Origin of the sequence: Streptomyces sp. NPDC048507 (genome assembly GCF_043199995.1) — a bacterium.
Lineage (GTDB): Bacteria > Actinomycetota > Actinomycetes > Streptomycetales > Streptomycetaceae > Streptomyces.
The window spans coordinates 1-55,786 of sequence record NZ_JBICWZ010000026.1 but is presented as its reverse complement, the minus strand read 5'-3'; the positions used below and the strand labels follow the sequence as shown (position 1 = coordinate 55,786).

The window sequence follows — 55,786 nt, the reverse complement described above, 5'->3', positions numbered from 1 at the left end:
GCGCGTCGCCGAGGGGCCGGGGGGTGACCTCCACGACGATCTCGATCTCCACGGGCGCGTCGAGCGGCAGGATCTCCACCCCGACGGCGCTGCGGGCGTGCCGGCCCGCGTCGCCGAACACCTCCACGAACAGCTCGCTCGCGCCGTCCACCACCGAGGCCTGGCGGGTGAAGCCGGGCGCCGAGGACACGTAGCCGACCACCTTCACCACCCGCACCAAGGACTCCAGCGGCGCCACCGAGTCGACGGCCGCCAGCGCGGCGAGGGCGCACTGGCGGCTCAGTTCCGCGGCCCGTTCGACCGTGACCTCGGCGCCCACCCTGCCGGTCACGGTCAGCTCGCCGCCGGTGAGGGGGATCTGTCCCGCTACGAACACGTACCTCCCGGTGCGCACGGCCGGCACGTAGGCTCCCTTGGGCGGGCTCACCTCCGGCAGCCGCAGACCGAGTCCGGCCAGCCTCTCGCGTACGCCGTCGCTCATGGCACCCCCTGGTGACCTCGTCCCGGCGGCCCATGCTGCCACCCTCCGGGCCGCGCCGCGGGCGTCTGGCCGCTTCCCCGGCGCGGGGGCGTCCGGTCTGCTAAGCGGCCCCGCCCGGCTACCAGTTCAGCGGGTCGAGCGGGCGGCCGGCCGCCGTGACGCGGAGGTCGTGGTGGGTGTGGTCGAGGCCGATCAGCCTGATCCGGCCGGGGCCCTGCCAGGACGCCTCCAGGACCCCCTTCGCGGAGCCCGCGGGGTACGCGGCGACCGGGTGGCGGCGGGCCGTCGGGAAGCTCCCGGCCTCCACGTAGACCCGCCAGCTCCCGCCGGTCAGCCCGGGGGTGTGGGCCACGACCAGCCGGCGGGCGGAGCCGTCGGGGGCGGGGACGTCCCACTCCCGGTCGGGGAAGGGGTCGCCCGCCAGCGCGTGGGCGGGGACGGCGAGCACCCCCAGGACGGCCGCGGCGGCCAGGACGGCTCCGGCGGCCTTGCGGAGCCCGGGGCGCCGGGAGCCGAGCAGGGCCGCGCCGGAGAGGCACAGGGCCGCCAGTGCGGCGAACACCGCGGGACGGTCCAGTTCGGCCAGCAGGGCCGGGCCGCCGGGCCGGTCGCAGAAGGGGACGACGGCCGCCACCGCGGCCGCCACCGCGGCGAGGGCCGTCAGCCCCCGCACCACAACTCTGTGCATCTCCATGGCCGGGCACCCTAGCCTGAGCGCATGACCAGCGACTTCCACACCACCCTGCACTCCCTGCGGGTGTGGGACACCGAGCTCCCCGGCTTCGATCCCGCGAGCGCTCCGGACGGGCCGCTGCCCCTGTTCCGGGACTGGTTCGTGCGGGCCGCGCGGGCGGGGCAGGCCGAGCCGCACACCATGAGCCTGGCCACGGTGGACGCCGACGGGCTGCCCGACGTACGCGTCCTGATGCTGCACGACGCCGACGAGCGGGGCTGGCACTTCGCCTCGCACGCCACCAGCGCCAAGGGCCGCCAGCTCGCGGCGCACCCGGTGGCGGCCCTGTGCTTCTACTGGCCGGCGGTCGGACGGCAGGTGCGGATCCGGGGCCGGGTCGGCGCGTGCGGGCCCGAGGAGAGCCGGGCGGACCTGGCGGTGCGCTCGCGCGGGGCGCTGGCGGCCGCGCTGACGGGGCGGCAGAGCGAGGTGCTGGGCTCCGCCGAGGAGCTGGTGCGGGCGTCGCAGGCGGCGTGGGAGCGGGCCGGGGCCGAGCCGGACGCCCCCGCGCCGACCTGGACCCGGTACGTCCTCGACCCCACCGAGGCGGAGTTCTTCCAGGGCGACGCCGCCCGCCGCCACACCCGGCTGCGCTACCGGCGCACCGCGGACGGGGCGTGGACGCGCGAGCTGCTCTGGCCGTAGGGCGTAGGGGCGCAGCGGCACGCATCGGCACGCGGCGGCGGAAAACGGCGAAGGCCCTTTCTCCGTGCAATGCGACGCACTGCACGGAGAAAGGGCCGGTCCGTATCAGCCCTTGCCGAAGCCGATGTAGGCGGCGGCGCACTGGCGCCATTCGTTCTGGAACGTGTTGTTCATGTTCCCGAGGTTTCCGCCGTGCGAGCGCAGGTAGGCGAATATCCCGTCACAGTTCTGCTTCGACGGAACGAAGCGCTCCGTGCAGCGGTCGCCGCCGCCCCCGCCGAAGTCGCAGCTGCCGGCTGCCGCGGGCGAGGCCGTGAGCAGGCCGAACACCGGGATGGCCAGGGTCGCCGCGACCGCTACGGCCCCGGTCTTCAGCTTGCGCGACATGTTCGTCATTCGATTGTTCCCCTCGGTTTGGCGTACAAGGCATTTCGCGCTCCGTCGTTTTTTGCATTCATCCCTGGTCAGGGGATGTGCCGCGGTGCGCTGCCTGGCCCGATCATGGTGGGCGGCCGGGGGGACGGCAAGTCAATTGAGGGTTTTCAGAGCTTGTCCGCCACGGGCCGGAAGACAGGCACGTGAATGCCGTCCGCCGCCTCGCGGAAGGTGACGGCCAAGGGCATGCCGATGCGCAGGTCCGCGTGCGGGCAGTCGACGACCTCCGTCATCATCCGGGGGCCCTCCGCGAGGTCGACGACGGCCGCGGCGTAGGGGACGCGTCCGCCGAACGGCGGGAGGTCGTTGCGGTGGATCACCGACCAGGTGTAGAGCGTCGCGCGGCCGCTCGCCGCCTCCCAGGACACCCGCTCCTCGCCGGCCCAGCAGGACGGGCAGAACTCGCGGGGGTAGTGGTGGGCGCGTCCGCAGTCGGCGCAGCGGCGCAGCAGGAGGCGGCCGCGGGCGGCAGCGTCCCAGTAGGGGCGGGTGAAGTCGTCCGCCTCGGGGAGGTCGTGGCGGGGGCCGGTGGCGGCGCCGGTGCTCACAGGAAGATTCCGATCGACGCGTCGAGGGACCAGGTCTGCCAGGCCATGGCGAAGAGGGCGACGAGCGAGATCAGCGCCATCATGGCGTTCTGCCCCTGTTCGGCCCAGTCGTGGATCATCAGCACCAGGTAGAGCAGGTTCAGCAGCAGTCCGCCGATCAGGGCCACCGGGGTCAGGAGGCCGAGCACCAGGCCGAGACCCAGGGCGAGTTCGGCGTAGACGACGACGTGGGCGATGAGCCGGGGGCGGGGCTGGACGACCTTTGCGAAGCCGCTCTTGACGAAGGGCCAGCGGTGCTTGCCCGCGACGTCGGCGGCCCAGGCGATGCCGGTACCGCGCTCGAACCAGCCCTTCTTGTCCTTGTGGCGCCAGCTCTCCAGCCACCACAGGCCGAGCCCCACGCGCAGCACGGCGAGCCATTCGGCGCCGCTGAGCCAGATGGTCTGCATCCCTCACCCACCCACCCACTCGACCCGTCGATCTGACGGTACGTCAGTTCAGCGGATCGGGGCCGATCCCGCAAGGCCCCCGCGGCGCCGGGGCCCGCCGCGCGGCCACCGTGATCGATCCGCAATCGATTCCCTCCTCGTCCGAGACCCATCAACGCTGTGTGTCGATACGCTCACTCCTCATGTCCGAGCCCGACCTGACCAGCACCCAGCCCCGTCCCGTGTACGTGATCGGCGCGGGCCCCGGCGGCCTCGCCGTCGCCGCCGCGCTGCGCGCCCGCGGGGTGCGCGCCGTGGTCGTCGAGCGGACGGACTCCGTCGGCGCGTCCTGGCGGGGCCACTACGAGCGGCTGCGGCTGCACACCACGCGGCGCCTGTCGGCGCTGCCCGGGCTGGCGGTCCCGCGCCGGTTCGGGCGCTGGGTGGCCCGCGCGGACGTGGTGCGCTACCTGGAGAAGTACGCCGAGTTCCACGAGCTGGAGCTGGTCACGGGCGTCGAGGTGACCCGGATCGAGCGGGCCGCCGACGGGGCGGGCTGGACCCTGCACGCCTCGGGCGGACGGATGCTGGCGGCGGGGGCGGTGGTCGTGGCCACCGGCTTCAACCACACCCCGGCGCTGCCGGACTGGCCGGGGCGCGCCGGGTACACCGGCCGGCTGCTGCACGCCGCCGCGTACCGGGAGCCGGGCCCGTACGCCGGGCAGGACGTGCTCGTCGTCGGCGTCGGCAACACCGGGGCGGAGATAGCCGTGGACCTCGTCGAGGGCGGGGCGTCCCGGGTGCGCCTGGCCGTGCGGACCGCGCCGCACATCGTGCGCCGCTCGACGGCCGGGTGGCCGGCGCAGCGGACCGGGATCCTGGTGCGCAGGCTGCCGGTGGCGGTCGTGGACCGGCTGGGGGCGCTGCTGGCGCGGGTCTCCATACCGGACCTGTCGGCGTACGGGCTGCCGCGGCCGGCGGCGGGCCTGTACACGCGGGTGCGGCAGGGGGCGGTGCCGGTGCAGGACGTGGGGCTGATCGACGCGGTGCGCCGGGGCCGGGTGGAGCCGGTGGCGGCGGTCGTCTCCTTCGACGGGGACGCGGTGGTGCTGGCGGACGGTACGCGGATCGGTCCGGACGCGGTGATCGCGGCGACGGGGTACCGGCGGGGGCTGGAGGCCCTGGTGGGGCACCTCGGCGTCCTGGACGGGCGCGGGCGGCCCCTCGTCCACGGGGCGCGGACCCCGGCCGGGGCGCCCGGGCTGTACTTCACCGGGTACACGAACCCGATCAGCGGGATGCTGCGCGAGCTGGCCCTGGACGCGGAGCGGATCGCGCGGGCGCTGGCCCGGCGGGAGCGCTCCGGCCGCCGCGGCCGGAGCGCGGGGGCGTCCGCGTAGGCCGAAACGGGTCTGGACCCTCCCCGGACGGTTCTGCCACCGTTCTGGCACACACATCACCTCCACCACCTTTCCTGCGCATCCCTGTTCCTGACGGCGCGTCAGTTCAGTAATCTGACTACGCGTCAGCTATGGATTTCATCGAGGTTCATCGAGCAGGAGCGGGCGGAACGATGCTTGGATCTACTCACGGCACCCTCACCACCGACTTCCGCGCACGTGTCGAGGCCTGCGGGGAGACCCCCAGGACGGCCGTCCACTCCACGGCGGCCCCGGCCGACGGGGAGGCGGCCGAGCTGGACGTCAGCGGACGTCCCCTGCACTCCGATGTGCCCGACCTGGACCGGTTCTTCCGGCCCGAGTCCGTGGCCGTCGTCGGCGCCTCGGACGCCGACGGCAGACCGAACACGGGCATCACGCGGCAGCTCATCGCCTGGGCCGGGCGGGTCGGCGCCCGCATCCACCCGGTGCACCCCACCCGCGCCAGCGTGTTCGGGCTGCCCTGTCACGCCTCCGTGGCCGACCTGCCCGAACAGGTCGACCTCGCCGTGCTGCTGGTCTCCGACCCGCTGCCCGTCATCGAGCAACTGGCGGACACGAAGGTGAAGTTCGCGGTGGCCTTCGCCTCAGGCTTCGCCGAGACCGGAGCGGCCGGCGCCGTCGCACAGGCCCGCCTCGCCGCCGCCGTCAAGCGCTCGGGCCTGCGGCTGCTGGGCCCCAACACCAACCTCAACGCCTTCGAGGCCTTCCGCGAGGACCTCGACGGTCCGGCCATCGCCCTCATCACCCAGTCCGGCCACCAGGGCCGGCCCGTCTACACCCTCCAGGAACTGGGCATCCGGCTGTCCCACTGGGCACCGACGGGCAACGAGGCCGATCTGGAGACCTCCGACTTCATCTCCTACTTCGCCGAGCAGCCCGAGGTCGGAGCCATCGCCTGCTACGTCGAGGGGCTCAAGGACGGCCGCCAGTTCCTCCTCGCCGCCGACCGCGCCGCCCGCAACGGCGTCCCCGTCGTCGCCGTCAAGGTGGGCCGCACCGAGACCGGCGCCCGCATGGCCGCCTCCCACACCGGCAAGCTCACCGGCGCCGACACCGTCGTGGACGCCGCCATGCGCCAGTTCGGGGTGATCCGCGTCGACGGGCTCGACGAGCTCCAGGACACCGCCGCCCTGCTGGCCCGCGCCCGGCCCCCGCGGGCCGACGGGGTCGTCGTCTACTCCATCTCCGGCGGCACCGGCGCCCACTTCTCCGACCTGGCCACCGAGGCGGGGCTGAGCCTGCCCACCCTGTCCGAGGACAAGCAGCGCGAGCTGCACCAGTGGATCCCCGACTACCTCGGCGTCTCCAACCCCGTCGACAACGGCGGCCACCCCGTCGGCGACTGGCGCGGCCGCAAGATCATCGACGCGATCCTCGCCGACCCCTCCGTCGGCGTCCTGATCTGCCCCATCACCGGTCCCTTCCCGCCGATGAGCGACAAGCTCGCCCAGGACCTGGTCGAGGCGGCCGAGCAGACCGACAAGCTGATCTGCGTGATCTGGGGCTCCCCCGTCGGCACCGAGGACGCCTACCGCACCACCCTCCTCGGCTCCTCCCGCGTGGCGACGTTCCGCACCTTCGGCAACTGCATCACCGCCGTCCGCGCCTACCTCGGCCACCACCGCTTCACCGCTGCCTACCGCTCCCCCTTCGACGAGGCCCCCCGCACCCCCTCCCCCTCCTTCCGCAAGGCCCACGCCCTGATGCGACCCGGCCAGCAGCTCAGCGAGCACGCCGCGAAGCAGCTGCTGCGCGCCTACGGGATACGGGTGCCCCGCGAGCAGCTCGTCACCAGCGCGGCGGCCGCCGTCCGCGCGGCGGGCCTGGTCGGCTACCCGGTCGTCATGAAGGCCTCGGGCCCCCAGCTCGGGCACAAGACCGAACTGGGCCTGGTCAAGATCGGGCTCACCTCGGCGAGCCAGATCCGCGACGCCTACCGCGAGCTCACCGACATCGCCCGCTACGAGAACGTCCCGCTGGACGGGGTCCTGGTCTGCCAGATGGTCGAGCGCGGCGTCGAAATGGTCGTCGGCGTCACCCAGGACGACCTCTTCGGCCCCACCGTCACCGTCGGCCTCGGCGGCGTCCTGGTGGAGGTACTGCGGGACGCGGCGGTCCGCGTCCCGCCCTTCGGGGAGGACCAGGCCCGCCACATGCTGACCGAGCTGCGCGGCCACCCCCTCCTGGAGGGCGTCCGCGGCGCCCCGCCGGCCGACGTCGACGCCCTGGTGGAGGTCATCCTCCGGGTCCAGCGGATGGCGCTGGAACTGGGCGACGTCCTGTCCGAACTGGACATCAACCCGCTGATGGTCCTGCCCCGAGGCCAGGGCGCGGTGGCCCTGGACGCCCTGGCCATCTGCCGCTGACCCCGGACCCGGCCCGGCCCGGCCCCTGCACCTGCCCCGCCCCGAAGCACCGCGCCGCCGGTCCCCGCACCGCCCGGCGGCCGTCCCGCCCGGCGACCGTCCCCGAACCGCAAGGGAGTCCCACCCCATGGCCAGCGACGCCACCGGCGACGAGATCCTCCACCGCATCGACGGCGGTGTCTCGTGGATCACCCTCAACCGCCCCGCGGCCATGAACGCCGTCACCGGGGAGCAGCGCGAGCGGGTCATCGCGCTGCTGGACGCGGCCTCGGCCGACCCCGGCGTACGGGCGGTGGTCCTCACCGCCACCGGCAAGGGGTTCTGCGCGGGCGCCGACCTGCGCGGCGCCCCGGCGGCCCCCGGCGCCGAGCGCGTCGCGGGGGACGTGGCCCGGATGATCCGGCTCGGCGCGCAGCGGCTGATCACCGCCGTGCTGGACTGCGAGAAGCCCGTCATCGCCGCCGTCAACGGCACCGCCGCCGGCATCGGCGCCCACCTCGCCCTCGCCTGCGACCTCGTCATCGCAGCCGAAGGAGCCCGTTTCATCGAGGTGTTCGTCCGCCGGGGCCTGGTCCCCGACGGCGCCGGCGCCTACCTGCTGCCCCGCCTGCTGGGGCCGCAGAAGGCCAAGGAGCTGATGTTCTTCGGGGACGCCGTGCCGGCGGACGAGGCGGCCCGGCTCGGGCTCGTCAACAAGGTGGTCCCCGCCGGGGAGCTGGAGGCGGCCGCCCGCGCGTGGGCGGAGCGCCTCGCACAGGGCCCGACCCGCGCCCTGGCGCTCACCAAGCAGCTGGTCAACGCCTCCCTGGACGGGGACCGGGCGACCGCCCTGGCCGCCGAGGCCACCGCCCAGGAGCTGAACATGACCACCGCCGACGCGAACGAGGGCGTGGCCGCCTTCGTGGAACGCCGCACGCCGAAGTACCTGGGCCGCTGAACCCCCGGGTCACGTCCGCGGGTTCGGCTTCAGCAGGGCGAAGACCGCGCCCGCCGGGTCCGCGGCCCAGGCGATCCGGCCGACCGCGGGCAGGTCGGCCGGGGGCACGAGGACGCTGCCGCCGCCGTCCTGGATCCGGCCCGCGGTGGCGTCCACGTCTCCCACGTGGAAGTACGGGACCCACCGGGACGTCTCGCCGGCCGCGGCGCCCGCCCAGTCGTCCGCCCCGCCCTGGGGCGCGACCCCGCCGAAGGAGCCCTGGTCCTGGGCGCCGTCCGCGACGCTGAGGACCTGGTACAGCATGCCGGGCATCGGCATCCCGGAATGCCGCCACCCGAAGAGGGAGGCGTAGAAGTCGATGCCGGCTTGCTGGTCCGGTACGTGCAGTTCCACCCAGACCAGGGAGTTCTCGGCGCCGGCCACGTCGAGGCCGCCGGTCTTGCCCGGCTGCCAGCAGGCGAACTGGGCGCCCTGGGGGTCGGTGAACTGGGCCAGCACGCCCTCCCCCATGACGTCCATGGGCTCCGTGCGCACCGTGCCGCCGCCGTCGCGAACGCGCTGGGCGGTGGCCCGGACGTCGGGGCTCTGGAAGTGGACCATCCACGCGGACGCCGCGCCCTCCTCGGTGAGCGGGCCCAGCGCCGCGACGGTCCCGCCGCCCGTCCGGAAGAACCCGTAGCCGCCGCCCTCGGGGCCGGCGGGGGTGAACTCCCAGCCGAATACGCCGCCGTAGAAGGCGGCGGCGGCGCGGGTGTCGGGGCTGCCGAGATCGAGCCAGTTGGGCGATCCGGTGCGGAAGTCGGTGCCGAGCATGATGCCTCCTGGGATGTGCCGCGGGTACCGCCCGACACGATGCCGAGCCGCCGCGCACGCGGGCCCGTACGGGCCGTGCGGGAGGACCCGTTTCACCCGTACGGGGGAACGGCACGGCAGGCGGCCGCGGGGGGCGGGGGCGCCGGTTGCGGCGCGCCCGCGCCCCCCTTCCCATCTGACGCTCCGTCAGGTTCAATCGTCGTGTGATGGGACACGCAGGGATGGCGGCCACCGTCGTCCGATACCTCAGGTCGGCCGGCTCCCCCACCTCCGCCGGGCCGGAGCCCGACCGCGTCGACGCCCTGCCCCGCCCCGACCTGCGGGCCGTCGGCAGGGACGAGCGGGCGCCCGTGAGCCCCGCCGAATTCCGGGCCGTCCTCGGCAACTTCGCCAGCGGGGTCACGATCGTCACCGCCCCGCCCGCCGGGCCCGGCGAGGACCCGGCCGGCTTCGCCTGCCAGTCCTTCGCCTCGCTCTCCCTCGACCCTCCCCTGGTCACCTTCATGGTGGCCCGTACGTCGACCACCTGGCCGCGGATCGCCCGCGCCGGAGTGTTCTGCGTCAACATCCTCGGAGCCGGACAGGGCGCGCTGTGCCGGGCCTTCGCGGTCAGCGGCGCCGACAAGTTCGCGGGCGTCGCCCACCGGCCCGCCCCGGCCACCGGATCGCCGCAGCTCGCGGACGTGCCCGCCTGGATCGACTGCCGGATCCACGCCGTCCACACCGGCGGGGACCACCTGATCGTCGTCGGCCGGGTCGAGGCCATGGGCGCGGCCGGCGAGGAGGGCCCGCTCCTCTTCCACAAGGGCCGCTTCGGCCGCCTGGCCGAGGGCGAGTAGAGCCCCGTACGCGCACCACGGCCCCGCCCGGGAAGGGCGGGGCCGCGGCACGCGCACCGGTCGCGGCACGCGCACCGGGGTCAGAAGGTGAGCACCCCGCGCGCCACCCGGCCGTGCCGGGCGTCGTCCACGGCCTTCGCGAAGTCCTCGACCGGGTAGACCTCCGTGACCAGCTCGTCCAGCAGCAGCCGCCCCTGCCGGTAGAGCTCGGCGTACAGGGCGATGTCGCGCTGCGGACGCGAGGACCCGTACCGGCAGCCCATGATCGTCTTGTCCAGGTACATGGACGAGACGAGGAAGGACGCCTCCTCCTTGAAGCCCGGCACGCCCAGCAGCACCGCCTGGCCGCGGCGGTCCAGCAGGTCGATCGCCTGCCGGATCAGCTTGACGCTGCCGACGCACTCGAAGGCGTGGTCCGTGCCCGTCGGGAGGATCTCGCGGACGGCCGCCGAGGTGTCCGCCACGGCCGTGGCGTCGATGAAGTGCGTGGCCCCGAACTGCCGGGCCACCGCCTCCTTCGCCGGGTTCGCGTCGACCGCCACGATGGTCCCGGCCCCCGCGATCCGGGCCCCTTGCAGGACGTTGAGGCCGATCCCGCCGGTGCCGATGACCACCACCGACTCCCCCTGGCCCACCTTCGCCCGGTTCAGGACGGCGCCGACGCCCGTGAGCACCCCGCAGCCGATCAGCGCGGCCGAGGCCGCCGGGATGCCCTCGGGGATCTTCACGGCCTGGACGGCCCGGACGATCGTGCGCTCGGCGAACGCCGAGTTCGAGGCGAACTGGAACAGCGGCTTCCCGCCCCGTGAGAAGGGCTGCCCCGGCATGCCGATCGCCTTGCGGCACATCGTCGGCCGGCCCCGGTCGCAGTCCGCGCACGCCCCGCAGTTGGCGAGCGTGGACAACGACACGTGATCGCCCGGAGCCACGTGCGTGACGCCCGCGCCGACCGCCTCCACCACCCCGGCGCCCTCGTGCCCGAGCACCACCGGCGGCGGGAACGGGATCGTCCCGTCGATCACCGAGAGGTCGCTGTGGCACAGCCCGGCCGCCGACACCGCGACCAGCACCTCCCCCGGGCCCGGGTCCCGGACCTCCAGGTCGTCGACCACCTGGGCCTGCTTGCCGTCGAACACGACGCCTCTCACCTGGGCTCCTTAGGCAGGCCGAGCACGCGCTCGGCGATGATGTTCCGCTGGATCTCGTCCGAACCGCCGTAGATCGTGTCGGCCCGGGTGAACAGGAACAGGCGCTGCTCCTCGTCGAGCCCGTCCTCGTACGCGGCCCCCCGCGCCCAGGGACCGGGCCCGGCCGTGGCCGCCGCGCCGCGGACCTCGACGGCCAGCTCCCCCAGCCGCCGGTGCCAGCCGCCCCACAGCAGCTTGGCCACGCTGGGCGCGCCCGGATCGCCCGCGCCCCCCGGCTCCCCGGCCGCGCCCAGGGTGCGCAGGGCGTTCCACCGCATGGTGCGCAGCTCGGCCCACTGCCGTACGAGGCGTTCGCGCAGCACGGGGTCCGGGGCGCCGCGGGCCGCGTAGGCGCCGACGACCCGTTCGAGTTCGGCGGCGAAGCCGATCTGCTGGACGAGGGTGGAGACCCCGCGTTCGAGGGCGAGCAGGCCCATGGCGACGGTCCAGCCGTTGCCCTCGCCGCCGACGCTCTCCTCGGCGACGGCGCCGTCGAAGAAGACCTCGTTGAACTCCGCCGTGCCGGACATCTGCCGGATCGGACGGACCTCGACGCGGCCGGGCTGGTCCATCCGTACGAGGAGGAAGGACAGGCCGTGGTGGCGGCGCGAGCCGGCTTCGGTGCGGGCCAGGACGAAGCACCAGTCGGCGTCGTGGGCGAGGGAGGTCCAGATCTTCTGCCCGGTGACGCGGTGGCGCCCGTCGGCCGGGTCGCGGACGGCCGACGTACGGATCCCGGCGAGGTCGGATCCGGCGCCGGGCTCGCTGTAGCCCTGGCACCACAGCTCCTCGCCACGGGCGATGGCGGGCAGGTGGCGGTCCTGCTGTTCGGGGGTCCCGTAGGCGATGAGGGTGGGCGCGAGGAGGTTCTCGCCGATGTGTCCGACGCGGCCGGGCGCGCGCAGCGCCGCGTACTCCTCGGCCCACACCACCTGGCCGGTGGGGGAGAGCCGGCGCTGCCCGTAGGCGCCGTCGGGGACCTCCCAGCCCTGGCCGATCCAGCCGCCGCGGCCCAGCTCGCGCTCCCAGTCGCGGCGGGCGGCGGCCCCTTCGTGTTCGCTGCCCGGCCCACCGAGGCCGCGGGCCCGTCCGTAGGGGCCCACGAGGTGTTCGGTGAGCCATGCGCGGGCCCGGGCGCGCAGCTGTGCGTCCTCGTCCCCGAAGCTGAAGTCCACGCCGCTCCCTACGTGTTGGGGCGGTCCTTGGCGGCCGCCGCCCTGGCCATGGCTTCGAGCTGGGCGAGCATGGGCATCGGGTCGGTGCCGACCGAGCCGGGCAGGAAGTCGGCGATCCGCTCGGGGGTCCAGGCGCCGTCGGCGTAGGCGGCGCGCAGTTCGCGGGGCTGGGCCCAGACGGCGATCTTGGGGCCGGCGATCGTGTAGACCTGCCCGGTGATCCCCTCGCCCCTGGCCCGGTCGCTGAGCAGGTAGGTGACGAGGGCGGCGACGTCCTCGGGCTCGCCGATCTCCTTCAGCTCCATGGGCACGTTGGCAGACATGCGGGTGCGGGCGACGGGGGCGACGGCGTTGGCGGTGACCCCGTACTTGTGGAGCCCGAGGGCGGCGCTGCGGACGAGGGAGATGATCCCGCCCTTGGCGGCGCTGTAGTTGGCCTGGGCGACGGATCCCTGGTGGTTGCCGCTGGTGAAGCCGATGAGGGTGCCGGTGCCCTGCTTGCGCATGACGGCGGAGGCGGCCCGGAAGACGGTGAAGGTGCCCTTGAGGTGGGTGGCGAGCACCGGGTCCCACTCGGCCTCGGACATGTTGAAGAGCATCCGCTCGCGCAGGATCCCGGCGACGCAGACGACGCCGTCGACGCGCCCGTACTCGGCGAGGGCGGTGTCGACGATGCGCTGCCCGCCCGCCATGGTGGAGATGTCGTCCGCGACGGCCACGGCCTGCCCGCCGGCCGCGGTGATCTCCTTCACCACGGCCTGGGCTATCTCGCTGGTGGGCTCGCCGCCCTCGATCCCGACGCCGTAGTCGTTGACGACGACCCGGGCGCCCTCGGCGGCGGCGGCGAGTGCCACGGCCCGCCCGATGCCCCGGCCCGCGCCGGTGACGGCGACGACCTTGCCTGCCAAGAAGTTCCCCACGTCCGGCCCCTTCCCGCGTTTTCTGACGGTCCGTTAGATTCTATGACCAGCCGGATCCCTTCGCACAAGACCCCGTTGCCGTTGTTGCCCGCCGCACCCGCCAGGAGCTGATGGAAGCCATGACCCTGCCCCCCGAGTTCCACGAGATCGCCAAGCGCGTCAACAACTGGGGCCGCTGGGGCGCCGACGACGAGACCGGCACCCTGAACCTGATCACCGGGGAGGTCGTCCGGGCGGCCGCCGCCGAGGTCCGCACGGGCCGCCGGATCCCCCTGGCCCTGCCCCTCAAGGAGGACGGGGTGCAGTCCGGAATGATCCCCGGGCGGACCAACCCGCTGCACACCATGGTCCAGATCAACCAGGAGCTGTTCGGCCCCGGAACGGTGGCGTGCAGCGACGACTCCGTGACGATGGGCCTGCAGTCGGCCACCCACTGGGACGCCCTGACGCACGTCTCGCACTCGGGCCGGATCTACAACGGCCGCCCGGCATCCACGATCACCGCCCACGGGCGGGCCGAGTTCAGCGGCATCGACAAGGCCACCCCGATCGTCTCGCGCGGAGTCCTCCTGGACGTGGCCCGCGCGAAGGGCCTGGACCGGCTGCCGGGGGGCCACGCCGTCACGCCGGGGGACCTGGCGGAGGCGGAGGAGTTCGCCGGGGTCACCGTCCGGGCGGGCGACGTCGTCCTCGTGCGCACCGGGCAGGTCCAGGTCTACCTGGCGGGCGACAAGCACGGGTACGGGTACCCGTCCCCCGGCCTGTCCGTGCACACCCCGGAGTGGTTCCACGCCCGCGACGTCGCGGCGGTCGCGAACGACACCCTGACCTTCGAGGTCTTCCCGCCGGAGATCGAGAACCTGTGGCTGCCGGTGCACGCCCTCCACCTGGTGGAGATGGGCATGCACCAGGGCCAGAACTGGAACCTGGAGGAGCTGTCCACAGCCTGTGCGGAAGCGGGCCGCCACGCGTTCCTGCTGTCCGCGATGCCGGAACCCTTCGTCGGCGGCACGGGCACCCCGGTCGCCCCGGTCGCGGTCCTCTGATCCGCCCGGGCGGGGCGGCGGCTACGCCCCCGGGCCCCGGTCCGGGGCCCGGGGGAGTTCGGCCAGGCGCTTGATGCGGGCCAGGCGGCGGTCCCAGTCGGCAGCCAGGGCCGCCATCCAGCGGGCCGTCGCGTCCAAGGCCGCCGGCCGCACCGCGTACCGCACCTCGCGCCCCACCCGGCCCCCGCGCACCAGGCCGGCCGCCTCCAGCACCGCCAGGTGCTTGACCACCGCCTGGCGGGATACGGGGACCCCCTCGGCCAGCGTGGTCGCGGTGGCCTCGCCCCGCGCCGCGAGGAGGTCGAGGAGCAGCCGCCGCGTGGGGTCGGCCAGCGCGGCCAGTACCGCGTCCACGCCGTCGGCCGGGTGGGCCTGCGTCACGCCGGGGTCCCCTCCGCGCGCGCCTTGAACGCGTCGAGCACCTGGGGCCAGCCGCCGGTGTTGTCCTCCAGCGCCTTGCCGCGCAGCTCGTCGGAGCCGGCGAGCGCCGCGAAGCCGCTCTCGACGACGCGCAGCCGCGTCCCGTCGCCCTCCGGGGTCAGCGTGAACTCCACGAGGGTGGTGTTGTCCCCGCGCAGGTCCTCGCCGGGGAAGGCGCTGGCCCAGCGGTAGGCCACGTAGGTCTGCGGCTCCACCTTCTCCACGCGCACCGGGAAGTCCCCGTACCGGGCGTTCTTCGCCAGCGTCTCCTCGCCCTCGCGGGCGACGGTGCCGGCGGCGGCCTCCGGTTCCGCCACCCAGAACCCGGGTTCGGTCACCAGCGCCCAGACCCGCTCCAGGGGCGCTTCGATCAGGGTTTCGCGTTCGATCCGGTCCTGGACCATGACGAGCCTCATCTCTCGGAATCTCTCGGAACCTCTCGGGCTGATGCAACTCCAGGGTTGCACGTCCCCCGGCGACAAGCAACCGGAAGGTTGCGCGTTACCTGGCCCACTCCACCGCGAAGCCGAACCAGACGGCCTTGACGCAGTCCCCCTGCACGACCGCCGCCCAGTCGTCGGCGTGGGCGGCGACGAGCAGGAGCCCCCGCCCCCGGGTCGCGAGCGGCGGGGCGGTGCCGGGCTCCGGCCACCGTCCGGGCTCGCAGTCGAAGACGCAGACGGTCACCCGGGACGCCGAGAAGGTGACCTCGACGGCGATCTCGGGCGAATCGGTGTGCAGGTAGACGTTGGTCGCCACCTCGGACGCGCACAGCCGCGCCCGCTCCCCCAGCCGCCCGCACCCGTTGGCCCGCAGCACGGACACCACCCAGTCCCGCACGACCCGGACCGCATCGGCCCGCCTCGGCGCGACCATCCGGTAGACGACCCCTCCCCCCGGGGCGGGTTGGGCCTGACGTAAAGCGCTCGTGTTCATCTCAACGGTCTCCCCACGCGACGACTCGGTCCCGCTCCGCGCGACCCGTGTCCCTGGTCCGCCGTCCACCCCAACAGGGCTGCGGCCGACTGCACTTCGGGCGCCGTCCGGCTTCCCGGCCCCTGGAAGGTAGGGCACAACATTGGGACGGCGCAACAGTGGTACGCACGTAACATCCGATCGAGTGGACCCGGGCCTGACAGGGCGGCACACTCGTACCCGGACACGAGGGAGGGGCCATGCCGCCAAGGAGCTACCCGACCGCCCGCCAGCGGCGGTTGGGCGCCGAGCTGCGCAAGTTGCGCGAGAAGGCCGGCATGAACGGCGCGACGGCAGCCGCGTACCTGGGCGGCGAACGCGCCCAGATCAGCCACATCGAATCGGGTCGCTACGGAGTCAGCGACGAGCGCGTCCGGCGGCTCGCCGCCCACTACTCGGCGACCGACAAGCACCTCGTCGACGCCCTGGCGGGCATGGCCGAGGAACGCGGCAAGGGGTGGTGGGACGAATACCGGGGACGCCTCTCGCCGGGGTTCCTCGACGTCGCCGAGCTGGAGTTCCACGCCACGCACATCCGCGTCATCCAGATGCTGCACGTCCCGGGACAGCTCCAGACGGAGTCCTACGCCCGGAGCCTGATCCGCAGCGGGATGTCCGACCTGCCCGCGAGCGAGGTGAACACGCGCGTCGAGCACCGGACCAGGCGTCGCACCATCTTCGACCGACCCCGCCCCACCCCGTTCGAGGCGTTCATCCACGAGGCCGCCCTGCGCATGCGGTACTGCGACGCGGACGTCATGAGAGAACAGCTCGCGTTCCTGGACGAGGTCTCCCACTGGCCGTCCGTCACCGTCCGCATCATCCCCTTCGACCGGCAGATCACGGGCTCCGTGCACTCGATGCTCTACGCAGGGGGCGCCATTCCGGCGCTCGACACCGTCCAGGTCGACAGCGCCTTCGACGGCGGCTTCCTGGACGCAGAGGCTCAACTCGCCAAGTACCGGGGGTTGCTCGAATCCATCGAGTCGATCGCGCTCGGACCTGAAGAGTCGAGGGAACACATTCACCGCATCGCTCAGGAAGTGTGAGTCAAGGCGCATGACCGACGGAATCAAATGGCAGAAGTCCTCGTTCTCGGGACCGGACGACAATCAGAGCTGCGTTGAGCTGGCGCCCGCCGCCGGCACGATCAAGCTGCGCGAAAGCGACGACCCGGACGTGGTGGTGACCACGAGCGTGGAGAAGCTGCGCGCGTTCATCCTCGGAGTCAAGGCAGGCGAGTTCGACCACCTGATCTGACGAACCCCCATCACGAGTGCCCCCCATCCGAGCCGGTGAGGGGCACTCTGCGCGTCCCGGCGCAACTTTGGGACGTCGCATTGTTGCGACGGGGCGTCGCGTGACGCTACCGTCGCCGTACGTCACGGACCCAGCGGCCCGCCAGGTCGATCCGCGGCGCAACTCCCGCCAACTATGCGCCGGTTGGCGGGAGCCTCCCGCCGCGCCCTCCGCCTGCCGTCAGGACTCGGAGGGGGCGACACCCCGCGTCGGCAGGAGAGCCGCACATGCACGCGCACCCCGACCCCCCGGCCCACGGCGTAGCCCTCCACACCGGCTACTGGTTCGAGTCCCTCTGCCACCACGACGCGTACGGCGGGGCACCCGAGCTGCTCTACCGGGTCATGCTGGACACCCCCGCGCACGCCATCCGCCTGGGCCGACGGCGGCGGCCGCGTCCAGGCCCTGGCCGCCCTCCACCGCGGCGAACCCGCCGGCTTCAGCATCGTCCTGCGCGACGGCACCCGCCCCGAATGGCGCGTCCGCCCCATCCGCCAACTCCCCGCCCTCCCCGGCCGAAGGCCGCCCTGCGCGTTTGCGCCCGAAACTCCCGCCGGGTAGACAGGAGCACGACAATCCAGGGTCTACCTCCCGGGGGCGGGGCAGAAGTGACTGATCACGTACCGATCAATCCGTGCACGATTCCGCAGTTCACGGGTGATCTGGACGCGTTGCAGCAGGATCACACGGCGATCACTGCGGCGGCGGGGACGTTCCGTGACGCGGGTTCGAACGTGGATTCCGAGTTCCAGGGGTTGTCGGCGTTCTATTCGGCGCCGGAGGCGGCGCAGTTGTTCGCGACGACGAAGCCGGTGAAGACGGACAGTGATTTCTTCGCGGATCAGCTGGAGTCGGCGGCGAAGGCGCTGGGTGAGTACATCACCGAGGCGCGGCCGATCGTGGCGCAGCTGAAGACGCTCCAGGCGAAGGCGACGACGTTCAGCAGCAAGATCAGTGGGGATGAGCACTGGAAGGACGACGGGGACAAGATCGATGAGAACAACGATCTGATCCACGACGTCAACGCGGCGGTCTCGGCGTTCTGGGCCGCGGAACGCACCTGCGCGAACAAGATCCGGTCCCTGTATGGCGATCCGCCGTTGACGGCGGACGACGGTTCGCACGGCGCGAACATGTACGGGTACAAGGGCGAGGACCTGAACAAGGCGCAGGACCTGCCGTGGGGTTCGCAGCTGGAGGAGACCCACCGCTGGTACGAGGTGGGGCACTGGGTCAAGTCGTTCGTGTGGGACGGTCTGATCGTCGACGGGATCTGGGGCACGATCCGGGGCCTGGGCACGCTCGTCGGTGTGGACGGCTGGGACAAGGCCGGTCAGGCGTGGACGGGGCTGGCGAAGCTGGCGACGGGTCTGGCGATCATGTCGGTGCCGGGGATGAGCACGGCGTTCTGGATGGCGGACGACAAGGACCTGCCGGGCTGGATCCGGGATTCGCGGACGGCGGTGAAGGAGACCGGCAAGGCGCTGGTGGCGTGGGACGAGTGGGGCAAGAACCCGGCGCGGGCGGCGGGCGCGGTCACCTTCAACGTGCTGACGACGGTGTTCACCGGTGGTGCGGGGACGGCGGCGAAGGCGGGCGGTGTCGCGAAGGTCCTGTCGGTGGCGGGGAAGGCGGGCCGGCTGATCGACCCGATCACCTACATCGGCAAGGCCGGCTCCCTCGCGAAGATCAAGATCGGTGATCTGTTCGCGAACCTCGGCAAGGCCGACGGCGCGTTCCCCAAGCTGGACGACGTGATCTGGAAGGACCTCCCGAAGGCGGACGCTCCGGGGGTCACCTTCCCGCACCCCGAGGACACGGTCCGGCTCCCGGACGACGCGCTCGGGCGGCCGCAGTACTTCGACAAGACGACGAACCAGCTGTTGGACCACCAGGGCGTCCCCAAGCAGGACCTGACCTCGGTCCCCAAGGGCTCCGACCACCCGCTGGCCGAAGTCCCCAAGCACGAACCCGTCCCGGCCACCGTCGGCGCCCACACCGCGGACGTCACCGCCCACACCCCGGCCGGCACGGCAGGCCACACCCCCGGCGGCGTCGCGGACAACACGGCCCACAACACCCACACCGAACCCGGCGGCGGAAGCCCGACCCACCACGGCGGCACCGACCCCACCCACACCGGCGGCACCACCCACACCGACACCCCCACCACAGGCGGCGGCGGCCACGACGGACCGACCGTCCCCCACCAGGGCGGCTCCAGTCTCCCCGACGACCTCGGCCACGGGCCCGGTCACGGCGGCCCCGATCCCGTGACGCCCGGCCACGGCGAACGCCCCGAGCTGCCCCCGCACCGGGACAACGCGCACGACTACACCACCGCCGAACGCAAGCAGATCATGGAGTACCAGGTCCACCGGGCGAACGATCCGACGGACGGGTACCGGAAACAGCACTACAACAAGCTCGGCCACCGGCTCAAGCTCCTCCCGGACCACACCGGGCTGGTCCCGCCGCAGCTGGTCGAGGTCTCGCCGGGCAAGTGGATCCCGAAGTCGGAGCTCCCGCCGCCGGTCCCCCCGAACTACCTGGACGACGCCAAGACGGTTGCGCACGACCACCCCACGGTCACCGCGCAGATGACCGAAAGGCTCGACCACGCGGCGAAGGAACGTTGGGACGCCATGCAGGCGGACAAGAAGCCGCACACCGATTACACGGACGCCAAGACGGCCCACAAGGCGGCGGGCACGAACGAGACCCTGGCCGCCATGGAACAGGCCAGAGCCCACCACAAGCCTTTCCACGAGGCGCTGTCGAAGAAGAGCGAGCTGTTCGGCGAGACGGTCGCCCGCGAACACGCGATACCGAAGGAGTTCCCGGGCGCCAAGGAGGAACCGGTCTTCGGCCCGGCCAACGGCAACGATCAGTTCGACCAGGTCTACAAGCACGGGGACCGGTACGTTGTGGTCGAGGCCAAGGGCAACGTCAACACCGAACTCGGCGAACGGCGCATCGGCGCCGACCGGGTGTCTCAAGGTACGCGCCCGTACTTCAAGGACATCCTCAAGCAGATGGAGAAGCGCGCCAGGACGAACCCCCTGGAAAAGGCGCTCTTCGACAAGCTCGACGCCGCCTTCAAGGCAAACAAGATCGATTACGTGGTGATCAAGGGCGCCGACAACACCGGAACGTACACCGGCCATACGATCCAACGGTTCGACATCAGCAAGTGACAGGGGAGAACATGACGGTCATCGTGGAGAGCCATGCCCGCCCCGCGCCCGAGAGCGCGGACTGGGTCAGGAGCCAGGACGAACGGCTGGTCGCGAACATCGACGAGCTGGCCACTCTCCCGGGAGAACTCGACCGGGTCTGGAACCAGGCGGACCTGCACGTGCAGTCCCGCACGCTGGTCGATCCGACCGCCGCCGAGCTGACGACCTGGGAGACGGTGGTCGATGCCGCCCAGCTGGGCTCGGCGCTCTTCCGTACCGCGGGGATGACCGAGGGCACGGCTCAGTGCCGGATTCACCACGCCGTGCGCACCCTGCCCGCGACGGGACCGAACCACGATGCGCGCGCCTCGGCCTGGCTCCAGGCCTTCTGGTACGCGATCATCACGCGGGACCAGCCGCGCATGACGGAGCTCTGCGAGCTGCCGCTCGACGTGCTGCGCGCCGCGGGCGCGGATCACGACGACTACCTCTACCACTGGGTCGCCACCCTCCAGGCCTACTGGCTCAAGCGCCCGGAGCTGGTGGAGGAGCTGACGGCGACCTTCGACCGCTCGCACCCCGACGTGGCGGTGATCGCGGGCCGGGAGTACATCCAGCAGGTGGCGTACCCGCCGATCAACCTCTTCTACAAGTTCCTCCGCAAGGACGAGGAGGGGTTCCACGCGACGCTGATCGAGGCCCTCGAACTCCACAGGCAGTACTGGACGGCCACCCCCGAGCGGACCGAGGACATCGACGGCCGGGTGCCGGTCGCCATCCTCGCCGTCGCCTGCCTCGCCTACGACGGCGGGATCCCGGTCGGGGTCGAGTCCCCGTACCTGCCCGAGCACCTGCTCAAGCGCTCCTGGGTCGGTGAGTTCGAGGTGTGACGCGAGCCGGCGTCGTGGTGACCTACGGGTGGCGGCGTGCGTTCGTGCGCACCCCGAGCGCGGCACGGCAGCCGCCACCCCACGACCCGCACTCGTCAAGGCAAGGACCCTTGGCGTCCCCTCGCGACGAATCGCTCACCACCAGGGTGATCACCCGGTGACGAACCGTCAACACCTCGTTAGAGGTACACGCGCGGTTCCCGGCAGCGGGCAAAGTTTTCGTCCGGAACCTTCGCCTCCGACGGCTCCGCCCGGTCGATCTCGCACCAGATCCGTTTGCCCGCGCCCTCGCGCTGCCAGCCCCACCGGTCCGCGAGACCGTCGACCAGTTCCAGGCCGCGGCCGCCGGTGTCGTCACCGGCGGCGCACCGGCGGGCCGGGGCACGGTCGCTCGCGTCGGCGACCTCGACCCGCACCCCCGGCCCTCCGAACAGCATCCGCAGCACGGCCGGACAGCCCGTGTGCACGACCGCGTTCGTGACCAGCTCGGAGATCAGCAGGATCAGGGTCTCGGCGAGCGGTTCGTCGTCCCCTATCCCGGACCCCGCCAGCCTGGAGCGCGCCCACCGGCGGGCCCTGCCGACCTCGGCGGGGTCCGGTCCTACCTCCAGCTGTACCTGAAGCACCTGCACCGCTCACACCATCCGAACCGGCGGACACTTCGCCTCGCGACGGGGCGGGATCACGGAACGTGATCCCCTTGTCGAGCAGCATGGTTGACATACAGTCACCACAACAAGCGCTTCGGGCATATTCCAGCGCGAAGGAGTAGGCGTGGTGCATACTGTGCGGCGCTCGCGCCGCTCAACCGCTCGCATTCGTCGGAGCGTACCGGAGCACACCCCTGCCTCCGGCCCGTATCGGGGTGGGCGAAGGACACAAACCGATATCAACTCTCTGTAATCAGACATGCGTCCCGCACCGTCCTTCCCGTGCCTTCACTCCGCGTTCCGTCACGCACTGCTACGACCGGCCCGGCCCGCCGGCCGGCCTCCCGGACCCGCCTACCCCGCCGACTCCGCCAGCAGTCGCTCCGCCAGCAGTTCCTCCGCCTGCGCCGCCGTCCGCCACTGCCGCGCCCGTACCCACGCCCGCTTCAGGTGCAGGTGTACGTCCGCCTCCCAGGTGAAGCCCATCCCGCCGTGCACCTGGAGGCAGTCCCGGGCGCCGCGCACCGCGGCCTCGTCGGCCAGCAGCTTGGCCGCCGCGATCTCCGCGCCGTCCGCCGTGACGGCGGCCGCGTAGAGCGCCGTACGGGCCAGTTCGGCCCGCACCAGCATCCGCGCGCACAGGTGCTTGACCGCCTGGAACGCCCCGATCGGCTGCCCGAACTGCTCGCGCTCCCCCGCGTACCGCACCGCCAGCTCCACCGTCCGCAGCGCGCTCCCGGTCTGGAGCGCCGCCGTCAGCAGCGCCCCCTCGTCCCGGTACGGGCCCGCCTCCCCGGCCGGACCGGCCGTCCGCCACAGCGGGGTCAGCGGGTCGGCCGAGGGCACCGGCTCCCCGGCCGGGAGCGCGCCGCCGAGCAGCGCGTCGGCCTCGCCCAGGTGGGCCACGAGCGGCCCGTCCAGGTCGAAGGCGGTGACCACGGCCGTCCCCTCCGCCGCGCCCGGGACGGACCCGGCGGCCAGGTGCGTGGCCACCAGCGGCCCCGGCAGCAGCGCCCGCCCGGCCTCCTCGAAGACGAGGACCGCCTCGGGCAGGCCCAGTCCGGCGCCGCCCCGCGCTTCCGGCAGGCGCAGCGAGAAGAAGCCCGCCTCGCCCAGCTCCCGCCACAGGGCCCGGTCGAGGGCGCCCCCGGCGTCCACCGACGCCCGCAGGGCCTCGCGTCCGTACCGCCCGGCGAGCAGGCTCCGCACGCCCGCCCGCAGGTCCCGCTGGTCCTCGGTCGGCTGGAAGTCCACGGCGTCACCGGCCCTTCGGGAGGCCGAGGATGCGCTCGGCGACGATGTTGCGCTGGATCTGCGAGGTGCCCGCAGCGATCGTGTACGAGAGGGACGAGAGCCGGTCCAGGACCCACTCCTCCTCCAGCGCCAGGGAATCGGCCCCGAGCACGTCGGCCGCGGCCTCGTACAGTTCCTGCCGCGCGTGCGAGTACGCCAGCTTGAAGACGCTGCCGCCCGCGCCAGGGACGCCGTCCGAGCGCTGCGCCTCGCTGACGTTCCACTGCGTCAGCCGCCACAGGGCCCCGAACTCCCCGTAGAGGCGGCCGAGGGTGCGGCGCAGGACGGGGTCGTCCCAGCGGCCGTTGGCCTTCGCGGCCCGGGCCAGAGCGGTCAGCGTGCGCCGGCAGGCGACGACCTCGCCGACGAAGGCGGTGCCCCGCTCGAAGGACAGGGTCACCATGGTGACCCGCCAGCCGTCGTCCTGCGCCCCGACCCGGTTCGCCACCGGGATGCGGACCTCGTCGAGGAAGACCTCCGCGAACTCGGCCGATCCGGCGAGGGTGCGCAGCGGCCGGACCGTGACGCCGGGCGCGTCCATCGGCATCGCCAGCCAGGAGATGCCCTTGTGCTTGGGCGCCGCCGGGTCGGTGCGCACCAGCAGTTCGCACCAGTCGGCGATCTCCGCGTGCGAGGTCCAGATCTTCGAGCCGGTGACCACGTACGCGTCCCCGTCGCGCACCGCCCGGGTGCGCAGGGCGGCCAGGTCGGAGCCCGCGCCGGGCTCGCTGAAGCCCTGGCACCACACCTCGTCCCCGCGCAGGACGGGCGGCAGCCAGCGGGCGCGCTGCTCGGCGGTGCCCTCGGCGGCGATGGTGGGGCCGGCGTGCAGCAGGCCGACGAAGTTCGCGCCGACGTAGGGGGCGCCGGCGCGTTCGGTCTCCTCCAGGAAGATCAGGTGCTGGGTCGGGGTGGCGCCGCGGCCGCCGGCGTCGACGGGCCAGTGCAGGCCCGCGTACCCGGCGTCGTACAGGCGGCGCTGCCAGCCCAGGTCGTGGGCGCGGCGGGCGGGCCAGTCGTCCGGGGAGGGTTTGGCGGGCAGCTCGGGCAGGGTCTTGCCGAGCCATTCGCGCAGCCGGGCGCGGAAGTCCCGTTCCTCCTCGGTGTAGGTCAGGTCCATCAGCGGACCCGGTCCCGGCCGCGGGCCCGGTCGAGGCCGCGGTCCCGGTCGAGGTCGAGGCCGAGCATGCGGATGGCGTTGCCGCGCATCAGCTTGTAGACGGTCTCCTCGTCGAGTCCCCCCACGTGGTCGAGGGCGACCTCCTTGGTGTGCGGGAAGGTGGAGTCCACGTGCGGGTAGTCGGTCTCGAAGGTGGCGTTGTCGCGGCCGACGACGTCGAGCGAGGCGATGCCGTGCTTGTCGCGGAAGAAGCAGCAGTAGATCTGCCGGTAGTAGTAGGTGGACGGCGGCTCGGGGATCAGGTCGCGGACCCCGCCCCAGGCGCGGTGTTCGCGCCACACGTCGTCGGCGCGTTCCAGGGCGTACGGGATCCAGCCCATCTGGCCTTCGCTGTAGGCGAGCGTGAGCGCCGGGAACTTCACCAGGACGCCGCTGAAGAGGAAGTCCATCATCGAGGCCATGGCGTTGTTGAAGCTGAGGGAGGCCTGGACGGCGGGCGGGGCGTCGGGGGAGGCGGCGGGCATCTGGGAGCTGGACCCGATGTGCATGTTGACGACGGTGCCGGTCTCCTGGCAGACCGCGAAGAAGGGGTCCCAGTAGCCGGAGTGGATGGAGGGCAGTCCGAGGTGGGTGGGGATCTCGGAGAAGGTCACGGCGCGCACGCCGCGGGCGGCGTTGCGGCGGATCTCGGCGACGGCGAGGTCGATGTCCCAGAGCGGGATGATGCACAGCGGGATGAGCCGGCCCCCGCTGTCGCCGCACCACTCCTCGACCATCCAGTCGTTGTACGCGCGCACGCAGGCCAGGGCCACTTCCTTGTCGTGGGCCTCGGCGAAGGTCTGGCCGCAAAAGCGCGGGAAGGTCGGGAAGCAGAGGGAGGCCTCGACGTGGTTGAGGTCCATGTCGGCCAGGCGCGCCTTGGGGTCCCAGCAGCCGCGGCGCATCTCGTCGCGGGTGATGCCCTCCAGGGTCATGTCGTCGCGGTCGAAGCCGACGGCGGCGATGTTGCGCTTGTACGGGAACTTGAGGTCCTCGTAGATCCACCAGTCGGTCGGCGGTCCGTCGGGGTCCATGGTGATGACGTACTTCCCGCCGGTGTAGGCGAGTTCGCCGATGCCCGCGGTGAGGGGCCGGGGACCGCGGTCGCGGTACTTGGCGGGCAGCCAGACGTCGAACAGGTGGGCCGGTTCGATGACGTGGTCGTCGACGCTGATGATCCGAGGCAGTTCCATAGCGCTCCCCAATCTGATGGATCGTCAGAAACAAGCTAGCTCCGCCACCCCTGGACCGACAAGCGCCGGAGCCCTACGCTCTCCGCTTGATCTGACTCTCCGTCAGACATTCGGTTGCCTTGCCCAGGGGAGGTCCGGGATGACGGACGACGGCGGCATGACGGACAGCGGAACGGACGTCGCACCGGCCGGACGGGCCCGGGCGGCCACCGCCACGGAGCTGAGCCGCGCCGCCACCCTCTGGGAACTGGTCGCCCGCCGGGCCGCCCTCACCCCCGACGCGCCCGTCCTCATCGAGGCCGCCCCCGACCCCGCCGACGACCGCACCCTGACCTTCGGGCAGCTGCGCGAGCGGGCCGAACGCGTCGCCGCGGGCCTGTACGACAAGGGCGTGCGCCCCGGCACGGTCGTCGCCTGGCAGCTCCCGACCCGCATCGAGACCGTGCTGCTCTCGCTCGCCCTCGCCCGCCTCGGCGCCGTCCAGACACCCGTGATCCCCTTCTACCGCGACCGCGAGACCGGCTTCGCGCTTCGCGAGGCCAAGGCCGAGTTCTTCGCCGTCCCCGGCGTCTGGCGCGGCTTCGACCACACCGCGATGGCCGCCCGGCTCGGCGCCCGCGGCGTCTTCGAGGCGTACGCGCACCTGCCCGAGGGCGACCCCGCCGTGCTGCCCCCGCCGCCGGCCGACGGCACCGGCGTGCGGTGGATCTACTGGACCTCCGGCACCACCTCCGACCCCAAGGGCGTGCTGCACACCGACCGCTCCCTCATCGCGGGCGGCTCCTGCCTCGCCCACGCCCTGAAGCTGGCCCCCGCCGACGTGGGCTCGGTGGCCTTCCCGTACGCCCACATAGGCGGCCCCGACTACCTGGTGATGCTGCTGCTGTACGGGTTCCCGGCGGTGCTCTTCGAGAAGTTCGCGCTGCCGGACGCCCTGGACGGGTACCGCCGCCACGGCGTGACCGTCGCGGGCGGCTCCACCGCCTTCTACTCGATGTTCCTCACCGAACAGCGCAAGGACCCCGGTACGCGGCTCATCCCGAGCCTGCGCCTGCTGGCGGGCGGCGGCGCCCCCAAGCCCCCGGAGACCTACCACGCGGTCGTCCGGGAACTGGGCTGCCAGCTCACCCACGGCTACGGCATGACCGAAGTCCCCATGATCACCATGGGGTCCCCGGACGACACCCCGGAGAACCTCGCCACCACCGAGGGCCGCCCCCCGCGGGGCATGTCCATCCGCATCACCACCCCCGGCGGCACCCCGCTGCCCGCGGGCACGGACGGCGAGGTGCGGCTGCGCGGCGAGGCCGTCTGCCGGGGCTACCTGAACCACGACGACGACGCCGCGCGGGCCTTCGACGCCGACGGCTACCTGATCACCGGCGACCTCGGCCACCTCACCGCGGACGGCCACCTGGTCCTCACCGGGCGCAGCAAGGACGTGATCATCCGCAAGGGGGAGAACATCTCGGCGAAGGAGATCGAGGACCTCCTCCACCAGCTCCCGGCCGTCGGCGACGTCGCCGTCATCGGCCTGCCCGACCCGGAGCGCGGCGAGCGCGTCTGCGCCGTGGTCGAGCAGCCCGCGGGCGCCGCCCCGCTGACCCTGGACGCGGTGACCGCGTACCTGCGGGCGGGCGGGCTGTCCCCGCACAAGCTGCCCGAGCAGCTGGAGCTGGTCGACGCGCTGCCCCGCAACGACGCCCTGCGCAAGGTCCTCAAGTACCGCCTGCGCGAACGCTTCTCCCGCCCCTGAACGCAGCCCGGCCGGGCGGTGGCAGCAAGCTGCCCGGCCGCTTGGTGCCGCCCGGCGGGACTTCCCGGGCCCCTGCGGCCCGCACAGGATGGTGACCACACCGGAGCGGCGGCGGCACACGCGAAACCCGCCCCGCCCCGGTGGCCACCACCACCGACCGACGAGAGCCCGGGGGCACCGCCATGCCGAAAACCGTCCGTACGCACCACGCCGGGGACGACGCCGGGGACGACGCCGACGACGGTGACGTCACCGGCCGGGGCTGACCCCGTGCTCCTGGTCCGCATCCCGCTGCGCAGCAGCACCGGCGCGGCCGGCACCGAGGGCGGGGCGAACCTCCTCCAGGACGCCCTGTGGGCCCACGCCCGCCCGCCGCACGCCCTCGAACACGTCCGGGTGCGCCCGCAGCCGCGCGGCATGCACGTCGCCCTCTTCGTCCGGGCCGCCGACCCCGCCGCCGCCGCACACCAGGCGTACGGACTGCTCGCCCTCGCCCTCGCGGCGGGAGCGGCCCGCGGCCACCGCCCCGGCCCCCCGGCCTGCGCCTGACCCGTCGCGCCCGGTCACCGCACCACCCCGCCCCGCCCCGCACCACCCCCGTCCGGCCGCACCGCGCCGCACCGCCCGCCCGCACCGCCCGCCTCCGCCCCGCACCCTTCAGGAGCACAGCCATGCCCACGTCCCGCAAGGCCGCCACCCTCCGCGCCGCCTCCACCTCGGCCCTGGCCGCCTCCGCCCTGACGGTGGTACTGTCCGGCCCGGCCAGCGCCTCCCCGCTCACCGACGGCATCGCCGCCACGGCCCGCGCCGAGGCCGGCAACGGAGCCTGCGCCCACGGCGGTTACGTGGGCGGCCCGAACCAGAACAGCAGTTGCAGCGGCGGCCAGCGGACCCACGCCTGGTGCGCCGACTTCGCCGGCTGGGTCTGGGCCCGCAACGGGGTCACCGGACTCTCGGCGCTGAACGACCTGGCCGACAGCTTCTACGGCTACGGCGTCAGGTACGGCACCCTCTCCAGCACCCCGCACGTCGGCGACGCGGTGGTCTACAACCACGGCGGCGGCACCGGCGACGACCACGTGGCCATCGTCACCGCCGTATCCGGCGGCACCGTCACCATCACCGGCGGCAACCAGGGCGGCTACCCGGGCCGCGTCAGCACCAACAGCACCACCAACTGGCGGGTGGGCGCGGCACCCTGGGGCCAGACGATCAGCGGCTACGTCTCCCCGGCGGGCACCAGCACCCCCTCGTACCCGAACCCGGCCTCGCTGCCCGCCGGCACCCTCGTGAAGTCCCCCGGCGCCGCCGACGTCAAGGTGATGATCTCCGGCGCCGGAATCCCCGTCACCGGCTCCGACGTGGCGCCCGACGGGTACGACCTGAGCAAGATCGTGCTGGTCGACGACACGGCCTTCCGCTCGCTGCCCAGTGCCCCGCCGGCCGGCACGGTGGTCCACGACATGGCGGGCGGCAACTCCCGCTTCGTCATCGTCGACGGCGCGGCCCTCGCCATCGGCGGGGCCGACTGGACCGAGGCGGGCTACGACACCCGCCCCGACATGGGCGTCCCGACCGCCTGGCTCCAGGCCGCCACCCAGCGCAAGATCGCCTCCGGCGTCGTCGTGATGGACCAGACGGGCCGGGACCCGAGCCGCTACGTGATGGTGGACGGCGCGGCCCTGCCCATCTCCGGCGCGGAATGGACGGCGAACGAGTACGACCAGCAGATGCTGATGGGCGTCCCCGGCCAGTGGCTCCGCAGCGCGGTGGCCACCCCGCCCGGCAACGGCACGCTCGTGAAGAACTCCTCCGGCGCCGACGCCACCGTCTACGTGATGGCGGGCGGCAAGGCCGTCCCGCTCTCCTACGAGGACTTCACCGGCCTCGGCTACGACCGCCGGACCCTCGAAGCCGCCCCCGGCACCTGGCTGAACGGCGCCGCCGCCAAGGCAGCCCCGGCCGACGGCACGATGCTCCTGCCCCGCGGCGGCGACGGCACCGTCTGGCAGGTCACCGCCGGCGGCAGGAAGCGCGCCATGTCCGCCACCGAGTTCGGCCCCGGCAAGCTCAGCTTCGCCGACGTCATCGGCGTGCCCGCCGCCCTCGTCGCCGCCCTCCCCACCGCCTGACCCGCGGCCGCCGGCCCCCGCCCTCCCACCGGGGGCGGGGGCCCGCGCGTGGCTACAGCCGGCTCAGCGAAGCCGCCGCGAAGAGGACGTCGCGGATCGCCTCGCGGTCGCCGGTCTGGCCCACGGCGGCGTCGTGCGGGGAGACGTGCCCGGCGGCGAGCTGGCAGAACTCGACGCCGTCCAGGGCCACCTCCGCCACCGTGTGCTCCCGCGAGGGCCGCGCCGCCGGGGAGTCCAGGGCGATGTCCCAGGCGCCGCCGCCCGCCCCCTCGATCTCCAGGTGCAGGGTCCGCCCCGGAGCGCCCGCCGCGACCAGGCCGCGCGCCGGACCCGCCAGGCCCGAGCGGCGCCGGACCGCCAGCGCCCCGGGGAGCAGCCGCGCCGCGAGGTCGATCATGCGGTGCAGGTGCGGGCCCGAGGGCGGCCCGTACGGGTAGTCCACCGCCTCGGCGATGTCCCAGGCGTGCACCCAGCACTCGAAGGCCCGCTCCAGGAAGGCGTCGGCCAGCGGCAGGGCGAAGGCCCCGTAGTCCACGTCCAGTTCGGCGGCGCCCCGGCCGGCGAAGGAGACCGTACGGAGCAGGGTGTGGGCCTGCTCGCGCCAGGTCTCGCGGACCGTGCCGGTGGCCGCGTACGCCGCCGAGCTCCAGAAGTGCTCCGTACGCCCCTCGGGGCCGCCGCCCGGCGGGGCCTGCGGTCCCAGCGGATCGTCCAGCCCGAGGGCGGTGGCGACGAGGCCGTCCACCGTGAGCAGGTGCCCGATCACGCCCGCCACCGTGGTCCGCCGCGTGCGGGGCGCCCGCTCCTCGAACCACTTCAGCGGGACCGGGGTGCCCCACTCCGCCTCGCCGAAGTCGCGCAGCAGGGCGTCGAGCCGCGCGGTCTCGGTGTCGTACGGGTTCGCCCAGACCGGCACCGGGATGCGCGCCGGGCGCCTGCCGAGGCAGTCCTCCAGCACCCGCGACCGCAGCAGCGGCTTGAGGTCGAGGGTCTCCTCGGGGTGCAGCAGGCCCACGGCGTCCCGCAGCCGCAGCGCCTCCTCGGCGCAGGGCGCGCACCCGGTGAGGTGGTCCTCGACGGCCCGGGTCTCCTCGGCGGAGCAGGCGGCGAGCGCCCACGCCCCGAGCAGGGACTTCAGCACGCCGTGCGTCCGGGGCCGCTGCTCGGCGCCGGGCCCGGGCCCCACGGGCGCCGGTCCGCGCGCGGGCTCCCGCACGGCCGCGGACTCCGGTACGGACGCGGGCTCGCCTGCGGGCCGGGCCGCCGGCTCCGGTGCGTGCGGGGGCGCGGGCTCCGCCGGCCGGATCCGGGCGGCGCGCAGGCCCTCGCCGGCCGGCCGGGAGCCCGGTATGCGCGCGGCGCGCGCCGGCCGCTCGTGGGCATCGTCGGGGGTGCCTTCGGCGGGGCCGGTCATCAGGTCGTTCCGTATCGGCGCGGGGCGGGGTCCTCCCGGGGAAGGACGTGGGCGGTCGACAGCAGCTGGAGGCCGAGCCGCAGCCGGCGGCGGGCCTCGTCCTCGCTGATGTCGAGGTCGGCCGCGGCCTGCCGGTAGTCGCGGCGCTTGAAGTAGGCCAGTTCCAGGGCGGCGCGCAGCGGTGCGGGCATGGAGGTGACGATGTAGTCGGCGCGGGCGGCCGCGTTGGCACTGCGGACCTTCTGCTCCAGTTCCTCGCGGGAGCCGCGGCCGCATTCGACCTGCCGCAGCCGGTCGACGGCCTGCCCCTGGGTGACGCGGGCGACCCACGAACGCATGGAGCCCTGCCCCGGGTCGTAGGCGTCGGGGTTCTCCCAGATGTAGCCGAAGACCTCGCGGGTGATCCGGTCGGCGGCCTTCTCGTCGCCGAGCACCCGGTGCGCCAGGCCGTGCACGAGGGAGGCGAACCGGTCGTAGAGCTCGCCGAGCGCGGCGGCCTCGCCCCGGGCGAGGCGCTGCTGCATGCGGCGGTCCCAGCGCGGTGGAACGTCCCTCGCCATGGCGCCTCCAGCCGTGTGCCGTCCCGTCAAATGTAGTGCGCACCTGACGGAATGCGCCTGTTTCGGGGAAAGCCCGTGCGGGAGGCGGGACGTACGTGCTAAGGGTCGCGCGCGAACGGGTGTACGCGCCCCATCGCGCTCCCCGTGCGCGGGTTCGATGCGGCCACCTCCTTGACCGCTTCGCTTAACGCTCAGGCCACCGAGGCCGTACGCTCCTGCCTGTCTTGATCTGCACCCCAACTGCACCCCAACGCACATGTGAAGGCGGAACGCCGAATATGGACAGCGCAGAATACGAGCGCAAGATCGCCGCCCGATTCGCCACCTTCGACCAGGACGGGTCCGGGTACATCGACCGGGAGGACTTCATCACGGCGGCCAGGGCCGTACTGGCCGAATTCGGCACCACCGCGCGGTCGGACAAGGGCCAGGCGGTCTTCAACGGCGCGGAGGCGTTCTGGCAGGGCATGGCCGGGATCGCCGACGTCGACGGTGACCAGCGGGTGTCCCGGGAGGAGTTCGTGACCGGGGCCGCGAAGCGGCTGCGCGACAGCCCGCAGCGGTTCGCGGAGATCGCCCGTCCGTTCCTGGCCGCGGTGGTCGCGGTGGCGGACGAGGACGGCTCGGGCTCGGCGACCCCGGCGGCCGCGGCGCGCGTGCTGCGGGTCCTCGGCACCCCGGCGGAGCTGGCCGGCCCGGTCGCGGCGGCCCTCGACGAGGACGGCGACGGCCGCATCCGCGAGGACGAGATCCTGGCGGCCTTCGCGGGCTACTGCGGGGTCGAGGCCCCCGACGCGTGATGCGTGACGCGTGACGCCGACGCCGGGCGGCCCCGGCGGACCGCCGGGGCCGCCGGGGCCGGGAGCTACGCGAAGACGACCGTGCGCGAGCCGTTCAGCAGCACGCGGTGCTCGCTGTGCCACTTCACCGCGCGGGCCAGCGCCTGGCACTCCACGTCACGGCCGATGGCCACGAGCTGGTCGGGCGTGACGTCGTGGCCGACGCGCTCGACCTCCTGCTCGATGATCGGGCCCTCGTCGAGGTCGGCGGTGACGTAGTGCGCCGTGGCGCCGATGAGCTTCACGCCCCGCGCGTGCGCCTGGTGGTAGGGCTTGGCGCCCTTGAAGCTCGGCAGGAAGGAGTGGTGGATGTTGATGATCCGCCCGCTCAGCTCCTTGCACAGGGTGTCGGACAGCACCTGCATGTAGCGGGCGAGCACGACGCACTCGACGTCGCGCTCGCGCACCAGCTCCAGCAGCTGCGCCTCGGCGGCCGCCTTCGTGTCCTTGGTCACCGGGATGTGCACGAACGGCACGTCGTAGGAGCCGACCAGCTCGGCGAAGTCGGTGTGGTTGGAGACCACCGCCGCGATCTCCACCGGCAGCGCGCCGATCCGCGAGCGGAACAGCAGGTCGTTCAGGCAGTGCCCGAACTTCGACACCATCAGCACGATCCGCATCCGCTCGTCGGAGCGGTGGATCTGCCAGTCCATCCGGAAGGAGTCCCCGATCGCGGCGAAGCTGGCGCGCAGCTTCTCGACGGTCACGGACGACTCGGCCTCGAAGTGCACCCGCATGAAGAAGAGCCCGGTCTCGCGGTCTCCGAACTGCTGGCTGTCCACGATGTTGCAGCCGGTCATGAAGAGGTAACTCGACACGGCGTGCACGATGCCCTGCTTGTCGGGGCAGGACACGGTCAGGACGTACTGCTGGGGCTGCGGGTCGCTCATGACGGCATAGCCTTTCACACCGCGCGGGTCAGGATCTTCAGTACGTCGACGGAGGCCGGCCGGTCGTCCGGATCCTCCCCGTCCGCCGCCGCCAGCCGGACGTGCGCCTCGCGGGCCGCCCGTACCGCCTCCGGCCACGCGTGGTGCTCCAGGTACGCGGACACCGGCGCGTCCGGACCGACCTGGTGCAGGATCCGCAGCACCCGCAGCACGGCGAGGTCGACGACGGCCGCCTCCTGGGCGTCGCGGAAGATCGTGCCGACGTACTTCTCGGCGGACCAGCTGTCGAGCCAGGTGTCCTCGACGAGCCGGTACACGGCGTCCGTGACGTCCCCGTACCCTTCGGCGCCCGCCAGCCAGATCTCCTCCTGGAACACCGGGTCGGAAAGCATGTGCAGCGCCGAGCGCACGTTGCTGCGCCAGCGCCACCACGGCATGTCGTTGAGGGGCATGCCGCCCATGGTGGAGGAGCGGCCGCCGCGGCGGGAAGAGTTCTTCGAACCTTGGGCGAATGTCACGCTTTCGATCGTACGTTCCCCCCACCTGCGATCTTGAAGCACCTGTGCGCCGGCGGTCCCCCCGCAATTCACCTCGGCGTCACCGAATGTTGTGTACACCTCACCATCCAGTTCCCCCTCGGGCGGAATGGTCGCTGGACATGACCTCTCGCAGACGCGCAGCCGTCTTGTCCCGCCTGCTCCTCGCTTCGGCACTGGGCGCGTGTCTCACCACCGCGTGCGGGGTCCTCCCCGGGGGCTCGGCGGCCTCCGGCGGCACCCTCACGGTCATGACCTTCGCGCCGATGGGCACGAAGGCCACCAACATGCCCGGCATGCCCGGCATGGCGAAGGCCTACGAACGCTGGGTCAACGCCAACGGCGGCATCCACGGCCGCAAGCTGCGCGTCCTGACCTGCAACGAGAAGAACACCCCGACCGGCGCCGCCGACTGCGCCCGTCAGGCCATCGCCGAGAAGGCCGTCGCCGTCGTCGGCTCGTACAGCCAGCACGGGCGCGCCTTCATGGCCCCGCTGGAGGCCGAGGGCATCCCCTTCATCGGCGGCTACGGGGTCTCCGCCGAGGAGTTCCAGAGCACCCTGTCCTACCCGGTCAACGGCGGCCAGCCCGCCCTGCTGGCCGGCGCCGGGCACCAGCTGGGCAAGGCCTGCTCCCAGGTGTCGCTGGTCCGCCCGGACACCCTCGCCGGGGACTCCATGCCGATCCTGCTGAACGCGGGGCTGCGGGCCAACAAGATGCCGGACGCCTCCGACATCCGGGCCGCCGAGGACGCCGCCGACCTCACCCCGCAGGCCCGGGAGGCCCTGGCCGACGGCTCGGCGGGCGGCCCGGCGAACACGCCGTCGGGCAGCCCCTCGGGCACGCCGTCGGGCACGCCGTCGGGCAGCCCGGCCAAGGACGGCAAGGACGGCAAGGGGACGGGGACCGGAGCGGCGGCCGCCGCCGCGGCCAAGGAGGGCAGGCCCTGCGTGACGGCCGTCCTGGGCGAGCGCACCGAGACCTTCTTCGACGCCTTCCGCCGCCTGGACGGCCAGCACCGCAACCCGCAGATCGCCTCCGTCCTCGGCAGCATCAGCCAGGGCCTGGTCGATCGCACCGGCGGCAAGGAGAGCCCCTTCGAGGGCGCGTACGTCACCAGCTGGTACCCGGTGTCCACCGATCCGCTGTGGGCGCCGATGCGCAAGGTGATCACCGAGCAGGCCTTCGGCGACGACACCGTCGACCCCGACGACAGCGGGGCCCAGACGACCTGGATCGCGTACACCGTCCTGAACGACGTCGTGCAGCGCTTCAAGGACGGCGAGGAGGTCACCGCCCGCAAGCTGACCCGGGCGCTCAACCAGTCCGAGAGCGTCAAGACCGCAGGCCTCACCCCCGACCTGAGCTGGCGCTACCAGGACATGCGCGCCGTGGCCGGCTTCCCCCGGCTGGTCAACGGCCGGGTCAGCTTCCAGATCGTGCAGGCCGGCCGCATCGTCGACCAGCCCGGCGAGGCGCCCCAGGACATGACCCCGACGCTGGAGCAGGCCCCGCGCTCGGCGTGAGCGCGGCCGGCCCCGCTCAGAGCTCGGACTTGTCCCGCTGCGGGAGGCCGTACTTGGACGCGATCGAGTTCCACAGGCCCGCCGCCGACTCCTTGGACTTGGTGGCCTCGCCGCTCGACCGGTTGCCGTCGGCGGCGTTGTCGGTCGACTTCGCCTTGCCGTCCTTGCAGGCGCCCTTGTCGTGGCTCATGTCGTCCGCCCAGTCCGCGTAGCTGTCGTCGGCGGCCGCCGACGCCTTCCAGGCCTTGGTGAGGGCCGCCGAGAGCCGCGCGTGGTTCGGCAGCAGGTCCACCTTGAGCTCCTGGAGCCGGGTGACGAGCTCCTCGCGCTGGCGGGACGCGTCGCGCAGGTCCTCGCCCGCCTGGCCCAGGTTCTTGCACTCCTTGATGTCGTCCACGGCCTTGATCACCGAGGCCCGGCTGTCGTTGCTGTCCGCGAGCAGTTTGTCCAGCTGGACGGCCTGCGGGCGGGCCGGGTCGACGGGGGCCTCCCCCGCCGCGCCCTTGGCCGAGCCGGTGGACGCCGGAACCACCGCGCCCGGGTCGTTGTTCTGGGCCTTGCCGTTGCCGAGCAGCGCACCGACGCCGAGTCCGGCGACCGCCAGCCCGAAGACCCCGGCGGCGATGACCACGGGCGAGATCCGCCGCCCGGCCGGCGGGGGCGGCGGGGGCGGTGCGTACTGCTGCTGCGGGGGCGGCGGGGGCTGCTGGAGCGGGGCCCGGCGGTTCTGCGGCGGCGCCTGGGGCGGTGTCCGCCGGGGCGCCGGAGCCTCGGCCCGGACCGGCGGCAGCTGCTGGGTGTGCCCGGCGGCGGCGCCGTCGTCGGCCCGGAACAGCGAGTCGAAGCCCTCGGCGGCAGCGGCGGGGTCCACCGGGGCTGCGGGCACGGGCGCCATGTACTGCGTGGCCGCCTCGGCGTGCCGCGCCGCGGCGCCCGCCGGATCCTGCGCGGCAGCGCCGGGAACGGGCGGGATGAACTGCGTCGCCGCCTCACCCGGATGCGCGTCGGCAGCCGGGACGGGGGCTATGAACTGCGTCGCCGCCTCACCCGGATGCGGCCCGGCGCCCGGAACGGGGGCTATGAACTGCGTCGCCGCCTCACCCGGATGCGGCCCGGCGCCCGGAACGGGGGCTATGAACTGGGTCGCCGCCTCACCCGGATGCGCGTCGGCAGCCGGGACGGGCGGGATGTACTGGGTGACCGCGTCGGGCAGGGGCGGATAGCCGTAGCCGTGCGGGTCGCCCGGGCCCTCGAAGCCGGGTCCGACCACGTGCCCCTCGGGCGGGTACCCGTACGCGGGCTGACCCTGCCCGTACTGCGGCTGCCCGTACTGCGGCTGCGCGCCGTACGGCTGCTGCTGCGGGTCCTGCCCGTACGGGGGCTGCTGCTCCTGCCCGTACTGCTGCTGGGGCTGCTGCGGCTGCTGCCCGTACGGGGCCTGGTGCGGCGGCGGGTAGCCGTACCCCGGGCCGCCCCACGGCTCGCCGGCCCCCGGCGCCGGCTGCGCCGGGTACCCGGGATCCGGCTCCGGCCGTGCCGGATCCGGCGCCCCGGGCCGGGGGACGCCCCCTTGTCCGCTCTGCGTCGTCACCGGAACTCCTCTGCCTTCTCCGACTTCCCCTGAACCTGCGGAACCGTCGGGTCACGCTACCCGGTCACGCCCCGGACACGTCAGGCCACCTGAACCTCCAGCCGCGCCCCGAACTCCCGCACGGCCGCTTCCTCCCGGTACGGCTCCAGCCGCGTACGGAAATCCTCCAGGTACTCCGCACCCCGCCTCGACCGCAGCGTCCCCAGCAGTTCCGCCGCCTTCGTCGCCGTCTGGCAGGCCTGCTCCACCTCCCGCTGCTGCACCTGCGCCGCCGCCAGCAGCAGCAGCCCGATGGCCCGCCGCCGGGCCTTGGTCACCGGCAGGCCGCGCAGCGCCTCCTCGGCCCGCCGGCCCGCCGCGTCGGCCTGGCCGAGGTCCCGGTGGCAGTGCGCCAGCTCGTCCGCGAGGTAGGCCCGGTCGAAGTGGCGGATCCACACCGGGTCGTCGCCCGACTCCGGCTCCGCCCGCTCCAGCGCCGTCACCGCCCGGCCCGACAGCACCGCCGTGGCCCTGGCGTCGCCCAGCAGCGCGTGCCCGCGCGCCTCGGCGGCGTAGAACATCGCCTCCACCCTCGGAGTGACCTGCCCCCGGGTCCCCTCCTGGGCGGCCCGCGCCAGCTGCGCGATCTCGCGCGGGTTGCCCAGCTCGGCGGCGAGGTGGCTCATGGAGGCGGCCAGCACGTAGCCCCCGTACGCGCGGTCGCCCGCGGCCTGGGCCAGCCGCAGGGCCTGGATGTAGTAGCGCTGGGCCAGGCCCGGCTGCCCGGTGTCCACCGCCATGTACCCGGCGAGTTCGGTGAGCCGGGCGACGGCCGCGAACAGCGCCCGCCCCACCGGCTCCCGGTAGGAGCCGCCGATCAGCCCGGAGACCACCGAGTTGAGGTAGTGCACCACCACGGGCCGTACGTGCCCGCTGCCGAAGCGGTGGTCCAGCTCGGTCAGCGCCTGGGTGGTGGCGCGGACGGCCTCCACGTCCGACATCCCCACCCGGGCCCCGCCGTTGCGGGCCACCTGCGGATCGGCCCCGGTGATCAGCCAGTCGCGGCTGGGCTCGACGAGCGCGGAGGCGGCCACGCTCGACCCGGAGAGGAAGTCGCGGCGTCCCACGTCGCTGCGCCACAGCTCGCAGACCTGCTCGATGGCGCCGACGACGGTCGGGGAGAACTGCAGGCCGACCCCGGAGGCGAGGTTCTTGCCGTTGGCCATGCCGATCTCGTCGATCGTCACGGTCCGGCCGAGTTTGCGGCCGATCGCCTCGGCGATGATGCCGGGAGCCCGGCCGCGCGGCTGCTGCCCGCGCAGCCAGCGGGCCACGGAGGTCTTGTCGTAGCGGAGATCGAGGCCGTGCTCGGCCCCGCACATGTTGACCCGCCGGGCGAGCCCGGCGTTGGAGCACCCGGCTTCCTGGATGAGCGCCTGCAGCCGTTCGTTCGGCTGACGGGCGACGAGAGGCCTGGCTGCCATGAGAAAACCCCCTGAAGCCGCGGGAGAGCGTTGGAATGATCACTTCCCGCCTGATGTGCGGAGAATCTTCCCCTCCGCGTCGCGTAGCTACCCAGGGACCGCGCCCCGTCCTTCGATGCGCCCCCGCCCGTGCACCGGTGCGCCCCGCATGCAGGATCGATGCACCGCCCACCGGCTGGTTTACGCCCGTAACCCCCGGTGACCGCGGGAGTTGTGATGGGCGTGGAAGAGACCATCGGAGTCACGGAGACCGCGCCCATCCCCAAGCAGCGTGGGGAGCAGCTGCTGGACCATGCGGTGCGGTACGTGGAAGAGCGGCACTGGGACGTCTTCGCGGGTACGTGGCTGGAGCACGGCGACGGCCGTGAACTGTGCTCCTGCGGGTCGGCGGACTGCCCGGCGCCCGGTGCGCACCCCGCGACGAAGGACTGGGCGGCGCAGGCCTCGGGCAGCGCGGTGGGCGTCCGCCGGATCTGGGCCAAGCACCCCGGGGCCTCCATCCTGCTGCCGACGGGCCGCACCTTCGACGCGCTGGACGTCCCGGACGCGGCCGGCTTCCTGGCACTGGCGCGGCTGGAACGCATGCAGCGCACCCTGGGCCCCGTCACCCTCACCCCCGGCCACCGGATGCTGTTCTTCGTCCTGCCGGGCGCCGGTGCGAAGGTCGCGGACCTGGTGCGCAAGCTGGGCTGGCTGCCGCACGCCCTGGACCTCGTCGCGCGGGGCGAGGGCGAGTACGTGGCCGCGCCGCCCACCCGCTACGGCGGCCGGGGCCCGGTGCAGTGGGCCCGCAAGCCCACGCCCGCGAACCGGTGGCTGCCGGACACCGAGGAGCTGATCGACGCGCTCGCGTACGCGTGCGGCAGCGAGGCGGCGGCGGCCCGGGGGCGGCGCCAGGGCTGAGGGAGGGCCGAGGGCCCGGCCGGGACGTCAAGGCCCCGGCGGTGTCACCACTGACATACCTGCCCGCAAGTTCATGACATACGTAACTGCTCTCGCCCCGCCCCCTGCTCCTAGGGTGAAGAACGTACGACCACGGGGATGAGAACGAGAGGCAGGCGCATGCCGGACCAGGGTTATGCGGCAGGCGGTACGGACGGGGTGGACGGGGCGCGACCGGCGCCGTCCGCCGCGGCGGTACGCGTAGAGGGACTGTGGAAGCGGTTCGGCGATCAGGTGGCCGTCGGGGGGATCGATCTGGAGCTGCCCGCGGGCCGGTTCATCGGACTCGTCGGCCCCAACGGCGCCGGCAAGACCACCACCCTCTCGATGATCACGGGCCTGCTGCGGCCCGACATGGGCCGGGTGACCGTCGCCGGACACGACGTGTGGGCCGACACCGTCGAGGTGAAGAAGCGGATCGGCGTCCTGCCCGAGGGCCTGCGGATGTTCGAGCGCCTCTCCGGCCGCGAACTCCTCGGCTACATGGGCCGGCTGCGCGGACTGCCCGGCGAGGAGACCGACAAGCGGGCCACCCAGCTCCTGGACGTCCTCGACCTCGCGGGCTCGCAGCACAAGCTCGTCATCGACTACTCCACGGGCATGCGCAAGAAGATCGGCCTCGCCGCCGCCCTGCTGCACAACCCCGAAGTCCTCTTCCTGGACGAGCCGTTCGAGGGCGTCGACCCCGTGTCGGCGCAGACCATCCGCGGGGTGCTGGAACGTTACACCGCGTCCGGTGCGACCGTCGTGTTCTCCTCCCACGTGATGGAGCTCGTCGAATCGCTCTGCGACTGGGTGGCCGTGATGGCCGCCGGGCAGATCCGCGCCGCCGGCCCGCTGGCCGACGTACGGGGCTCCGCGCCCTCCCTGCAGAGCGCCTTCCTCGAACTCGTCGGCGCCCAGGACCGCGCCGCCGGGGACTCCCTCGACTGGCTCGGCGGCGCACGATGAGCGCCGCCGGCACCCTGGCCGCGACGGCCCCCGTGAGCAGCGCCGCCGAGGTCCCGCTCACCGGGCTGTTCGTCCGGCTGAAGCTGTCCCTGCTGCGCAACGGGCTCAAGGGCTCCTCCAAGCGCAAGGCCGTCTGGATCGCCAACCTGGTCTTCTGCCTCGTCGTCGGCTTCTTCGCCACCCTCGGCCTGTCCTTCCTGCACGGCCACCAGCACGCCGCCACGGTCGTCGTGCTGCTCGCGGCGCTGATGGCCCTGGCCTGGGCGGTCATGCCGCTCTTCTTCCCCTCCGGGGACGAGACGCTCGACCCGAGCCGGCTGGTGATGCTGCCGCTGCGCCCGCGTCCGCTCGTACGGGCCCTGCTGGCCTCCTCGCTCGTCGGCATCGGCCCGCTGTTCTCGCTCTGCCTGGCCGTCGGCTCGGTGGTGGCGGTGGCGCGCGGCGCGGCCGGCGCGGTGGCGGCGGTGGTGGCCGTACCGCTGCTGCTCCTCGTCTTCGTGGCGCTCGCCCGCGCCGTGGCCACCGCGAACGTACGGCTGCTGTCCAGCCGCAAGGGGCGCGACCTCGCGGTGCTGAGCGGGCTGCTGATCGCGGTCGGCGCCCAGGCCGTCAACTTCGGCGGCCAGCGCCTCTTCCAGGCCGGCGGCCTGACCCAGCTGGAGCCGGCCGAGGCAGTGGTGCGGTGGCTGCCGCCCGCGACGGCCGTCGGCATGGTCGACTCGGCCGGCCGGGGCGCGTACGGCACGGCCGCCGCGCAGCTGGTCCTCACCCTGGCGGCGCTGGCGGGGCTGCTGTGGTTCTGGGAGCGCAGCCTGACCAAGCTGATGGTCACCCCGGACGGCTCGACCCTCGCGGCCGCGGCGCCGCGCAAGGAGCGGGACGGGGCGGGCGGCGTCTGGTCCTTCCTGCCGGACGGGCGCACGGGCGCGGTCATGCAGCGCACGCTGCGCTACGTGGTGCGCGACCCGAAGACGAAGTCGGCCTGGGTGAGCGCGCTGGCGGTCGGGGCGATCGTGCCGGTCTTCAACGCCCTCCAGGGCACCGGCTCGGTCTACCTCGCCTGCTTCGGCGCGGGGATGCTCGGCATCCAGATGTACAACCAGTTCGGACAGGACACCTCCGCCTTCTGGATGGTCGCCCAGACCATCACCGGCCCGCGGGACGCGTACGAGGAACTGCGGGCCCGGGCCGCCGCGCTGGCCCTGATCGCCGTCCCGTACTCGGCGCTGGTCACGGCCGTCACCGCGGCCCTGCTCGGCGACTGGTCCGGCTTCCCGGCGGCGCTGGGGCTGTCCCTGGCGGTGGTGGGCGCGATGCTGTTCACGGGGGCCCTGGCCTCGGCGCACTTCCCGTACTCGATCCCGACGGACGGCGCCTTCAAGAACGTCGCCCCGGGCCAGGGCGGGCTCGCCTGGATGGGCATCTTCGGCGGCATGGTCGCCTCGGTGGTCGTCAGCGCCCCGGTGATCGTCCTCACCGTCGTCTTCACCGTCTCCGACGGCCTGCACGGCCTGCGCTGGATCCTGCTCCCGGCGGGCGTCGTCTGGGGCACCCTGTCCGCCTGGGCGGGCCTGCGCCTGGCCGCCCCGACGGTCTTCCGCAAGCTCCCGGAGATCCTGACGGCGGTCAGCAAGGGCTGACCCGCCCCACCCACACCCCCAGGGGGTGGCCGGCCCCCGGGCCCGCCACCCCCTGCGCCGTCCCCGGCCCTGCGCCGTCCCCGGCCCTGCCCGGCCCGGCCTGGCCGGATGTGCGCACTGCCGAACCGCGACATTTGCCCCTCCCACCCCGCCATGCAAAAGTGCGTTCGATTCAGTGGGGTTCGGTTCGGTGCGGGGGGAGTTCGGGTGGGGTTCGACGAGGAATGGGGGCACCCGCGCACCGAAGCCGCGGTCCGGCCGGCGCCGGACCCGGCGGACGGGCCGCACCCGGCGGCCCTGCGGCGGCTGGCGGAGTTCCGCGACCGGGTGGTGCTCGTCCCGTTCGACGAGCGGGGCGGCCTGTGGACGACCGAACTCGGCGGCCTGGACTGGATCTGTGCCTTCTCCGACGAGGAGGCGCTGTCGCGCTTCGCACTGGCCCGGGGCGAGGCGGAGCACGAGTGGCCCTTCCGGCGGGTGCGCGGCGCCCGGTTGCTGGACGAGGTGGTGGCGGCGCTGGACTTCCCGTGCGGAGTGGCGCTCGATCCGGCGGGTCCTGCCGGAGCGGTCTTCCCGCCCGTACTGGGCATCGTGGCGGACACCGTGGCCGTCGACGGCGAGGCGGCGGCATGAGCGGGGAGCAGCCCGATCTCGACGTGTCCAAGGCAGCGTTGGCACAGATCGCCCGGGGCATCACGGACTGCCTGAAGGAACTGAAGGAGCTCGGCCCGATCGGCACCGCGAGCATGGGCGACGGATTCACCGAGCTGAAGCTGTCGGGCCTGCAGAGCGGCCACGCCGGGCTGACCTCGCAGCTGGACGCGTTCTGCGAACGCTGGAGCTGGGGCGTGCGCACGCTGGTCCAGCAGGCCAACGTGTCCGCGGCCCACGTGGGCCTGTCGGCCGGAATGGTCCACGAGCAAGATCAGTACGTCCAGGGCGGCTTCAAGGTCTTGGCCAACGCGGTCGCCGGGGGCAGCCCGTACGCGTCCGAGCAGGAGGTCGCCGACAAGGACTGGGGCGACGTCCTGTCCGCCAACCCGTACACGAACCTGCGCGATCCCGACTACGGCCCGGGGTCCCTGGCCGAGTCCAAGGAGAACAGCGACCGGGCCTGGAAGCAGACCTGGGAGGACATCGCTCCGAGCCGGAAGGACGACGGCGCGAAGCTGGCCGAGACCCTGCGCGAGCGGACGGAAGGGCAGCAGCCGTGACGGACTGGGGCAAGCTCGCCGACCGGGGTCTCGACGGACTCGCGCACACCTGGGACTCGGCGAAGAAGAGGGCCGGCGAGGAGGCCGGCAAGGCGGCCGACAACCTCGGGGGCGTCCTCGACCGGGTGGGCGCGCACCGCTTGGCCGACCAGGTCGAAGACGTCGGCGGCGACATCGCGTCGGCACTCGGAGCTTCTGTGCGCGAGCAGTTGCTCGGGGAGACCGACCAGGCCGACGAACTGGTCCACGGCTCGCCGTCGGCGATCCGTACGACGGCAGCGCACATGAAGGACTTCCAGGCGGCCTTCGACCAGGTCGGTCAGGGCATGAAGGCACTGGATTCCGGCCACTGGAAGGGCGCGGCGGCCGACGCCTTCCGGGCGAAGTTCGCCGTGCAGCCGACCGGTTGGCTCCATGCCGCCGATGCCTGCCGGACGGCGGGCGGCGCACTGGAGCGCTACGCGGAGACGGTGGACTGGGCGCAGCGGCAGGCCGGACAGGCCATCCTGCTCCACCAGCAGGCGCTCAAGGCCCACAAGGACGCCGCCGACGCCTACACCCGGCAGGCCGACGCCTACCGGGCGAACGCGGCGGCCGGGAAGGACCCGGGCCCGGTTCCCGTCCAGGACGTCGGCGCGGGCGCCGCCGACGCGAAGCATGCCCAGGAGATCCTGGACGAGGCCCGCCGCCAGCGCGACGACGCCGCGGATACGGCCGGCCGCGCCCTGCGGGCCGCGCTGGAGCACGCTCCCGCCGCGCCCTCGGCGCGCGAACGGGCCGTGGCCATGGTGACGGACCAGGCGGCAGGGCAGGCCCTGGAGCTGAACCACGTCGTCGGCGGGGCCGTCAAGGGCACCGCGGGGATGATCAATTTCGCGCGGGGGCTGAGCCCCTTCGACTCGTACAACATCACGCACCCCGCCGAGTACCTCCAGAACGTCAACATGACCCTCGCCGGGCTGGTCTCCGCCCCGGCCCATCCCGAACGCGTCGCCGGCGCCCTCGTCGACCCCTTCCGCGACGACGCGTACGAGGGCGCCGGGCGGCTGCTGCCCGAGCTCGTCGGCACCAAGGGCAGCGGCGGCGCCGTCCGGGCGGCCGAGGCCGCGGCGGGCAAAACGGCTGCCCGGCAGGCGGTGGAGACCGAGGCCCGGGCCGCGGCCCGGGCCAGGGCCGAGCTGAAGTGCGTGGGCGACCCCGTCGAGGTGGCCACGGGCCGGATGATCCTGCCGCAGACCGATCTGGTGCTGCCGGGTTCGCTGCCGCTCGTCTTCACCCGGACCTTCGAGTCCTCGTACCGCACGGGCCGCTGGTTCGGTCCGGCATGGGCGTCCACCGTGGACCAGCGGCTGGAGGCCGACGCGGAGGGCCTCGTCCTGATCCGCGAGGACGGCAGCCTCCTCGCCTACCCGCACCCCGAACCCGGGATCCCCGTACTCCCCGCCCACGGGCAACGCTGGCCGCTGACCGTCGACGCGGACGGAGGGTTCACGGTCACCGATCCGCTGAGCGGTCTCGTCCGCCACTTCTCGCACGACGGCCTCCTCACGCAGCTCGACAGCCGCGGCGGTACGTGGATCTCCTTCTCCTACGACGCCTCGGGCGCCCCGCTCTCCCTCGTCCACAGCGGCGGCTACGAGCTGCGCCTGGCCACCTCGGACGGGCGGATCACCGGCCTCTTCCTCGGGGACGGCACCGAGGTGATGCGCTACGCCTACACGGACGGCCACCTCACCCACGTCACCAACTCCTGCGGCAGACCGCTGCGGTTCGGCTATGACGGACTCGGCAGGATCACCTCCTGGACCGACACCAACGACCGCCGCTTCGACTACGTCTACGACGACCGGGACCGCTGCGTCGCCCAGTCCGGCACCAACGGCCACCTGAACGTCCGCTTCGCTTACGAGGACGGCGTCACCGTCCTCACCGACTCCCTGGGCCATGCCACCCGGTTCGAGGTCGACCACCTCGCCCGGGTCACCGCCGAGACCGACCCGACCGGCGCCACGACCCGGTCCGCGCACGACGCCGCGGGCCGGCTGACCAGCCGCACGGACGCGCTCGGCCACACCACCAGCTTCGCCTACGACGACGCCGGACGCCTGGTCCGCCTGATCCGCCCGGACGGCAGCGAGGTCCGAGCGGTGTACGACGCGACGGGCCTGCCGGTGGAGGTCGTCCAGCCGGACGGCCGGGTCTTCCGCGCCACGTACGACGACCGGGGCAACCGCACCTCGGCCACCGCCCCGGACGGCACCACCACGCGCTTCACCCACGACGCCCGCGGCCACCTGGCGTCGGTGACCGATGCGCAGGGCGCGGTCACCACTGTGCGCTGCGATGCGGCGGGCCTGCCGCTGGAGGTCACCGACCCCCTGGGCGGGACCACCCGCCACACCCGCGACGCCTTCGGCCGCCCGACCTCCGTGACGGATCCCCTCGGCCACACCACGCACCTGAGCTGGAGCGTGGAAGGCCGCCTCCTGCACCGGGAGGGACCGGACGGGGCGGCCGAGTCCTGGACGTACGACGGCGAGGGCAATTGCGTCACCCACACGGACGCCGTGGGCGCGGTGACCGTCTCCGAGTACGGGGACTTCGACCTGCTGACCGCCCGCACCGGCCCGGACGGGACCCGCCACTCCTTCACCCACGACACGGAGCTCCGCCTCACCGGTGTCACCAACCCCCAGGGCCTGAGCTGGTCCTACGCATACGATCCAGCCGGCCGACTCGCCGCGGAGACCGACTTCGACGCCCGGACCACGACCTACGCGCACGATCCGGCGGGGCACCTGTCCTCCCGCACGGACACGACGGGCGCGAGGACCACGTACGCACACGACTCCCTCGCACGCCTGGTGTCCAAGGAGACGGCGGACGGCACCACCTCCTACGCCTACGACGCCTTCGGCGAACTGGCGCGGGCCGTCTCCCCCGACGGCACCACCCTCACCCGGGAGCGCGACCGCCACGGCCGTCTGCGGGCGGAGACGGTGGACGGCCGCACCACCACGTACGCGTACGACGCGCTCGGCCGCCGGACCGCCCGCACCACGCCGGGCGGCGCACACTCCGAGTGGACGTACGACGCGGCCGGCCGCCGCGCCTCGCTCAGCGCCTCGGGCCGCACGCTCACCTTCGAGCGCGATGCCGCGGGCCGCGAACTCACCCGCACCCTGGGCGCGGGCCTCTCCCTCGCCCAGGAGTACGACCCGCTGGGCCGCCTCACCAGCCAGCACCTGACCGGACGGGACGGCCGCACGCTCCAGCGCCGCGGCTACGCGTACCGCGCGGACGGCGCGCTCACCTCGATGGCGGATGCCCTCGCGGGACCGGCCGCCTTCACCCTGGACTCGGCGTCGCGCGTCACGGCGGTGGACGCCGCGAACTGGTCGGAGCGCTACGCGTACGACGGCGCGGGCAACCAGACCGGCGCGGCCTGGCCGGCCCGCCACCCCGGCGCGGAGGCCCAGGGGCCCCGTACCTACGCGGGCACCCGGATCACCTCCGCCGGCGCGGTCCGCTACGAGCACGACGCGCTGGGCCGCACGGTGCTGCGCCAAAAACGCCGCCCGTCCCGCAAGCCGGACACCTGGCGCTACACCTGGGACGCGGAAGACCGCATGAGCGGGGTGACCACCCCCGACGGCACGGTCTGGCGCTACCGCTACGACGCGCTGGGCCGCCGCGCCTCCAAGCGACGCCTCACGCCATCGGGCGAGGTGGCGGAGTCGGTCCTCTTCACCTGGGACGGCACCACCCTCTGCGAGGAATCCACCGGGCCGGTGACCCTCACCTGGACCCACGACGGCCTCCACCCCCTCACCCAGGCGGAACGCGTCCTCGGCACCACCGACGAACGCTTCTTCGCCATCGTCACGGACCTCATCGGCACCCCGAAGGAGCTGGTCTCCGAGTCCGGCGCCATCGCCTGGCGGGCCCGCTCCACCCTCTGGGGCACCACCACCTGGCCCCGCGACGCCGAGGCCTACACCCCCCTCCGCTTCCCGGGCCAGTACTTCGACCCCGAAACCGGCCTCCACCACAACCACTTCCGCACCTACGACCCCGAAACGGCCCGCTACCTCACCCCGGACCCCCTGGGCCTGGCCCCCTCCCCCAACCCGACCACCTACGTCCCCAACCCCCACACCTGGTCGGACCCCCTGGGCCTTTCACCCTGCCCCGCGGTCCCCGAAGGCAAGCTCAACTATTTGTTCAACCGTGACATCAAACCAGATCCCCATAATTCATCTCGCGCGAAGCAAAATGCGGAGCAGCTAAGAAGCATCGGTTTCGGCGACACTCCAGCCTCACGCGAATACGTCAGATCCCATCTCGAAGAGGCGGCCTCAGCCGGAATATTCGAAGAAATGTTCGCCAACGAATACGGCAACTACGGGGTAACACATTCAGTACTCATGGGCCCCAGCGGCATTCGTTCAATGGAGTCCACATGGCAGATAGCAGCCGACGGCACCCCCAGGCTGACTACCGTCATCATCAGAGGCGGCAGCTACTGGCGCTCACTGAAACCCGCCGGCTAACAGGAGGAGCAGAACAGCATGGGATCAGAATTCGTCACACCACCCCCTCAGGCATTCGTCAACGCTCTCGGAATCGAGCCCGCCACAGAGGGCGATTACGGCTACACGTTGCATCTTTCTGACATCACGGACCAGGAGTTGACTTTCTCATACAACTCCATCACCGGCTCCGTAGCACTTTACTCGACGCCTTCAACAGGGGGACTTCCCCTCAAAATTCACCGCGAAGGAGCGACGCTCCTGTGGCTCGACGAGGAGGCGCAGAAAACAAGGATCGTCGTCGAGTTCAGAACCGAGGACACGGTCGGCCGCATGATCCTGCAAGTCTTCCCCAGCCTGGACTTCAGCGAAGAAACACTCATCACGTAGCCGCCGAGAGATTCGACCCCTTCGAACGGGGGAGCAACCGCGCGCCCGGGAACGACGGCGCCGGGCGGGCGGTGTCAGTGGGGGTACTTAGGTTCGGGGCATGGCGATCAACGTGGTGATGTGCGAGGCCGTGGAACTGCCGGGCGGGGACGGGCTCGTCGGCGGCTTCGGGTTCGAGGGCCGGGCCGGCGGGCCGCGGCGGGCGCTCCTGCCGAACGGGCACGAGCTGGAGGTCTACGACCTGGACGAGCTGTTCGCGGGCGAACGCGCCCCCGCCGCCGTCCTCCCGCTGCCCTGGCCGGGCTGGGACCGCGGGGTCCACTCGGTGAGCCCCGACGGCTCGTACGCCGTGTTCAGCGGCCAGCGCGCCGTCAGGGCCGTGGCCGCGGACGGGGGCGCGACCCTCTGGGAGTACCGGCACGGCTGCTGGGGCGCCAGGACCGGCCATCCGCACACCGGGGACGAGCACGAGGTCTGCGACGGCTACGCACACGGGTCCTGCCGGGTCTCCGACGACGGCCGGCTCGTCTGGGCGCACGTCGCGGACGGCGAGCGGGAGCTCTGGGTCGTACTGGACGCCACGGACGGCCGAGAGCTGGCCCGGCTGCCGCTGGACGGCGCCGCCGCCGGCTCGCACCACCGCTCCCACCCGGACGGCGTCCACATGGGCCTGTCCATCGGCATGGGGCAGGACGGCATCCTGCTCCACTGGGCCCGCTGGAACGGCGAGCGGCTGATCGACTGGGACCTCAACGAGACGCTCGACCGCATCCTCACCGACGTCCACCCGGCCCACCGCGGCTTCCTCACCGTCGAGCACTACGGAGCCGACCTGCACCTGCACGCCCTGGACGGCTCCGTCCTCGCCGCGGCCACGCCGGACGGGCACGGCGGCCCCGAGGCCCCACCGCCCTCCTGGGGCCACGGCTGCGGCTTCGTCGACGCCGACACCGTCATCGCGCCCACCGCCGAGGACCACTGGCTGCTCGACGCCCGCACCCTGGAGGTCCGCGGCCGCGTCGCCTACCCCGGCGGCCCGGCCACCGGCCACGTACTCCCCCTCGGCGACGGCACCTGGCTCACCTACGACGGCACGTCCCGCACCCTCGGCCGCTGGGCCGTAGCCACCCGTGAATGATCTACACCAGTTACGGTGAACGCCCCTCCGGCCACGCCCCATTGCGGCAGAAAGCGAGTGCAGACCGATGCAGGAACCGACCTTCGTACTGGTCCACGGGGCCTTCGCGAGCTCCTTCTCCTTCGCTCCGCTCCAGGCCGAACTCGGCCTCCTCGGACACCGCTCGGTCGCCGTCGACCTTCCGGGGCACGGGTTCGCGGCGACGTTCCCGCGGGCCTACCAGGCACCGCAGGACCTCGCCGCGCTCGCCGCCGAACCCGGGGCCGTCAAGGGCGTCACGCTCGCCGACAACGCCGCTCACCTCATCGGAATACTGGAGCGGGCCAAGCGCAACGGGCCGGTCGTCCTCGTCTCCCACAGTCGCGGCGGCATGACCGCCACCGTCGCGGCCAACCAGCGGCCCGACCTGATCGACCGCCTCGTCTACGTCTCCGCCTGGTGCCCCGTCGACCTTCCCGTCGGCGCCTACTACGCCGAACCCGAGATGGCCACCGTCGACAACGCGGGCCTCGCGTCGGCGATGGCCGGCAACCCGGCCGAACTCGGTCTGCTGCGCTGCAACTTCCGCACCGGCGACCCCGGCGTCCTGGCGGCCTTCAAGGCGGCCTTCCTCGCCGACGGGACCGACGAGGAGTTCCTGGTCCTCCTCAACACCTTCCAGCCCGACGAGAACCTCGACGTCGGCACCCCCGACGACCGGGCGCGGGCCGGCAGCTGGGGGCGGATCCCCAGGACGTACGTCCGGCTGGCCGGGGACACCAGCGTGCCGCCCGCCATGCAGGACCGGATGATCCGCGAGGGCGACGCGCTGACGCCGCAGAACCCCTACGACGTCCGCACGCTCCCCGGCAGCCACCTGAAGTGGCTGGTCGACCCGGCACCGGCGGCCCGGCTGCTGGCCGAGGTGGCCGCGATGTGAACCCGGCCCCCCGTGACCGCCCAGGGGACGCACTCGGCCCACAGGAGCTTCCCCGCGTGGGGGCCGTTCAGCCGGTACGAGCCGTAGCGGGCCGCGCAGAGCCGTACGAGGAGCAGCCCGCGGCCCGCCCTCGGGCGGCGGCGGGCCGAAGGGGGACGGGATCCGGGGGCTGGTGTCCCAGACCCCGACCCGGAGCCGGTCGGCCGCCATCGCGCGCAGCCGCAGTGCGCAGGGGCCGCGGGTGCGGCGGTAGGCGTTCGACACCAGCTCGACGCGGTGGCCCTGCCGCCCGGCCGGACTCGCGATCTCATCCATTCCATTGCCCGAGACCTCTGAGGGGAAGACCGTGCACGAACCCGGCTGGCAGCGGTCCTCGTACTGCCCCGAAGGCAGTTCCTGCGTCTACGTCGCCGTCGGCGACGGGGGCCGCGTGCTCGTCGGGGACGGGCCCGAGCCCAGCAGGGTCCTCGCCGTCTCCCCCGCCGCCTGGGGGGTCTTCCTCGGGGACGCCGTGAACGCGCGGCGGTAGGCCGTCGGGGAGACGCCGATCGCCGCCGCCAGGTGCTGGCGCAGGGAGACGGCCGTGCCGAAGCCCGACCGGGCGGCGACCTGGTCCACCGGGAGGTCAGTGGTCTCCAGCAGGCGGCGGGCGTGGTCGACCCGGCGCTGGGCCAGCCACTGGCCCGGCGGCGTGCCGACCTCCTCCCCGAAGCGGCGGCAGAAGGTACGTACGCTCATCCGGGCGTGCTCCGCCAGCTCCGTCAGCGGCAGCGGCCGGTGCAGGTGCTCCAGCGCCCAGGCGCGGGTGGCCGCCGTGGTGGCGGTGGCGGGCTCCGGCATCGGGCTCTCGATGTACTGCGCCTGCCCGCCCTCCCGCCACGGCGGGACCACGCACAGCCGGGCCACCCGGTTGGCGACCTCGCTGCCGTGGTCGCGGCGCAGCAGGTGCAGGCACAGGTCGACCCCGGCGGCGACCCCGGCCGCCGTGAACACCCGGCCGTCCTCGACGAACAGCACCTTCGGGTCGACCTCCACGCGGGGGAAGCACCGCTGGAAGCGCGCCGCCTCGTTCCAGTGCGTCGTGGCGCGGCGGCCGTCGAGGAAGCCCGCCGCCGCGAGGACGTACGAGGCCGAGCAGATCGAGACGAGACGGGTGGTGGGCGCCACCCCCGCCAGGGCCCCGGCCAGGCCGGGCGGCAGCCAGTCGCGGGCCGGGTCGGGGTCGCAGGTGAAGGGCGGGATGACGAGGGTGTCCGCCGTGCGCAGGGCCTCGGGGCCGTGGGAGACGGTGAGCGCGTAGTCCGCGCTCGTCGTCACCGGGCCGCCGTCGAGGCCGCAGGTGGTGACCTCGTAGAGGGGTTCGCCGGCCGGGCCCGCCGCCGTGCCGAAGATCTTGGCCGGGATGCTGAGCTCGAAGGGGTAGACGCCTTCGAGGGCCAGGACGACGACGCGGTGCGGTCTCTTTCCGATCATGTCGACGATCATGGCAGGATTCTTTCACTTGCTGACATTCCTGCCACTCGTTCCGGCCTTCGCGCTGCGCGAACCTGATCTCGGACGGGCCGCCGACGGCCCCACCGGACCAGGGGGAAACGATGGGAACGACGGGAACGACGGGTATGCGCATGCGGGCGATCGGGCAGGACCGCTTCGGCGGGCCCGAGGTGCTGAAGGTCGTCGAGGTGGAGCGGCCGGTGCCCGGGGTGGCCGAGGTCCTCGTACGGGTCCACGCCGCCGGGGTCAACCCGACCGACACCTGGCACCGGGCCTCCGGCGGACTCGGCACCGGGACGATCCGGCTGGGCTGGGACCTCTCCGGGGTCGTCGAGGCCGTAGGCCCCGGCGTCACCACCCTCGCCCCCGGCGACGAGGTGTTCGGCATGCCGCGCCACCCGCTCCCGGCGGGCACGTACGCCCAGTACGTCACCTCGCCCGCCCGGCACCTGGTCCGCAAGCCGGCCGGACTGACCCACGTACGGGCCGCCGCCCTGCCCCTCGCGGCGATGACCGCCTGGCAGGCCCTGGTGGACACCGCCGGCGTGCGGCCCGGGCAGCGGGTCCTGGTACACGCGGCGGCGGGCGGCGTCGGCCACCTCGCGGTGCAGATCGCCAAGGCGCGCGGGGCGCACGTCATCGGCACCGCCCGGGCCGCCAAGCACGCCTTCCTGCACGGGCTCGGCGCGGACGAGGCTCTCGACTACACCACGGCCGACTTCGAGACGGCGCTCGATCCGGTGGACGTGGTGATCGACACGATCGGCGGGGCGTACGGACCGCGCTCGCTGCGCGTGCTGCGCCCCGGCGGGCTGGTGGTCTCGCTCGCTTCCCCCGCCGAGGCCCGACTGGCCGATGCGGCGCGGCCGTTGGGGCTGCGCGCCGCGTTCATGGCCGTGGAGGCCGACCAGGCGGGGCTGCGGGAGGTGGCCGCCCTCGCGGAGGCGGGGCTGCTGCGGCCGCACGTCGAGGCGGTGTTCCCGCTGGAGCGGGCGCAGGAGGCCCACCGGCTCAGCGAGACCCGAGGGACGACTGGCAAGATCGTCCTTTCCGTCACCCACTGACCCCGGCCGCCAACGGCCCACCAACAGCCCACCGACAGCCCCGATCCGCCAAGGAGAAGAACCCGATGGCCACCTTCGTCCTCGTCCCCGGCGCGTGGCACGGCGCATGGACCTTCGAACCGCTCGCCCGGCTGCTGCGCGCCCACGGGCACCAGGCGTTCGCACTGACCCTGACCGGGGTGGGCGACCGCAGCCACCTGCTCTCCGCCACGGTCAACCTCGACACCCACATCGCCGACGTCGTGAACCTCCTCGCCGAGCACGAGGTCACCGACGCCGTGCTCGTCGGCCACAGTTACGGCGGCATGGTGATCACCGGGGCCGCCGACCGCGCCCCGGAGCGGGTGGCGGGCCTGGTCTACGTCGACGCCCTGGTCCCCGGGGACGGGGACTCCTGCTGGTCCCTCGTCACCGAGCGGGAGCGCGGCTGGTACCTGAACGGCGTGGGCGAGACCGGCTACGCGAGCGCCCCGCTGCCCTTCTTCGACCCGCGGGCCACCCCGCACCCGCTGGCCTCCCTGATGCAGGCCGTGCGCCTGGAGGGCGGGCTGGAGCGCGTCGGCGGCCCCCGCGACTTCGTGTACGCGACGGGCTGGGGCGGGGGTTCCCCCTTCACCGCGCTCTACGAACGGCTCTCCGCGGACCCCTCCTGGCGCACGCACGCCGTCGCGTCGGGGCACAACGTGATGGGCGAAGCCCCCGACGAGCTCCTGAAGGTGCTCCTGGACGCCGCCCCCGGCGCCTGACCCCACCCCGGGGCCCCCGGCAGGGCCCCGGGGTCAGCGCGGCCCCCGGCTCAGTGGGCGCCGGCGGTGACGGCCTCCAGGAAGGGTTCCAGGACGGCCCGCCAGGCGGCCGGCTGGTCGTAGTGGAGGTAGTGGCCCGCGTCCGGGATCTCGGCGTACTGGCCCGCCGGGAGCACGCGGACCATCTCCTGGGCCTCCGCGCGGCCCAGTTCGCCGTCGAGGCCGCGGACGACCAGGGCGGGGCAGCGGACCTGGGCCAGCTCCTCCCAATGGGCGTCGTGCACCCACGTCTCGCGGGCGGTCAGCATCTGGTGACGGGAGAAGACCGGGCGCCAGCCGTCCGGGGCCCGGTGCATGACCTCGGCGAAGAAGGCACCGCGGCCGGGGTCGGGGCGTTCCACCCGGGGGTCGTCCTCGCCGAACCAGCGGCGGGCGGCGTCCTGTGTGGGGAAGGGCAGCGGCCAGCGGCGGAACCATTCCTCCCACTCCTGCTGCGAGGCCTCGCCGAGCGCGGACGCCCGCATGTCGCAGATGACCACCGCCTGGACGAGCTCGGGGCGGCGGGCGGCGAGCTGCCAGGCCGTGAGCGCTCCCATCGAGTGGCCGATCAGGACCGCGGGCGCCATGCCGAGCCCCTCGATCACCGCCTCGGCGTCGGCCACGAAGGCCTCGCGGCCCAGGGAATCGCGGACGCCGGGGCCGGCGGGCGGCCGCTCGCTGTGGCCGTGGCCGCGCTGGTCCAGGGCCACGACCCGGCGCTCCTCGCCGAGCCAGCGCGCGGTGCCGGCCCAGTGCAGGGCGCGGCCCATCAGGCCGTGGAGTAACAGGACGGGCGGATGCCGGGGCTCCGCCGGCGGTTCGCGGAACTCCCAGGCGGCAAGGCGGAAGCCGTCGGCCCCCGTCACATCGATGCGCTGTACCACCGCAGATGCACCCCCTTCGCTCCCGGCCAGACTATCGAACCCGCATTCGAAAACGGGCGTCTCGCCGACAACACCGCTCTTTCGAGTGACCTTGCTCAAGGATTGGCCGCCGCTGCCGATGGAGATCCTTTCAGCAGGGAGGCGGGCCGCTCGGGGAAGACGGTCCGAAGGGGATGACCTTGAGAGCTCGGGGCTCCAGGTCAGCCAGGGGAGGACGGGTCCCGGCGCCGCGAGGCGCCGGGACCTTCCACCGCTCCTACGGCGTCAGCGCTTGGCGACGAACACGTGCGAGGCGATCTCCGAATCCAGCTCGGCGGCCTCGCCGCCGCTGCCGACCAGCACCCCGCCCGGGGACTCCGTCACGCTCACCACCGAGCCGGGCTGCACGCCCGCCCGGCGCAGCGTGTACATCAGCTGGGCGTCGGTCTGGATCGGCTCCCCGATCCGGCGCACGATCACCGTCTTGCCCTCGCTGCCCGGGTCCAGCTCCGAGAGGCTGACCATGCCCTCCTCCAGGAACGGGTCCGCCTCGGCCTTCTCCCCCAGCTCCTCCAGCCCCGGGATCGGGTTGCCGTACGGCGACTCGGTCGGGTGCCGCAGCAGCTCCAGCACGCGCCGCTCCACCGCCTCGCTCATCACGTGCTCCCAGCGGCAGGCCTCGGCGTGCACCTGCTCCCACTCCAGGCCGATGACGTCGACGAGCAGGCACTCCGCGAGGCGGTGCTTGCGCATCACGCGCGTCGCCAGCTTGCGGCCCTCGTCCGTCAGCTCCAGGTGCCGGTCACTGGCGACCGCCACCAGGCCGTCACGCTCCATGCGCGCGACCGTCTGGCTCACGGTCGGACCGCTCTGGTCCAGCCGTTCCGCGATCCGAGCGCGCATGGGGACCACGCCTTCCTCTTCCAGCTCGAGGATGGTGCGGAGATACATCTCCGTGGTATCGATCAGTCCGGACATTCGTGCCCCTCGGATTGCGTGACGCTGGCCCTGCCCCCAATTCTGACGCATCGCACGGACAACCGTCCCGCGCCGAGCGTCAAGGCATGTACTGGACATGTGCGGGGGATCTTCACCGGCGCCCCGCGGGCCGCCGCCCGCCCACGTGGCGGGGCCTTTCGGCCCGGGATTGACGTTCGTATTGACACGCCCTTGGTCCAGACCGCACGGTGAGCGGCGGACACCGACGACGCAGCCACCTCACCCCACCCTGGAAGGGCCTTCGGCGTATGAGCGAGAGCAAGCTGGCCGGGCAGTTCTTCGACGCCGCCATCGGCCTGCTGGAGCGGGTGCGGGACGAGGAGGGCAGCCGGATCGCCGAGGCGGGCGCCGTGATCGCGCAGGCCGTCGCGAACGGGAACCGGCTCTTCGCCTTCGGCGCCGGACACTCCTCGCTGCCCGCGCAGGACGTGGTGTACCGGGCGGGCGGGCTCGCGCTGATGAACTTCCTGGCCGTCCCCGGCACCGCCGGCGTCGACGTCATGCCCGCCACCCTGGGCAGCGCGCTGGAACGGGTCGACGGGCTCGCCGGAGCGGTCCTGGACAGCAGCCCGGCCTCCGACGGCGACGTCCTCGTGATCATCTCCCTCTCCGGGCGCAACGCGCTGCCCGTCGAGATGGCGATGAACGCCCGCGCGATCGGCCTCAAGGTCATCGGCGTGACGTCGGTGGCGTACGCGACGGGGACCAAGTCGAGGCACGTGTCGGGCACCTACCTCAAGGACCACTGCGACATCGTCCTCGACAGCAAGATCGCGGTGGGCGACGCGGAACTGACCGCCGACGGCATCGACGCCCCCTTCGCCCCCGCCTCGACGGTGGTGACCAGCGCGATCATGCAGGCGGTGATGGCGGCGGCGGCCGGCGAACTGGCCGCGCGCGGCCTGGAGCCGCCGCTGCTGCGCTCGGGCAACGTCGACGGCGGCCACGAGTGGAACGGCCGCGTGATGCAGGAGTACGGCGACCGGATCTTCTTCCGCCACTAGGGGCTGTCGTCGAAGTCGTGTCGTAGCCCGGAGGGCGGCCCCGCGGCGTCCGGTGCGTGCTCTCGGCGTGCCGGGCGGAAGCCCTCGTACT

The 55,786-nt window shown here is 73.3% G+C and carries 52 protein-coding genes and 1 pseudogene (1 of these 53 cut by a window edge); 28 read left to right on the top strand and 25 right to left on the bottom strand.

Annotated elements, in window-relative coordinates; translation table 11 throughout:
- Together ACGFXC_RS35630 and ACGFXC_RS35625 are read right to left on the bottom strand one after the other, a co-directional pair.
- Positions 1-481, bottom strand: the 5' portion of a protein-coding gene (locus ACGFXC_RS35630; protein ID WP_393719068.1) for a RidA family protein. The gene continues 5 nt to the left of window position 1, outside the view; the window shows 481 of its 486 coding nt (coding positions 1-481); the start codon lies at positions 479-481; its stop codon lies beyond the left edge, outside the window.
- A gap of 118 nt (positions 482-599) precedes the next feature.
- Positions 600-1,175 carry a hypothetical protein gene (locus ACGFXC_RS35625; RefSeq protein ID WP_393719067.1) on the bottom strand — a complete coding sequence of 192 codons (576 nt, stop codon included), beginning with the start codon at positions 1,173-1,175 and terminating at the stop codon, positions 600-602.
- Positions 1,176-1,199: 24 nt separating this feature from the next.
- Between ACGFXC_RS35625 and ACGFXC_RS35620 the strand changes: the two genes are divergently transcribed.
- Positions 1,200-1,859 (top strand): pyridoxal 5'-phosphate synthase, encoded by a 660-nt coding sequence (locus ACGFXC_RS35620; protein WP_393719066.1) that lies wholly within the window; start codon positions 1,200-1,202, stop codon positions 1,857-1,859.
- Positions 1,860-1,964: 105 nt separating this feature from the next.
- Here the strand turns inward: ACGFXC_RS35620 and ACGFXC_RS35615 are convergent, their stop codons facing one another.
- From ACGFXC_RS35615 to ACGFXC_RS35605, 3 genes are all read right to left on the bottom strand, one after another.
- Entirely contained in the window at positions 1,965-2,246 is a 282-nt protein-coding gene (locus ACGFXC_RS35615; RefSeq protein ID WP_393719065.1) for a hypothetical protein, read from the bottom strand.
- Positions 2,247-2,401: 155 nt separating this feature from the next.
- Positions 2,402-2,842: a Zn-ribbon domain-containing OB-fold protein gene (locus ACGFXC_RS35610; RefSeq protein WP_393719064.1), complete on the bottom strand. Its 441-nt coding sequence runs from the start codon at positions 2,840-2,842 to the stop codon at positions 2,402-2,404.
- A complete protein-coding gene (locus tag ACGFXC_RS35605) occupies positions 2,839-3,291 on the bottom strand; it encodes a DoxX family protein (protein ID WP_393719063.1) in 453 nt (150 codons plus the stop codon). Before ACGFXC_RS35605 ends, ACGFXC_RS35610 begins: the two co-directional genes overlap by 4 nt.
- Before the next feature lie 182 nt (positions 3,292-3,473).
- Here ACGFXC_RS35605 and ACGFXC_RS35600 point away from each other — a divergent pair, with 182 nt between their 5' ends.
- The 3 genes from ACGFXC_RS35600 to ACGFXC_RS35590 all read left to right on the top strand — a co-directional run bounded on the left by ACGFXC_RS35600 (position 3,474) and on the right by ACGFXC_RS35590 (position 8,015).
- Positions 3,474-4,670, top strand: a complete 1,197-nt coding sequence (locus tag ACGFXC_RS35600) for a flavin-containing monooxygenase (protein WP_393719062.1) — start codon at positions 3,474-3,476, stop codon at positions 4,668-4,670.
- Between the two features lie 173 nt (positions 4,671-4,843).
- Positions 4,844-7,078, top strand: a complete 2,235-nt coding sequence (locus tag ACGFXC_RS35595; RefSeq protein WP_393719061.1) for an acetate--CoA ligase family protein — start codon at positions 4,844-4,846, stop codon at positions 7,076-7,078.
- A 127-nt stretch (positions 7,079-7,205) separates the two neighbouring features.
- A complete protein-coding gene (locus tag ACGFXC_RS35590) occupies positions 7,206-8,015 on the top strand; it encodes an enoyl-CoA hydratase/isomerase family protein (RefSeq protein WP_393719060.1) in 810 nt (269 codons plus the stop codon).
- A 9-nt stretch (positions 8,016-8,024) separates the two neighbouring features.
- Here the strand turns inward: ACGFXC_RS35590 and ACGFXC_RS35585 are convergent, their stop codons facing one another.
- A complete protein-coding gene (locus ACGFXC_RS35585) occupies positions 8,025-8,828 on the bottom strand; it encodes a VOC family protein (RefSeq protein WP_393719059.1) in 804 nt (267 codons plus the stop codon).
- A gap of 206 nt (positions 8,829-9,034) precedes the next feature.
- On the opposite strand from ACGFXC_RS35585, the gene ACGFXC_RS35580 reads away from it, so the two are divergent.
- Positions 9,035-9,667, top strand: a complete 633-nt coding sequence (locus ACGFXC_RS35580) for a flavin reductase family protein (RefSeq protein WP_393719058.1) — start codon at positions 9,035-9,037, stop codon at positions 9,665-9,667.
- An 80-nt stretch (positions 9,668-9,747) separates the two neighbouring features.
- On the opposite strand, the gene ACGFXC_RS35575 is transcribed toward ACGFXC_RS35580, so the two are convergent.
- The 3 genes from ACGFXC_RS35575 to ACGFXC_RS35565 are packed head-to-tail and all read right to left on the bottom strand — an operon-like array spanning position 9,748 to position 12,949.
- Positions 9,748-10,815 carry a Zn-dependent alcohol dehydrogenase gene (locus ACGFXC_RS35575; protein ID WP_393719057.1) on the bottom strand — a complete coding sequence of 356 codons (1,068 nt, stop codon included), beginning with the start codon at positions 10,813-10,815 and terminating at the stop codon, positions 9,748-9,750.
- Positions 10,812-12,029: an acyl-CoA dehydrogenase family protein gene (locus tag ACGFXC_RS35570; RefSeq protein WP_393719056.1), complete on the bottom strand. Its 1,218-nt coding sequence runs from the start codon at positions 12,027-12,029 to the stop codon at positions 10,812-10,814. Before ACGFXC_RS35570 ends, ACGFXC_RS35575 begins: the two co-directional genes overlap by 4 nt.
- Positions 12,030-12,037: 8 nt before the next feature.
- Positions 12,038-12,949 (bottom strand): SDR family NAD(P)-dependent oxidoreductase, encoded by a 912-nt coding sequence (locus ACGFXC_RS35565; RefSeq protein ID WP_393719055.1) that lies wholly within the window; start codon positions 12,947-12,949, stop codon positions 12,038-12,040.
- 119 nt (positions 12,950-13,068) lie between these two features.
- Here ACGFXC_RS35565 and ACGFXC_RS35560 point away from each other — a divergent pair, with 119 nt between their 5' ends.
- Positions 13,069-13,995, top strand: coding sequence for a cyclase family protein (locus tag ACGFXC_RS35560; RefSeq protein ID WP_393719077.1), 927 nt, complete (start codon positions 13,069-13,071; stop codon positions 13,993-13,995).
- Positions 13,996-14,016: 21 nt separating this feature from the next.
- On the opposite strand, the gene ACGFXC_RS35555 is transcribed toward ACGFXC_RS35560, so the two are convergent.
- The 3 genes from ACGFXC_RS35555 to ACGFXC_RS35545 all read right to left on the bottom strand — a co-directional run bounded on the left by ACGFXC_RS35555 (position 14,017) and on the right by ACGFXC_RS35545 (position 15,351).
- Positions 14,017-14,376: an ArsR/SmtB family transcription factor gene (locus ACGFXC_RS35555; protein ID WP_393719054.1), complete on the bottom strand. Its 360-nt coding sequence runs from the start codon at positions 14,374-14,376 to the stop codon at positions 14,017-14,019.
- Positions 14,373-14,819 (bottom strand): SRPBCC domain-containing protein, encoded by a 447-nt coding sequence (locus ACGFXC_RS35550; RefSeq protein WP_393719076.1) that lies wholly within the window; start codon positions 14,817-14,819, stop codon positions 14,373-14,375. The genes ACGFXC_RS35555 and ACGFXC_RS35550 overlap by 4 nt, the downstream gene beginning before the upstream one ends.
- A 97-nt stretch (positions 14,820-14,916) precedes the next feature.
- Positions 14,917-15,351 carry an ATP-binding protein gene (locus tag ACGFXC_RS35545; protein ID WP_393719053.1) on the bottom strand — a complete coding sequence of 145 codons (435 nt, stop codon included), beginning with the start codon at positions 15,349-15,351 and terminating at the stop codon, positions 14,917-14,919.
- 239 nt (positions 15,352-15,590) lie between these two features.
- On the opposite strand from ACGFXC_RS35545, the gene ACGFXC_RS35540 reads away from it, so the two are divergent.
- From ACGFXC_RS35540 to ACGFXC_RS35525, 4 genes are all read left to right on the top strand, one after another.
- On the top strand, positions 15,591-16,439 hold the full coding sequence (locus ACGFXC_RS35540; protein WP_393719052.1) for a helix-turn-helix domain-containing protein: 849 nt from the start codon (positions 15,591-15,593) through the stop codon (positions 16,437-16,439).
- Positions 16,440-16,449: 10 nt separating this feature from the next.
- A complete protein-coding gene (locus ACGFXC_RS35535) occupies positions 16,450-16,650 on the top strand; it encodes a DUF397 domain-containing protein (protein ID WP_393719051.1) in 201 nt (66 codons plus the stop codon).
- Positions 16,651-17,297: 647 nt separating this feature from the next.
- A complete protein-coding gene (locus ACGFXC_RS35530) occupies positions 17,298-19,886 on the top strand; it encodes a hypothetical protein (protein ID WP_393719050.1) in 2,589 nt (862 codons plus the stop codon).
- Positions 19,887-19,897: 11 nt separating this feature from the next.
- Positions 19,898-20,758, top strand: coding sequence for an immunity 49 family protein (locus ACGFXC_RS35525; RefSeq protein WP_393719049.1), 861 nt, complete (start codon positions 19,898-19,900; stop codon positions 20,756-20,758).
- Positions 20,759-20,937: 179 nt separating this feature from the next.
- On the opposite strand, the gene ACGFXC_RS35520 is transcribed toward ACGFXC_RS35525, so the two are convergent.
- The 4 genes from ACGFXC_RS35520 to ACGFXC_RS35505 form a co-directional block, all read right to left on the bottom strand.
- Positions 20,938-21,390 (bottom strand): ATP-binding protein, encoded by a 453-nt coding sequence (locus ACGFXC_RS35520; RefSeq protein ID WP_393719048.1) that lies wholly within the window; start codon positions 21,388-21,390, stop codon positions 20,938-20,940.
- 372 nt (positions 21,391-21,762) lie between these two features.
- Entirely contained in the window at positions 21,763-22,662 is a 900-nt protein-coding gene (locus tag ACGFXC_RS35515; RefSeq protein ID WP_393719047.1) for an acyl-CoA dehydrogenase family protein, read from the bottom strand.
- A gap of 4 nt (positions 22,663-22,666) precedes the next feature.
- The gene (locus ACGFXC_RS35510; protein ID WP_393719046.1) at positions 22,667-23,821 is read right to left on the bottom strand and encodes an acyl-CoA dehydrogenase family protein; all 1,155 of its coding nucleotides are present in this window, start codon (positions 23,819-23,821) and stop codon (positions 22,667-22,669) included.
- Complete coding sequence (locus ACGFXC_RS35505; protein ID WP_393719045.1) at positions 23,821-25,053, bottom strand: amidohydrolase family protein; 1,233 nt, start codon at positions 25,051-25,053, stop codon at positions 23,821-23,823. The genes ACGFXC_RS35510 and ACGFXC_RS35505 overlap by 1 nt, the downstream gene beginning before the upstream one ends.
- A gap of 157 nt (positions 25,054-25,210) precedes the next feature.
- Between ACGFXC_RS35505 and ACGFXC_RS35500 the strand changes: the two genes are divergently transcribed.
- The 3 genes from ACGFXC_RS35500 (at position 25,211) to ACGFXC_RS35490 (ending at position 28,941) form a co-directional block, all read left to right on the top strand.
- Positions 25,211-26,809: a class I adenylate-forming enzyme family protein gene (locus ACGFXC_RS35500; RefSeq protein ID WP_393719075.1), complete on the top strand. Its 1,599-nt coding sequence runs from the start codon at positions 25,211-25,213 to the stop codon at positions 26,807-26,809.
- 243 nt (positions 26,810-27,052) lie between these two features.
- Positions 27,053-27,358 carry a hypothetical protein gene (locus ACGFXC_RS35495; RefSeq protein ID WP_393719044.1) on the top strand — a complete coding sequence of 102 codons (306 nt, stop codon included), beginning with the start codon at positions 27,053-27,055 and terminating at the stop codon, positions 27,356-27,358.
- Positions 27,359-27,480: 122 nt separating this feature from the next.
- The gene (locus ACGFXC_RS35490; RefSeq protein ID WP_393719043.1) at positions 27,481-28,941 is read left to right on the top strand and encodes a CHAP domain-containing protein; all 1,461 of its coding nucleotides are present in this window, start codon (positions 27,481-27,483) and stop codon (positions 28,939-28,941) included.
- 52 nt (positions 28,942-28,993) lie between these two features.
- Here the strand turns inward: ACGFXC_RS35490 and ACGFXC_RS35485 are convergent, their stop codons facing one another.
- A complete protein-coding gene (locus ACGFXC_RS35485; RefSeq protein WP_393719042.1) occupies positions 28,994-30,355 on the bottom strand; it encodes a maleylpyruvate isomerase N-terminal domain-containing protein in 1,362 nt (453 codons plus the stop codon).
- Entirely contained in the window at positions 30,355-30,915 is a 561-nt protein-coding gene (locus tag ACGFXC_RS35480) for a sigma-70 family RNA polymerase sigma factor (protein WP_393719041.1), read from the bottom strand. The genes ACGFXC_RS35485 and ACGFXC_RS35480 overlap by 1 nt, the downstream gene beginning before the upstream one ends.
- Before the next feature lie 278 nt (positions 30,916-31,193).
- Here ACGFXC_RS35480 and ACGFXC_RS35475 point away from each other — a divergent pair, with 278 nt between their 5' ends.
- Positions 31,194-31,715 carry an EF-hand domain-containing protein gene (locus ACGFXC_RS35475; protein ID WP_393719040.1) on the top strand — a complete coding sequence of 174 codons (522 nt, stop codon included), beginning with the start codon at positions 31,194-31,196 and terminating at the stop codon, positions 31,713-31,715.
- A gap of 65 nt (positions 31,716-31,780) precedes the next feature.
- Here the strand turns inward: ACGFXC_RS35475 and purU are convergent, their stop codons facing one another.
- Both purU and ACGFXC_RS35465 read right to left on the bottom strand, forming a co-directional pair.
- Positions 31,781-32,644 carry a formyltetrahydrofolate deformylase gene (purU, locus tag ACGFXC_RS35470; protein ID WP_393719039.1) on the bottom strand — a complete coding sequence of 288 codons (864 nt, stop codon included), beginning with the start codon at positions 32,642-32,644 and terminating at the stop codon, positions 31,781-31,783.
- 14 nt (positions 32,645-32,658) lie between these two features.
- Complete coding sequence (locus ACGFXC_RS35465; RefSeq protein WP_393719074.1) at positions 32,659-33,105, bottom strand: hypothetical protein; 447 nt, start codon at positions 33,103-33,105, stop codon at positions 32,659-32,661.
- 197 nt (positions 33,106-33,302) lie between these two features.
- Here ACGFXC_RS35465 and ACGFXC_RS35460 point away from each other — a divergent pair, with 197 nt between their 5' ends.
- Positions 33,303-34,706: an ABC transporter substrate-binding protein gene (locus ACGFXC_RS35460; RefSeq protein ID WP_393719038.1), complete on the top strand. Its 1,404-nt coding sequence runs from the start codon at positions 33,303-33,305 to the stop codon at positions 34,704-34,706.
- A gap of 16 nt (positions 34,707-34,722) precedes the next feature.
- Here the strand turns inward: ACGFXC_RS35460 and ACGFXC_RS35455 are convergent, their stop codons facing one another.
- Positions 34,723-36,297 (bottom strand): hypothetical protein, encoded by a 1,575-nt coding sequence (locus ACGFXC_RS35455; protein ID WP_393719037.1) that lies wholly within the window; start codon positions 36,295-36,297, stop codon positions 34,723-34,725.
- An 80-nt stretch (positions 36,298-36,377) separates the two neighbouring features.
- On the bottom strand, positions 36,378-37,760 hold the full coding sequence (locus ACGFXC_RS35450; RefSeq protein WP_351827624.1) for a transcriptional regulator: 1,383 nt from the start codon (positions 37,758-37,760) through the stop codon (positions 36,378-36,380).
- A gap of 216 nt (positions 37,761-37,976) precedes the next feature.
- On the opposite strand from ACGFXC_RS35450, the gene ACGFXC_RS35445 reads away from it, so the two are divergent.
- From ACGFXC_RS35445 to ACGFXC_RS35400, 10 genes and pseudogenes are all read left to right on the top strand, one after another.
- Positions 37,977-38,663, top strand: a complete 687-nt coding sequence (locus ACGFXC_RS35445) for a bifunctional DNA primase/polymerase (protein WP_393719036.1) — start codon at positions 37,977-37,979, stop codon at positions 38,661-38,663.
- Positions 38,664-38,822: 159 nt separating this feature from the next.
- Positions 38,823-39,653 (top strand): ABC transporter ATP-binding protein, encoded by an 831-nt coding sequence (locus ACGFXC_RS35440; RefSeq protein ID WP_393719035.1) that lies wholly within the window; start codon positions 38,823-38,825, stop codon positions 39,651-39,653.
- Positions 39,650-41,293, top strand: a complete 1,644-nt coding sequence (locus tag ACGFXC_RS35435; protein WP_393719034.1) for a transporter — start codon at positions 39,650-39,652, stop codon at positions 41,291-41,293. Before ACGFXC_RS35440 ends, ACGFXC_RS35435 begins: the two co-directional genes overlap by 4 nt.
- Before the next feature lie 207 nt (positions 41,294-41,500).
- Complete coding sequence (locus tag ACGFXC_RS35430; RefSeq protein WP_393719033.1) at positions 41,501-41,926, top strand: SseB family protein; 426 nt, start codon at positions 41,501-41,503, stop codon at positions 41,924-41,926.
- On the top strand, positions 41,923-42,507 hold the full coding sequence (locus ACGFXC_RS35425; RefSeq protein ID WP_393719032.1) for a hypothetical protein: 585 nt from the start codon (positions 41,923-41,925) through the stop codon (positions 42,505-42,507). The genes ACGFXC_RS35430 and ACGFXC_RS35425 overlap by 4 nt, the downstream gene beginning before the upstream one ends.
- Positions 42,504-47,060: a putative T7SS-secreted protein gene (locus tag ACGFXC_RS35420; RefSeq protein ID WP_393719031.1), complete on the top strand. Its 4,557-nt coding sequence runs from the start codon at positions 42,504-42,506 to the stop codon at positions 47,058-47,060. The genes ACGFXC_RS35425 and ACGFXC_RS35420 overlap by 4 nt, the downstream gene beginning before the upstream one ends.
- Positions 47,061-47,078: 18 nt before the next feature.
- Entirely contained in the window at positions 47,079-47,429 is a 351-nt protein-coding gene (locus ACGFXC_RS35415) for a hypothetical protein (protein ID WP_393719030.1), read from the top strand.
- Positions 47,430-47,529: 100 nt separating this feature from the next.
- Positions 47,530-48,567: a hypothetical protein gene (locus ACGFXC_RS35410; RefSeq protein WP_393719029.1), complete on the top strand. Its 1,038-nt coding sequence runs from the start codon at positions 47,530-47,532 to the stop codon at positions 48,565-48,567.
- Positions 48,568-48,634: 67 nt separating this feature from the next.
- A complete protein-coding gene (locus tag ACGFXC_RS35405; protein WP_393719028.1) occupies positions 48,635-49,486 on the top strand; it encodes an alpha/beta fold hydrolase in 852 nt (283 codons plus the stop codon).
- Positions 49,487-49,832: 346 nt separating this feature from the next.
- Positions 49,833-49,934: pseudogene (locus ACGFXC_RS35400) on the top strand (DUF397 domain-containing protein); the annotation flags it as partial.
- Here ACGFXC_RS35400 and ACGFXC_RS35395 read toward each other — a convergent pair.
- Positions 49,889-50,959 (bottom strand): GlxA family transcriptional regulator, encoded by a 1,071-nt coding sequence (locus tag ACGFXC_RS35395; protein WP_393719027.1) that lies wholly within the window; start codon positions 50,957-50,959, stop codon positions 49,889-49,891. The pseudogene ACGFXC_RS35400 and the gene ACGFXC_RS35395 overlap by 46 nt on opposite strands.
- A 122-nt stretch (positions 50,960-51,081) precedes the next feature.
- On the opposite strand from ACGFXC_RS35395, the gene ACGFXC_RS35390 reads away from it, so the two are divergent.
- Together ACGFXC_RS35390 and ACGFXC_RS35385 are read left to right on the top strand one after the other, a co-directional pair.
- Positions 51,082-52,044, top strand: coding sequence for an NADP-dependent oxidoreductase (locus ACGFXC_RS35390; RefSeq protein WP_393719026.1), 963 nt, complete (start codon positions 51,082-51,084; stop codon positions 52,042-52,044).
- A gap of 65 nt (positions 52,045-52,109) precedes the next feature.
- The gene (locus tag ACGFXC_RS35385) at positions 52,110-52,790 is read left to right on the top strand and encodes an alpha/beta fold hydrolase (RefSeq protein WP_393719025.1); all 681 of its coding nucleotides are present in this window, start codon (positions 52,110-52,112) and stop codon (positions 52,788-52,790) included.
- 50 nt (positions 52,791-52,840) lie between these two features.
- Here ACGFXC_RS35385 and ACGFXC_RS35380 read toward each other — a convergent pair whose 3' ends face one another.
- Positions 52,841-53,713 (bottom strand): alpha/beta fold hydrolase, encoded by an 873-nt coding sequence (locus ACGFXC_RS35380; protein WP_393719024.1) that lies wholly within the window; start codon positions 53,711-53,713, stop codon positions 52,841-52,843.
- 264 nt (positions 53,714-53,977) lie between these two features.
- Complete coding sequence (locus ACGFXC_RS35375) at positions 53,978-54,670, bottom strand: metal-dependent transcriptional regulator (protein ID WP_393719023.1); 693 nt, start codon at positions 54,668-54,670, stop codon at positions 53,978-53,980.
- A 269-nt stretch (positions 54,671-54,939) separates the two neighbouring features.
- Between ACGFXC_RS35375 and ACGFXC_RS35370 the strand changes: the two genes are divergently transcribed.
- Positions 54,940-55,695, top strand: a complete 756-nt coding sequence (locus tag ACGFXC_RS35370) for an SIS domain-containing protein (protein ID WP_393719022.1) — start codon at positions 54,940-54,942, stop codon at positions 55,693-55,695.
- Positions 55,696-55,786 lie beyond the last annotated feature (91 nt).

Bases quoted from the DNA above. Each gene is read 5' to 3' on its own strand.
- ACGFXC_RS35525 (WP_393719049.1), top strand. From the start codon at position 19,898: ATGACGGTCATCGTGGAGAGCCATGCCCGCCCCGCGCCCGAGAGCGCG.
- ACGFXC_RS35440 (WP_393719035.1), top strand. From the start codon at position 38,823: ATGCCGGACCAGGGTTATGCGGCAGGCGGTACGGACGGGGTGGACGGG.
- ACGFXC_RS35490 (WP_393719043.1), top strand. From the start codon at position 27,481: ATGCCCACGTCCCGCAAGGCCGCCACCCTCCGCGCCGCCTCCACCTCG.
- ACGFXC_RS35385 (WP_393719025.1), top strand. From the start codon at position 52,110: ATGGCCACCTTCGTCCTCGTCCCCGGCGCGTGGCACGGCGCATGGACC.
- ACGFXC_RS35505 (WP_393719045.1), bottom strand. From the start codon at position 25,053: ATGGAACTGCCTCGGATCATCAGCGTCGACGACCACGTCATCGAACCG.
- ACGFXC_RS35590 (WP_393719060.1), top strand. From the start codon at position 7,206: ATGGCCAGCGACGCCACCGGCGACGAGATCCTCCACCGCATCGACGGC.
- ACGFXC_RS35485 (WP_393719042.1), bottom strand. From the start codon at position 30,355: ATGACCGGCCCCGCCGAAGGCACCCCCGACGATGCCCACGAGCGGCCG.
- ACGFXC_RS35510 (WP_393719046.1), bottom strand. From the start codon at position 23,821: ATGGACCTGACCTACACCGAGGAGGAACGGGACTTCCGCGCCCGGCTG.
- ACGFXC_RS35605 (WP_393719063.1), bottom strand. From the start codon at position 3,291: ATGCAGACCATCTGGCTCAGCGGCGCCGAATGGCTCGCCGTGCTGCGC.
- ACGFXC_RS35535 (WP_393719051.1), top strand. From the start codon at position 16,450: ATGACCGACGGAATCAAATGGCAGAAGTCCTCGTTCTCGGGACCGGAC.
- ACGFXC_RS35500 (WP_393719075.1), top strand. From the start codon at position 25,211: ATGACGGACAGCGGAACGGACGTCGCACCGGCCGGACGGGCCCGGGCG.
- ACGFXC_RS35435 (WP_393719034.1), top strand. From the start codon at position 39,650: ATGAGCGCCGCCGGCACCCTGGCCGCGACGGCCCCCGTGAGCAGCGCC.
- ACGFXC_RS35540 (WP_393719052.1), top strand. From the start codon at position 15,591: ATGCCGCCAAGGAGCTACCCGACCGCCCGCCAGCGGCGGTTGGGCGCC.
- ACGFXC_RS35580 (WP_393719058.1), top strand. From the start codon at position 9,035: ATGGGACACGCAGGGATGGCGGCCACCGTCGTCCGATACCTCAGGTCG.
- ACGFXC_RS35475 (WP_393719040.1), top strand. From the start codon at position 31,194: ATGGACAGCGCAGAATACGAGCGCAAGATCGCCGCCCGATTCGCCACC.
- ACGFXC_RS35625 (WP_393719067.1), bottom strand. From the start codon at position 1,175: ATGGAGATGCACAGAGTTGTGGTGCGGGGGCTGACGGCCCTCGCCGCG.
- ACGFXC_RS35395 (WP_393719027.1), bottom strand. From the start codon at position 50,959: ATGATCGGAAAGAGACCGCACCGCGTCGTCGTCCTGGCCCTCGAAGGC.
- ACGFXC_RS35600 (WP_393719062.1), top strand. From the start codon at position 3,474: ATGTCCGAGCCCGACCTGACCAGCACCCAGCCCCGTCCCGTGTACGTG.
- ACGFXC_RS35560 (WP_393719077.1), top strand. From the start codon at position 13,069: ATGACCCTGCCCCCCGAGTTCCACGAGATCGCCAAGCGCGTCAACAAC.
- ACGFXC_RS35410 (WP_393719029.1), top strand. From the start codon at position 47,530: ATGGCGATCAACGTGGTGATGTGCGAGGCCGTGGAACTGCCGGGCGGG.
- ACGFXC_RS35370 (WP_393719022.1), top strand. From the start codon at position 54,940: ATGAGCGAGAGCAAGCTGGCCGGGCAGTTCTTCGACGCCGCCATCGGC.
- ACGFXC_RS35450 (WP_351827624.1), bottom strand. From the start codon at position 37,760: ATGGCAGCCAGGCCTCTCGTCGCCCGTCAGCCGAACGAACGGCTGCAG.
- ACGFXC_RS35615 (WP_393719065.1), bottom strand. From the start codon at position 2,246: ATGTCGCGCAAGCTGAAGACCGGGGCCGTAGCGGTCGCGGCGACCCTG.
- ACGFXC_RS35445 (WP_393719036.1), top strand. From the start codon at position 37,977: ATGGGCGTGGAAGAGACCATCGGAGTCACGGAGACCGCGCCCATCCCC.
- ACGFXC_RS35405 (WP_393719028.1), top strand. From the start codon at position 48,635: ATGCAGGAACCGACCTTCGTACTGGTCCACGGGGCCTTCGCGAGCTCC.
- ACGFXC_RS35390 (WP_393719026.1), top strand. From the start codon at position 51,082: ATGGGAACGACGGGAACGACGGGTATGCGCATGCGGGCGATCGGGCAG.
- purU (WP_393719039.1), bottom strand. From the start codon at position 32,644: ATGAGCGACCCGCAGCCCCAGCAGTACGTCCTGACCGTGTCCTGCCCC.
- ACGFXC_RS35550 (WP_393719076.1), bottom strand. From the start codon at position 14,819: ATGGTCCAGGACCGGATCGAACGCGAAACCCTGATCGAAGCGCCCCTG.
- ACGFXC_RS35480 (WP_393719041.1), bottom strand. From the start codon at position 30,915: ATGGCGAGGGACGTTCCACCGCGCTGGGACCGCCGCATGCAGCAGCGC.
- ACGFXC_RS35595 (WP_393719061.1), top strand. From the start codon at position 4,844: ATGCTTGGATCTACTCACGGCACCCTCACCACCGACTTCCGCGCACGT.
- ACGFXC_RS35545 (WP_393719053.1), bottom strand. From the start codon at position 15,351: ATGAACACGAGCGCTTTACGTCAGGCCCAACCCGCCCCGGGGGGAGGG.
- ACGFXC_RS35585 (WP_393719059.1), bottom strand. From the start codon at position 8,828: ATGCTCGGCACCGACTTCCGCACCGGATCGCCCAACTGGCTCGATCTC.
- ACGFXC_RS35375 (WP_393719023.1), bottom strand. From the start codon at position 54,670: ATGTCCGGACTGATCGATACCACGGAGATGTATCTCCGCACCATCCTC.
- ACGFXC_RS35460 (WP_393719038.1), top strand. From the start codon at position 33,303: ATGACCTCTCGCAGACGCGCAGCCGTCTTGTCCCGCCTGCTCCTCGCT.
- ACGFXC_RS35425 (WP_393719032.1), top strand. From the start codon at position 41,923: ATGAGCGGGGAGCAGCCCGATCTCGACGTGTCCAAGGCAGCGTTGGCA.
- ACGFXC_RS35415 (WP_393719030.1), top strand. From the start codon at position 47,079: ATGGGATCAGAATTCGTCACACCACCCCCTCAGGCATTCGTCAACGCT.
- ACGFXC_RS35620 (WP_393719066.1), top strand. From the start codon at position 1,200: ATGACCAGCGACTTCCACACCACCCTGCACTCCCTGCGGGTGTGGGAC.
- ACGFXC_RS35465 (WP_393719074.1), bottom strand. From the start codon at position 33,105: ATGGGCGGCATGCCCCTCAACGACATGCCGTGGTGGCGCTGGCGCAGC.